The sequence below is a fragment of the Hyphomonas sp. genome, assembly GCF_046313735.1.
GTDB lineage: Bacteria > Pseudomonadota > Alphaproteobacteria > Caulobacterales > Hyphomonadaceae > Hyphomonas.
The window spans coordinates 1-57191 of record NZ_JBKBXW010000026.1 but is presented as its reverse complement, the minus strand read 5'-3'; the positions used below and the strand labels follow the sequence as shown (position 1 = coordinate 57191).

At 61.4% G+C, this 57191-nt stretch carries 52 protein-coding genes and 1 pseudogene (1 of these 53 running past the window's edge); 23 read left to right on the top strand and 30 right to left on the bottom strand.

Features of this window, described 5'->3' with window-relative positions:
• Positions 1-53 carry the final stretch of a tyrosine-type recombinase/integrase gene (locus ACK4SV_RS13170; protein ID WP_409918298.1) on the top strand. The gene continues 1234 nt to the left of window position 1, outside the view, so 53 of the gene's 1287 nt are visible here — the last part of the coding sequence; its start codon lies off the left edge, out of view; it ends in the stop codon at positions 51-53.
• Between the two features lie 310 nt (positions 54-363).
• On the opposite strand, the gene ACK4SV_RS13165 is transcribed toward ACK4SV_RS13170, so the two are convergent.
• Positions 364-1407: a Glu/Leu/Phe/Val dehydrogenase dimerization domain-containing protein gene (locus tag ACK4SV_RS13165; RefSeq protein WP_409918297.1), complete on the bottom strand. Its 1044-nt coding sequence runs from the start codon at positions 1405-1407 to the stop codon at positions 364-366.
• Between the two features lie 21 nt (positions 1408-1428).
• Positions 1429-1839 carry a hypothetical protein gene (locus ACK4SV_RS13160; protein WP_409918296.1) on the bottom strand — a complete coding sequence of 137 codons (411 nt, stop codon included), beginning with the start codon at positions 1837-1839 and terminating at the stop codon, positions 1429-1431.
• A 29-nt stretch (positions 1840-1868) separates the two neighbouring features.
• Between ACK4SV_RS13160 and ACK4SV_RS13155 the strand changes: the two genes are divergently transcribed.
• Positions 1869-2354 (top strand): Lrp/AsnC family transcriptional regulator, encoded by a 486-nt coding sequence (locus ACK4SV_RS13155; RefSeq protein WP_409918295.1) that lies wholly within the window; start codon positions 1869-1871, stop codon positions 2352-2354.
• Between the two features lie 437 nt (positions 2355-2791).
• On the opposite strand, the gene ACK4SV_RS13150 is transcribed toward ACK4SV_RS13155, so the two are convergent.
• Positions 2792-3706, bottom strand: coding sequence for a LysR family transcriptional regulator (locus tag ACK4SV_RS13150; protein ID WP_409918294.1), 915 nt, complete (start codon positions 3704-3706; stop codon positions 2792-2794).
• 94 nt (positions 3707-3800) lie between these two features.
• On the opposite strand from ACK4SV_RS13150, the gene ACK4SV_RS13145 reads away from it, so the two are divergent.
• From ACK4SV_RS13145 to ACK4SV_RS13085, 13 genes are all read left to right on the top strand, one after another.
• Entirely contained in the window at positions 3801-4994 is a 1194-nt protein-coding gene (locus ACK4SV_RS13145) for a lipid-transfer protein (protein ID WP_409918293.1), read from the top strand.
• Positions 4995-4997: 3 nt separating this feature from the next.
• A complete protein-coding gene (locus ACK4SV_RS13140; protein ID WP_409918292.1) occupies positions 4998-5447 on the top strand; it encodes a MaoC family dehydratase N-terminal domain-containing protein in 450 nt (149 codons plus the stop codon).
• Positions 5448-5454: 7 nt separating this feature from the next.
• Complete coding sequence (locus tag ACK4SV_RS13135) at positions 5455-5880, top strand: MaoC family dehydratase (RefSeq protein WP_409918291.1); 426 nt, start codon at positions 5455-5457, stop codon at positions 5878-5880.
• A gap of 153 nt (positions 5881-6033) precedes the next feature.
• Entirely contained in the window at positions 6034-6960 is a 927-nt protein-coding gene (locus tag ACK4SV_RS13130; RefSeq protein WP_409918290.1) for an SDR family oxidoreductase, read from the top strand.
• A 199-nt stretch (positions 6961-7159) separates the two neighbouring features.
• A complete protein-coding gene (locus tag ACK4SV_RS13125; RefSeq protein WP_409918289.1) occupies positions 7160-7744 on the top strand; it encodes a TetR/AcrR family transcriptional regulator in 585 nt (194 codons plus the stop codon).
• 379 nt (positions 7745-8123) lie between these two features.
• Entirely contained in the window at positions 8124-10355 is a 2232-nt protein-coding gene (locus tag ACK4SV_RS13120) for a TonB-dependent receptor (protein WP_409918288.1), read from the top strand.
• Between the two features lie 95 nt (positions 10356-10450).
• On the top strand, positions 10451-11842 hold the full coding sequence (locus tag ACK4SV_RS13115; RefSeq protein WP_409918287.1) for an MFS transporter: 1392 nt from the start codon (positions 10451-10453) through the stop codon (positions 11840-11842).
• A 103-nt stretch (positions 11843-11945) separates the two neighbouring features.
• Positions 11946-13940 carry a prolyl oligopeptidase family serine peptidase gene (locus ACK4SV_RS13110; RefSeq protein ID WP_409918286.1) on the top strand — a complete coding sequence of 665 codons (1995 nt, stop codon included), beginning with the start codon at positions 11946-11948 and terminating at the stop codon, positions 13938-13940.
• Positions 13937-14437, top strand: coding sequence for a MaoC family dehydratase (locus ACK4SV_RS13105; RefSeq protein ID WP_409918285.1), 501 nt, complete (start codon positions 13937-13939; stop codon positions 14435-14437). Before ACK4SV_RS13110 ends, ACK4SV_RS13105 begins: the two co-directional genes overlap by 4 nt.
• Positions 14434-16044, top strand: coding sequence for a class I adenylate-forming enzyme family protein (locus ACK4SV_RS13100; RefSeq protein ID WP_409918284.1), 1611 nt, complete (start codon positions 14434-14436; stop codon positions 16042-16044). Before ACK4SV_RS13105 ends, ACK4SV_RS13100 begins: the two co-directional genes overlap by 4 nt.
• Complete coding sequence (locus ACK4SV_RS13095) at positions 16037-17713, top strand: M14 family metallopeptidase (protein WP_409918283.1); 1677 nt, start codon at positions 16037-16039, stop codon at positions 17711-17713. The genes ACK4SV_RS13100 and ACK4SV_RS13095 overlap by 8 nt, the downstream gene beginning before the upstream one ends.
• A 257-nt stretch (positions 17714-17970) precedes the next feature.
• Complete coding sequence (locus ACK4SV_RS13090) at positions 17971-18756, top strand: enoyl-CoA hydratase/isomerase family protein (protein WP_409918282.1); 786 nt, start codon at positions 17971-17973, stop codon at positions 18754-18756.
• Between the two features lie 21 nt (positions 18757-18777).
• Positions 18778-20379: a class I adenylate-forming enzyme family protein gene (locus tag ACK4SV_RS13085; RefSeq protein ID WP_409918281.1), complete on the top strand. Its 1602-nt coding sequence runs from the start codon at positions 18778-18780 to the stop codon at positions 20377-20379.
• A gap of 194 nt (positions 20380-20573) precedes the next feature.
• Here the strand turns inward: ACK4SV_RS13085 and ACK4SV_RS13080 are convergent.
• A pseudogene (locus ACK4SV_RS13080) lies at positions 20574-20726 on the bottom strand (ATP-binding protein); the annotation flags it as partial.
• A 120-nt stretch (positions 20727-20846) separates the two neighbouring features.
• On the opposite strand from ACK4SV_RS13080, the gene ACK4SV_RS13075 reads away from it, so the two are divergent.
• On the top strand, positions 20847-21626 hold the full coding sequence (locus ACK4SV_RS13075) for a MarR family winged helix-turn-helix transcriptional regulator (protein WP_409918280.1): 780 nt from the start codon (positions 20847-20849) through the stop codon (positions 21624-21626).
• 58 nt (positions 21627-21684) lie between these two features.
• Here the strand turns inward: ACK4SV_RS13075 and ACK4SV_RS13070 are convergent, their stop codons facing one another.
• The 5 genes from ACK4SV_RS13070 to ACK4SV_RS13050 form a co-directional block, all read right to left on the bottom strand.
• Positions 21685-23706 carry an AIPR family protein gene (locus ACK4SV_RS13070; protein WP_409918279.1) on the bottom strand — a complete coding sequence of 674 codons (2022 nt, stop codon included), beginning with the start codon at positions 23704-23706 and terminating at the stop codon, positions 21685-21687.
• On the bottom strand, positions 23703-24656 hold the full coding sequence (locus ACK4SV_RS13065) for a PD-(D/E)XK motif protein (protein WP_409918278.1): 954 nt from the start codon (positions 24654-24656) through the stop codon (positions 23703-23705). Before ACK4SV_RS13065 ends, ACK4SV_RS13070 begins: the two co-directional genes overlap by 4 nt.
• Complete coding sequence (locus tag ACK4SV_RS13060; RefSeq protein WP_409918277.1) at positions 24653-27418, bottom strand: Z1 domain-containing protein; 2766 nt, start codon at positions 27416-27418, stop codon at positions 24653-24655. Before ACK4SV_RS13060 ends, ACK4SV_RS13065 begins: the two co-directional genes overlap by 4 nt.
• Positions 27415-28899: an ATP-binding protein gene (locus tag ACK4SV_RS13055; protein ID WP_409918276.1), complete on the bottom strand. Its 1485-nt coding sequence runs from the start codon at positions 28897-28899 to the stop codon at positions 27415-27417. Before ACK4SV_RS13055 ends, ACK4SV_RS13060 begins: the two co-directional genes overlap by 4 nt.
• A 91-nt stretch (positions 28900-28990) precedes the next feature.
• Positions 28991-30559, bottom strand: coding sequence for a DNA cytosine methyltransferase (locus ACK4SV_RS13050; protein ID WP_409918275.1), 1569 nt, complete (start codon positions 30557-30559; stop codon positions 28991-28993).
• 92 nt (positions 30560-30651) lie between these two features.
• Between ACK4SV_RS13050 and ACK4SV_RS13045 the strand changes: the two genes are divergently transcribed.
• Entirely contained in the window at positions 30652-31152 is a 501-nt protein-coding gene (locus ACK4SV_RS13045) for a very short patch repair endonuclease (RefSeq protein WP_409918274.1), read from the top strand.
• On the opposite strand, the gene ACK4SV_RS13040 is transcribed toward ACK4SV_RS13045, so the two are convergent.
• Positions 31129-31536 carry a hypothetical protein gene (locus tag ACK4SV_RS13040; RefSeq protein WP_409918273.1) on the bottom strand — a complete coding sequence of 136 codons (408 nt, stop codon included), beginning with the start codon at positions 31534-31536 and terminating at the stop codon, positions 31129-31131. The genes ACK4SV_RS13045 and ACK4SV_RS13040 overlap by 24 nt on opposite strands.
• Positions 31537-31712: 176 nt before the next feature.
• Here ACK4SV_RS13040 and ACK4SV_RS13035 point away from each other — a divergent pair, with 176 nt between their 5' ends.
• Positions 31713-31949 (top strand): multiprotein-bridging factor 1 family protein, encoded by a 237-nt coding sequence (locus ACK4SV_RS13035; RefSeq protein WP_409918272.1) that lies wholly within the window; start codon positions 31713-31715, stop codon positions 31947-31949.
• 192 nt (positions 31950-32141) lie between these two features.
• On the opposite strand, the gene ACK4SV_RS13030 is transcribed toward ACK4SV_RS13035, so the two are convergent.
• The 16 genes from ACK4SV_RS13030 to ACK4SV_RS12955 all read right to left on the bottom strand — a co-directional run bounded on the left by ACK4SV_RS13030 (position 32142) and on the right by ACK4SV_RS12955 (position 47203).
• Positions 32142-32792 (bottom strand): hypothetical protein, encoded by a 651-nt coding sequence (locus ACK4SV_RS13030; protein WP_409918271.1) that lies wholly within the window; start codon positions 32790-32792, stop codon positions 32142-32144.
• A 1-nt stretch (position 32793) separates the two neighbouring features.
• Positions 32794-33681 carry a DNA-processing protein DprA gene (locus ACK4SV_RS13025; RefSeq protein WP_409918270.1) on the bottom strand — a complete coding sequence of 296 codons (888 nt, stop codon included), beginning with the start codon at positions 33679-33681 and terminating at the stop codon, positions 32794-32796.
• A gap of 268 nt (positions 33682-33949) precedes the next feature.
• Complete coding sequence (locus ACK4SV_RS13020; RefSeq protein WP_409918269.1) at positions 33950-34330, bottom strand: helix-turn-helix transcriptional regulator; 381 nt, start codon at positions 34328-34330, stop codon at positions 33950-33952.
• A gap of 4 nt (positions 34331-34334) precedes the next feature.
• Positions 34335-35480, bottom strand: a complete 1146-nt coding sequence (locus ACK4SV_RS13015) for a TrbI/VirB10 family protein (protein ID WP_409918268.1) — start codon at positions 35478-35480, stop codon at positions 34335-34337.
• Positions 35477-36505, bottom strand: a complete 1029-nt coding sequence (locus ACK4SV_RS13010; RefSeq protein WP_409918267.1) for a TrbG/VirB9 family P-type conjugative transfer protein — start codon at positions 36503-36505, stop codon at positions 35477-35479. The genes ACK4SV_RS13015 and ACK4SV_RS13010 overlap by 4 nt, the downstream gene beginning before the upstream one ends.
• On the bottom strand, positions 36502-37182 hold the full coding sequence (trbF, locus tag ACK4SV_RS13005; protein WP_409918266.1) for a conjugal transfer protein TrbF: 681 nt from the start codon (positions 37180-37182) through the stop codon (positions 36502-36504). The genes ACK4SV_RS13010 and trbF overlap by 4 nt, the downstream gene beginning before the upstream one ends.
• Positions 37182-38171, bottom strand: coding sequence for a type IV secretion system protein (locus tag ACK4SV_RS13000; RefSeq protein WP_409918265.1), 990 nt, complete (start codon positions 38169-38171; stop codon positions 37182-37184). The genes trbF and ACK4SV_RS13000 overlap by 1 nt, the downstream gene beginning before the upstream one ends.
• A gap of 13 nt (positions 38172-38184) precedes the next feature.
• A complete protein-coding gene (locus ACK4SV_RS12995) occupies positions 38185-38907 on the bottom strand; it encodes a hypothetical protein (RefSeq protein WP_409918264.1) in 723 nt (240 codons plus the stop codon).
• Positions 38904-41432, bottom strand: a complete 2529-nt coding sequence (trbE, locus tag ACK4SV_RS12990; RefSeq protein ID WP_409918263.1) for a conjugal transfer protein TrbE — start codon at positions 41430-41432, stop codon at positions 38904-38906. The genes ACK4SV_RS12995 and trbE overlap by 4 nt, the downstream gene beginning before the upstream one ends.
• Positions 41433-41438: 6 nt before the next feature.
• Positions 41439-41705 carry a VirB3 family type IV secretion system protein gene (locus ACK4SV_RS12985; protein ID WP_409918262.1) on the bottom strand — a complete coding sequence of 89 codons (267 nt, stop codon included), beginning with the start codon at positions 41703-41705 and terminating at the stop codon, positions 41439-41441.
• Positions 41705-42037, bottom strand: coding sequence for a TrbC/VirB2 family protein (locus ACK4SV_RS12980; RefSeq protein WP_409918261.1), 333 nt, complete (start codon positions 42035-42037; stop codon positions 41705-41707). Before ACK4SV_RS12980 ends, ACK4SV_RS12985 begins: the two co-directional genes overlap by 1 nt.
• Positions 42034-42990: a P-type conjugative transfer ATPase TrbB gene (gene trbB / locus ACK4SV_RS12975; protein ID WP_409918260.1), complete on the bottom strand. Its 957-nt coding sequence runs from the start codon at positions 42988-42990 to the stop codon at positions 42034-42036. The genes ACK4SV_RS12980 and trbB overlap by 4 nt, the downstream gene beginning before the upstream one ends.
• The gene (locus ACK4SV_RS12970) at positions 42987-43445 is read right to left on the bottom strand and encodes a hypothetical protein (protein WP_409918259.1); all 459 of its coding nucleotides are present in this window, start codon (positions 43443-43445) and stop codon (positions 42987-42989) included. The genes trbB and ACK4SV_RS12970 overlap by 4 nt, the downstream gene beginning before the upstream one ends.
• 5 nt (positions 43446-43450) lie before the next feature.
• Positions 43451-45424 (bottom strand): type IV secretory system conjugative DNA transfer family protein, encoded by a 1974-nt coding sequence (locus ACK4SV_RS12965; protein ID WP_409918258.1) that lies wholly within the window; start codon positions 45422-45424, stop codon positions 43451-43453.
• A gap of 312 nt (positions 45425-45736) precedes the next feature.
• A complete protein-coding gene (locus ACK4SV_RS12960) occupies positions 45737-46279 on the bottom strand; it encodes an Lrp/AsnC family transcriptional regulator (RefSeq protein ID WP_409918257.1) in 543 nt (180 codons plus the stop codon).
• 750 nt (positions 46280-47029) lie between these two features.
• Positions 47030-47203, bottom strand: a complete 174-nt coding sequence (locus ACK4SV_RS12955; RefSeq protein WP_409918256.1) for an endonuclease/exonuclease/phosphatase family protein — start codon at positions 47201-47203, stop codon at positions 47030-47032.
• Between the two features lie 293 nt (positions 47204-47496).
• On the opposite strand from ACK4SV_RS12955, the gene ACK4SV_RS12950 reads away from it, so the two are divergent.
• The 3 genes from ACK4SV_RS12950 to ACK4SV_RS12940 are packed head-to-tail and all read left to right on the top strand — an operon-like array spanning position 47497 to position 48775.
• Positions 47497-48045: an antirestriction protein ArdA gene (locus ACK4SV_RS12950; RefSeq protein ID WP_409918255.1), complete on the top strand. Its 549-nt coding sequence runs from the start codon at positions 47497-47499 to the stop codon at positions 48043-48045.
• 14 nt (positions 48046-48059) lie between these two features.
• Positions 48060-48527: a hypothetical protein gene (locus ACK4SV_RS12945; RefSeq protein ID WP_409918254.1), complete on the top strand. Its 468-nt coding sequence runs from the start codon at positions 48060-48062 to the stop codon at positions 48525-48527.
• Positions 48527-48775 carry a hypothetical protein gene (locus tag ACK4SV_RS12940; protein WP_409918253.1) on the top strand — a complete coding sequence of 83 codons (249 nt, stop codon included), beginning with the start codon at positions 48527-48529 and terminating at the stop codon, positions 48773-48775. Before ACK4SV_RS12945 ends, ACK4SV_RS12940 begins: the two co-directional genes overlap by 1 nt.
• A gap of 388 nt (positions 48776-49163) precedes the next feature.
• On the opposite strand, the gene ACK4SV_RS12935 is transcribed toward ACK4SV_RS12940, so the two are convergent.
• The 4 genes from ACK4SV_RS12935 to ACK4SV_RS12920 all read right to left on the bottom strand — a co-directional run bounded on the left by ACK4SV_RS12935 (position 49164) and on the right by ACK4SV_RS12920 (position 56033).
• Positions 49164-50051, bottom strand: a complete 888-nt coding sequence (locus tag ACK4SV_RS12935; RefSeq protein ID WP_409918252.1) for a toll/interleukin-1 receptor domain-containing protein — start codon at positions 50049-50051, stop codon at positions 49164-49166.
• Positions 50052-50398: 347 nt separating this feature from the next.
• Entirely contained in the window at positions 50399-52519 is a 2121-nt protein-coding gene (locus ACK4SV_RS12930) for a hypothetical protein (RefSeq protein ID WP_409918251.1), read from the bottom strand.
• Positions 52516-54522 (bottom strand): hypothetical protein, encoded by a 2007-nt coding sequence (locus tag ACK4SV_RS12925; RefSeq protein WP_409918250.1) that lies wholly within the window; start codon positions 54520-54522, stop codon positions 52516-52518. The genes ACK4SV_RS12930 and ACK4SV_RS12925 overlap by 4 nt, the downstream gene beginning before the upstream one ends.
• 29 nt (positions 54523-54551) lie before the next feature.
• A complete protein-coding gene (locus ACK4SV_RS12920; protein WP_409918249.1) occupies positions 54552-56033 on the bottom strand; it encodes a hypothetical protein in 1482 nt (493 codons plus the stop codon).
• Positions 56034-56331: 298 nt separating this feature from the next.
• Between ACK4SV_RS12920 and ACK4SV_RS12915 the strand changes: the two genes are divergently transcribed.
• Both ACK4SV_RS12915 and ACK4SV_RS12910 read left to right on the top strand, forming a co-directional pair.
• On the top strand, positions 56332-56685 hold the full coding sequence (locus ACK4SV_RS12915; protein WP_409918248.1) for a RyR domain-containing protein: 354 nt from the start codon (positions 56332-56334) through the stop codon (positions 56683-56685).
• Between the two features lie 206 nt (positions 56686-56891).
• Entirely contained in the window at positions 56892-57101 is a 210-nt protein-coding gene (locus ACK4SV_RS12910) for a hypothetical protein (RefSeq protein ID WP_409918247.1), read from the top strand.
• Positions 57102-57191: the final 90 nt, after the last annotated feature.

The following is a 57191-nucleotide window of genomic DNA, read 5'->3' as shown; positions in this document are numbered from 1 at the left end:
AGCTGTGGGGAGAAACCTTACTGAAGATCACAAGACCAGAACAATTGAAGTAGCACGGGACCAACATCGCCATCAGTCTGGTGGCACCACACAGATCGCGTTAACAGCACCCCTCCGAAGGCAATGGCCAGAGGTTCAGATCTTCTTGGGGGTGCATTTATCATCAATGACTTACGAGTTGTGTTGCGTTTTCCTAAACGGCCTCAGTCGGCGCCGTTTTGCTGCAAACAAATAAAGCCGCGCACACGACCCACGGACTCTGGCGGAATATCCAGCTCGAACTCGCCTGTCCAATTTCATGAGACTTTTGCACTCTATGCAGTACACGGAGTTTCTTCTTTCATTGAAATCAGAGAGCTTGCACTACGTCCGCGCCCTCGCGATCGCATCAGCGGCCATTTGGTCGGCGACGACATCTGCTGGCAGACCGTACTGCCGGGATCGAGTGAGGACCTCTACCGTCCGATCAAATATCCGCTCGATATCAGCATGAACCCGTTCCTCAGAATTCGTGCCGAAGTATTCGGCAGCGACCATGATGATGCCGCCGGCATTTACCAGATAGTCGGGTGCGTAAGTGATCTGGCGGTCAAACAGCATACGGCCCGCTGCAGAGGAGAGGAGCTGATTGTTTGCGCCGCCTACGACTGCCCTCGCGCGCAGCTTTGGGACCACGTCCTCTGACAGAACGCCGCCCAGAGCGCACGGGGCAACAATATCTGCATCGGAAAGAAGGACCGTCTCCACATCGGTGCGCTCTGCGTGGTATTCGTCGCAGATACGTTCGACGCGCTCTGTGTCGACATCAGCAACAATCAGGCTGGCACCGCGTTCTGCGAGCTCTCGACAGAGATTCCCCCCAACCCCACCGAGACCCTGAACTGCGATACGCAGACCCTCAAGCGCAGGAGCGTCCAGTCTGTGCAGAGCCACAGCTTCCATCGCCATGCGAACACCCTTGGCCGTATAGGGTGAGGGATCACCACCGGCGCCGCCCTCTCCCGACAGTCCGGACACGTACTTTGTGCGAGACGCCACCACCTTCATGTCGCCGACTGTCACCCCGACATCCTCAGCCGTCACATATCGGCCGCCCAGTCTGTCTACTGCGTCGCCGAGGGCCTCGAAGACAGCCAGCCGCGCATCAGCAGGGACTGGCCCGAGGACAACCGCCTTTCCACCCCCCATCTTCAGACCAGCCAGGGCATTCTTGTAAGACATTCCACGAGACAGCCTCAGCGCATCGACAAGTGCCGCCCGCGGATCCTTGTAGCTCCATAACCGGCACCCTCCTCCGGCAGGCCCCAGCGAAGTAGAGTGAAGGGCTACGATTGCCCGCAAGCCGGAATGGGTGTCCTGCACATGCAGAACCTGCTCATGACCGTCATAGCTGACATTATCGAACATTGATCAACCTCAAGGTATTCATCAGAGCTGCCGCTCAGGCACCGGGAACAGTTCGGGCGGAGCGATCTCGCGAGCGCTCCGAAGTCCCGGCAGGACGAGGATCTTTGCGAGGACTCGCTCAACCCGAGGGCAAGGCTCCGCCGCCAGCAAAACCATGCAGCTGTCGTCAATCTCATTCCGGTACAACGAAAACTGCTCCGGAAGCTGATTAATCGCCGCGAACAGTTCAAGGACTTTTGCCGGCGCAAAGACATCGCGCTCAAAAAGATACTCAAACCACACCCGCCTTCGCTGGTCAGTTGGCTCCATGAGGCCCGAAATTTTCGCCATGACCGCAACCACAATGCCTGAACTCGGCGCAATGTGTACACAAAGAGGGGTGAATAATCCTTGCAAATAATGCGCATATTGCGGTATATTTGCAATTTGCATTCGAGCTTCCTTCAAAAGGCGCAATAATCTTGAGTACTACAATTGACCGGTTGGACCGCCGGATTCTCGAAGAGCTGCAGGAAGATGCGAGCATCTCTGCCACGGCCCTTGGCGAAAAGGTGGGGCTGTCGCAAACGGCCTGCTGGCGACGCGTCCAGCGCCTGGAGGAGGAGGGGGTGATCAGAAAACGGGTCGCACTTGTCGACGCCAAAGCTGTGGGGTGCGAAACGATCATCCTGGCCCATGTCAAACTGAACGCGCATGGGCGCTCCGATCTGGATGGATTTGCCGAACGCATCCGCAGGATTCCCAACGTTCTTGAATGCTTCGTAGTGCTCGGAGAGCATGATTTCTTCTTGAAGATCGCCGTCAAGGACATCTTCGCTTATGAAAAACTGTTCTTCGAAAAACTTTCGTCGCTGAGCGGGGTCGCTGAGGTCCGCAGTTCTGTTGCCCTCTCTCAGATCAAGAACGACACTGCTCTGCCAATCCTCGAGACCACCGCCCTGGCCTGACAGCTCAAAGGAAGATGCAGCAAGGGTGACCGCCTTGCACAATTGCGAAAGCTGAGCTCCCCAATCTGGTCAGGAAGGGGACTTGCTTCAGTCACCTACAAAGCTCACCGAGCGTGCCCCCCTCCCCGACGCCGGATCCGGGAAGTACTGACCTGCACTACGAGCACCACTTCCGGACGAAGCGCCCGGAGGGCGAGATGGGGATCGATGCAGCTCTCTCTTATGTTCCGATGCTTGAAGCCGTCTCGTCCGTGAAGCGTTGATGACAATGGGAACCTGCCGCGTAAACACACGGAAACCTTGCACCAGGCGCCCTTACGGTCGGCTCTGAACCCGCCTGCACAGTGACATGAGGGCGAGACCGTTTGAAACGTCAGTCTCCTCTGGAAGAAAGGCCTGCCGGGGCAGTCTGAACGACAACTCCGACTGCCCGGTTTTCAGACCGGGCTTGGTGAGATGCCGATCACCGGCGCACTTGCCAGGACACTCAGGAAGGCGCGAACCGCCGAAGTCGGATAAGAGCTCTTTCGAAGAGCGTACCCGAACTCTAGCGGATCAAAGATATCAACGCTGAGCGTCGCAAAGCTTTTGGTGAAGCTTCTGGTTTGGGCGTGCGCGTTGCTAACGATGCCAATGGCATCGGAGTTGCGCACGATGTCGGCGACAATGGGGAAGTAATCAATTACATGCAGGCTGCGGCTTCGGTCTCCGGACACATGAGGAAAGAAGTCCTGCAGTCTGTCTGCATGCAGACTTTTCCTGTCTGGCGAAATGAGGGCGTAGCTCAAAAGATCAGTTTCAGTAACTTCTGATCGTGCCAGAAGCGAATGGCCTTTTCGGACAAAGAGACTCGCAAAGAGGTGGCCGATAGACTCAAAATCCAGATCGTCCTGTGCGTCCAGGGAGCTTTTCGGACCGATCAGAACATCAAGATCGCCGCGCCTGAGATCAAGTAAGCCTCGGTCAACCGACAGGGCATCCAGATGGACCCGCAGAGATCTGTTTCTGTCAATGAGGTTTCGAACGGGACGATTGAAGAGTCCCTGAATCGATGCCGGCGACAGGCCTATCCGTATAAGTCGTTCATTTGTTTCCCTCGTGATGCGCGCATCGGTCACGAGCTGATCCAGATCAGACAGAATACGCGCCGCGCGGTCGAGGAATTCGCGGCCGGCTGCAGTTGCTACCGTTTCACGCGCTTTGCGAATAAACAGCGCGTATCCAAGGTCACGCTCTACGTCGGCCACATGTTTGGTCACTGCCGACTGAGAAATATTCAGTCGCCAGGCCGCCCGGCTGAACGACCCCTCTCGGTCCACAGCGACAATAAATCTGAGTTTGGAAGGATTCATCTGACATCTCAATTATGAATAATAAGAGAGTATTATTCATTTGAGTGATTTTCAATCAAGGCCCAGGGTCGCTGCGATTGCGGAGCGGCTGGACATGAAGAAATCTGGGCAGGACGTTGTCATGGCAGGCGTGGGGATGGTTCCTTTCACGAAACCAGGCACCTCAGGAACTTATGACCTGTTTGGCGCAATCGCAGCCTCGGCCGCACTCGCAGATGCCGGCCTGAGTTACGATGAAATCGAGATCGCCTATGCAGGCTATGTCTATGGAGACTCAACGTCCGGGCAAAAAGCTGTCTACCGTCTTGGCATGACGGGCATTCCGGTCATCAATGTCAATAACAACTGCTCGACCGGTTCAACTGCGCTCTTCCTTGCCCGACAGGCAGTTGCCAGTGGCGCCGCTGACTGCGTGCTCGCGGTCGGGTTTGAGCAAATGGCTGCAGGCGCAATAGGCGACATTTATTCGGACCGCCCCAGCCCCTTTGCGGAGTTCGAAATCAAAGCCAAAGATCTGGTCGGCGCAATAGAGATCCCGCCGGCACTGCGCTACTTCGGGGGCGCCGGAAAAAGCCATATGGAGAAGTATGGCTCTACGCTCAGAGACTTTGCCGAGGTGCGCGCGAAGGCAAGTCGCCATGGGGCGCGTAACCCGATGGCGCTGTTCCGGTCAGAAATCACAGCAGACGATGTTCTTGCCTCACCCACGCTCTGGCCCGGGGTGCTGACACGGCTGATGGCATGCCCCCCGACCTGTGGCGGCGCTGCCGCAGTGGTCTGCTCGGCTTCATTTGCAAGAAAACGCGGCCTCGACACTTCGATCCGGATCATTGCCCAGTCAATGCGGACTGACACACCCAGTACGTTCGACGCCTGCGATATGATGCAGCTGGTGGGTTATGAGATGACCTCAGCAGCCGGGCGGCAGGTTTACGAAGAGGCTGGCATCGGCCCGCAGGATGTCGATGTAATCGAGTTGCATGACTGTTTCGCCCAGAACGAACTCATTACCTATGAAGGCCTCGGCCTCTGCAGCGAAGGAGGCGCGCCGGAATTCATCGCCAATGCCGACAACACATATGGCGGAAAGTTTGTGACCAATCCATCCGGGGGGCTGCTGTCTAAAGGACACCCGCTTGGTGCGACCGGGCTGGCGCAGAGCTTTGAGCTTGTCCAACAGCTTCGGGGTACTGCCGGAGCAAGACAGGTTGAAGGTGCCCGAACAGCACTCCAGCACAATCTCGGACTAGGCGGCGCATGTGTCGTCACACTCTATCAGCGGAACTGACGAATGATTGATCGTGAAAAAATCGGACAGATCTCGGAGGCGATAAGAGTTGAAGTCGAAGCAGGTCAGCTTCGCTTCTTCGCCAAAGCAACGGGCGAGAGGAATCCGGTTTACACTGACGAAAACGCTGCACAGGCGGCCGGTTGTGAAAGCCTCCCTGCCCCGCCGACATTTGCGTTCACTCTCAGTATGGCGCGCCCGGATCCGCTCAGTCGCTTTACCGATCTGGGTATTCCGCTTGCCCGCCTGCTCCACGGAGAACAGAGCTTCGATTACTCCGGGCCGATCCTGGCAGGCGATGTCATTACACTGCAGGACCGCATCGTCGACGTCTATCAGAAACAGGGCGGCGCACTGGAGTTCATCATAACGGAAACAACCGGAACAAATCAGCGCGGCGAGACGGTCGTACGTATGACAGAGACAGCGGTTGTCCGTCATGGAAAGCAATGAGAAGGAAATGACCATGCGCCTGCGCAGTCTGAAAGTGGGAGATACACTGCCTCCGCTTGCGAAGCCCCCGATTGACAGAACAACACTCGCCTTGTTCGCAGGCGCATCCAACGATCACAATCCGGTTCATATCGATATCGATTTTGCCAGGAACGCTGGCATGGATGACGTGTTCGCGCATGGTATGCTTGTTATGGCGTATCTCGGTCAGCTGCTGACAAACTTCGCCCCGCAAGATGCTCTCAGGCGTTTTGCCGTACGCTTCGGCGCGATTACCCATCTGGGCGATGAAATCACCTGTGAGGGCGAGGTCGAAGAGTTGCTTGCATATCACGGTGAACCCTGTGTCCGACTAGGGATAAGGGCCCGGAATCAACTAGGTGAAATCAAGCTCTCCGGTGAGGCAGTCTTCGCCCTGCCGGCAGCGGCATGAGTTGCGGTCTGCTGGCTGGAGCCCGGCAGGATAGCCGAGGCATATGGCGCTGCGTGACCTCACTGAGGGCATTTTCGAACGGACACACGCGTTCCTGGCGAACAGAGCGCGCCAGACTCACTGCGCCGGACAGAAAGTCTGAAAGGGAACGGAATGTCAGATAACCAGATTGATTTTACTGACCGCGTTGTGGTGGTCACCGGGGGCGGCAACGGACTCGGAAAATGTTACGCGATGGAATTCGCGAAACGCGGCGCGAAAGTTGTCGTCAATGATCTTGGCGGCACAGGAACCGGGGCCGGTGCCGATCAGATCGTCGCACAGAAGGTGGTCTCTGAGATTCAGGCCATGGGGGGAACAGCTGTCGCAAACAGCGACTCGGTGCTGGAAGGCGACAAGGTCGTGCAAACAGCGCTTGACGCTTTCGGGAGGGTCGATGCTGTTGTGAACAATGCCGGTTTCCTGCGTGACGGAAGCTTCCACAAGATGACTGAGGCAGACTGGGATCTCGTTCTCAAGGTTCACCTCTACGGGTCTTTTGCGGTTACGCGGGCTGCATGGCCCTACATGCGCGATCAAGGCTTCGGCCGTGTCGTCATGACCGCCTCCGGCGCCGGCATATATGGCAATTTCGGACAAGCGAATTACGCCGCGGCCAAACTGGGATTGCATGGTCTGGCACAGACACTTGCCCATGAGGGACGTGCAAAGGGAATACTGGTCAACACGATTGCGCCCGTGGCGGCTTCGCGGCTGACCAGCACAGTTATGCCCCCGGAAGTACTTGAGGGCCTGAAACCGGAATATGTCAGTCCGCTTGTGCTTCTGCTGTGCAGCGAGAACCATACAGAGACAGGCCAGCTGTTTGAGGTTGGGGGCGGATGGATTGCCCGCATACGCTGGCAGCAGTCGAACGGCGCGCGGTTCGATTCTGACGAGGGATTCAGCGCCGAAGAACTTTCGGCCCGCTGGGACGAAGTTCAGAATTTCGATTCTGCGCAAACCCCCTCCGACATAAGCTCAACACTGCAAGCCGTCGGCGAAAACATCGGAGTCAAGATCGGCGTCGCTCCGCAATAAGTAGATGATAAGTCGCAAACGCATTCGGGTTGCTTGGGGCCGGCGTACCCCGCACCACACCTCGATAATGCGAGCCAGACGCTCCCCCGTATGAGCAATTCTGGATCAATGTCTGGGAACTCGGAATTTTTTGTGCGACGATCAACCTATGGCGCGCAAGAAAACAGATCCATCAGCCCCACCTGTCCAGAAGGCCATCATGGAATCCGCGATGTCCCTGTTTGGTGAGACAGGCTTCGAAACCACGAGTCTGAAGGCTATCGCCGAACGCGCCGGGCTGACCAGCGCTGCCATCTACTATCACTACGAAAACAAACAGGACATTCTGTTCAAGGGGCTGCTGGAAGCCATCACGGACCTGCTGACAGAGTGCACACCTGCTATGGACCTGATCCCTCAGGATCCTGCGCTGGCTTTGCAGGACTTTGTCCGTCGCCATCTGATGTTCCAGTTCTCGGAGCGCCACGGGATTCAGCGAACATATGCCGCGCTGGTTTATAACCTGCGGGAGCGTAAACGACTGCTGTCCTCCGAACGGCGCGCGCAGCTCGCAGATCTCGAAAACAGGCACCTCGACAATCTTCGCCGGATCATTCTGGCCGGTATTGAGAAAGGCTGCTTTGCGCCCGAGTCCGTTACCGTCTCAGCGTTCAGCATCATCGCGCAGTGCGAACATGCCATCTACTGGATGAGCCCGAAAGGCGAAGCTTCCATAGAGCAACTCGGTGATATGCTCGGGATCATCAGCCTCCGCATCGTAAATTATTCAGGTCAGCAGGACTGAGACGCCAAGGTCGCTGCGACGATATCCGTGACAGGACCAAAACCGACCTGGCTCCGCCTTCCCCCGATGCAGGCGCGCCGGGCATTGGGTGCCCCCCCTTGTGGCGACACAAGACCGGACACTCGCACGATACGGCACAGATATGTCCTCCAATCACCGGAGCACTTCATCTGCGTTCAGTATGGCAGGCCCTCCGGGCCCGGCTGGTTGGCTCGCCATGCCCTGTGACAGGAAAGCCATATCGACAACAGAAAGTTGGCAGAACGGCCAAACGGCTCCTTGTTTCGGCACATGAAGTAATTTATCGTTCAGTTAATTAAATTGGGACTCGGCGGGGTGCTGAGATCCTGACGCCTGAAATCGCTGCGGAGGAAACGCCATGTCAAACTTATCCCCATACGCTCGCGGCTTAGTACGAGCCGCGTCCATTCTTGCTCTTGCAACAGGGTTTGCGACGGCGCCCGCTGTCGCCCAGGACGCTGCCGAAACAGGCCGTCCCGCAACCGACGAAACTGAAGTGCGTCAGGACACGATTATCGTCACTGCGCGAAAGCGAGATGAAGATATCCTCGATGTTCCTGTTGCGATAACCGCATTGAGCGGCGCAGAACTCGAAGCTTTGGGGATCGTAGATGTTGAAGGGCTCTATGGGCGCGCTCCATCGATCTATTTCTCTCAGAACAACACGCGCTCGCCGCAGAAAAACCAGACATTCCTCGTCATGAGGGGGATCGGCGCCAATCCGACAACCGAGCCGTCCGTGGGCGTCTTTATCGATGGAGTCTATCAGCCCAGCGCAAGTTTTGATGCAGGATTTCTCGACGTCGAGCGGGTCGAGCTCCTGCGCGGCCCGCAGGGTTCCCTCTTTGGACGGAATACCCAGGGAGGCGCCCTGAATATTGTCACGCGGGCGCCATCGGACACATTTGAGGCCCGCGTTTCCGCTGAGGTCGACACACTGACATCTTTCAAAGGTATCGGATCGGTTTCCGGACCGCTGGGAGAAAGGGCCTCGGTGCGCGCCTCTGTGATGTCTTCCACAACCGAAGGATTTTATGAAGATCCGGCGACCGGAGACCCGTTTGACAAAATGGACGTGCTGGCGGGGCGCCTGGCGTTCAATGTGAGACTTTCAGATCGCATTGACGTCACCGTTACGGCTGACGCGACCTCAAAAGAGGGCATCGATGCGGGATCCGGCGTACGGGGGGACCAGCCTGCCAACAGCTTCAACGTCTTTGAAGGCGGCGGAGATTACAAGGAGGACGTGTCCGGACTCGCTCTGACAGTGAATGCGGACCTGACTGACAATGTTACGCTGACGTCCATCAGCGGCTATCGCGAGTCTCTTGTCGATACCGATTTCGACCTGGATGGCGGCTTGTTCGGCAACAACCGGCAGGGCCTCAGGCTGGACCAGAATGTCCTGTCGCAGGAGTTCCGGCTCGCCGGTGCTTCTGAGGGCGGTAAGTTCAACTGGCTGGTCGGGACCTACTTTTTCAGGGAAGAGGATGAAAGCCTGCTCGCATCTCAGCTGCTGGATCCTACCGTTCCGGCCCTCGGCGGATTTGACCTCATCATCGACCTTGCCTCCAGCCTGAAGAAAGAGGGATTTGCGCTGTTCGGGCAAGGAACATGGACAGGCTATGACGGTTTTCTTGAAGTAACGGGCGGACTTCGCTGGTCGGACGAGACGGTGGACGGATCACGCGCAGGCATCATCATCGTGCCCTCCTTCGGTGACTTCGTGCTTGCGGAGGCGCAGGATGAGAACTCGGTCAACTTCAGCACGTTTCTGCCCAGCCTGCAGGTCACGTCACACTGGACTGAAAACATCATGACCTATGTCAACGTGTCGAAGGGCTTCAAAACAGGCGGATTCGACCGATTTACCGGAACGGGCAGCCCCTACACGCCGCTCGAGCCGGAAACAACCTGGAATTATGAAGTCGGCTCAAAAGGCACGCTCGGCAATGGCGCGCTCACCTATGCTGCTGCGCTTTACCATATCAGAATACAGGATATGCAGTTGCCCACCCTGATTACGAGCCCGACGACGGGGCTTCCGGCTACTGTAATCGCGAATGCAGGAGACGGCATCTCTCAGGGTGCAGAGCTTGAGGTGAGCTGGCGTGTCAGCAATGCACTGAGTCTGTCGGGAAACATTGCATTTACGGACACCGAATTTGATGACTTCCAGGCCGCCGACCCCGTCTCCGGTGCAGCCGCCGGAACCATCGACCTGTCCGGCACTGGCTTCCCCAGCGTGCCGGAGGTGACGTATGGTTTCAGCGCCAACTATACGCGCCCCCTGACCGAGACGATCGATGGGTTCAGTTCCTTCAGCTACCGCTATGTGGGCGATTACTTTTCGGGTCTCGGGACGGGTGGTGATCCGCGTTTCGATTATGACGGATACGGCGTTGCGGACCTGGAGCTTGGCATAGAAACCGACCGATACAGGCTCAGCATGTTCGCGCGCAACCTCACTGATAAGTATGCGGTGATCAACACCTACGATGCGGGACTCGGGCTCAGCGGACCTATTGAGGAGTTCTCGCGGGTGATTCAGCCACGCACCTACGGCATACGCCTGAGCGCTTCCTACTGAGCGGCATCAGACCGACAGCAGGCCGGAGCATACATCTCTCCCTCTCCGGCCTGCTGATCGGTCACTTGGACTGGGACTAATGGGACAGGGATTCGATGGCCGTATCCGACAGCAGTTCACGCGTGAGTCTGAAGGTCGGCGCGGCATTCGCCCTGCCTAGCTTTACATTCTACATCATGAACGGTCCGATCGTTGGAATCCTGCCTGTGCTCTACGCCAAGGAGCGCGGGCTTGACCTTGCGGCCATCGGAACGGCGATGCTGATCGCGCGGATGCTGGATGCGATCACCGATCCTGCAATCGGGCTGGCATCGGACCGCACCCGCACGCGCTGGGGCAGCCGCAAGCCATACATGATGGTCGGTGCGCTCCTCACGGCGATTGGGATCCGTTTCCTCTTCGCCCCCCCGGAAGGGGTCGATATCGTCTACTTTTTCATTGTCTACACACTCATGTTCCTGACATGGACAATGATCGAAATTCCTCATTCCGCGTGGATTTCGGAGCTTACACGCAATTACGACGAGCGCTCAAAGATCGTAACCTATCGAACTATAGCGGCCTACTGCGGGGCTCTGCTCGTTGTTCTTGTGCCGCTCCTTCCGATCTTCGAATCGACTGCCATGAGCCTTCAGGTCATGGACTTCATCGGCTGGTTCCTTCTGGTGATGGTTCCGCTGACAATGGTCATTACGCTCTGGATCGTCCCGCGCGGCGATGATCGGCCACAGACCCGGCCAGAGCCGGTCGGCAACATCCTGAGCGCGTTGCGCTTGAACAAGCCCTTCTGGTTCTTTCTGGCCGCGTTTACCCTGTGTCACTTCGCGGTGGGCGTCGCCCAAGGGCTCTTCTTCCTTTATCTGGACAGTTATCTTGGCATCGGGGAAATGATCTCTGCCGTTTATGTGCCATCGCTGATTGTCTCGATCCTGACGATGCCGCTCTGGCTGAAAGTGATGGTACGAGTTGGCAAGCGGACGGCCTGGGTTATCGGCATGCTTGGCCTCATCGCATTGAGTCCCCTCTTTCTCCTGCTCCCGTCCGGTGAGCAATCCTTCTGGCCCTACCTGTTCCTGGATATCGCCTACACTCTGTTTTACAGCATTTGCCTCATCGCCCCGATCGCAATGCTTGCCGATATCGTAGACTACGATATTTTCCGATCAGGCGGTAACCGGGCTGGTCAGTACAATGCCTTCCAGACACTGGTACTGAAGGCCATTCGCGCGATTGGCTCGTCGCTCGCCCTCATCGTCATCGGACTTGCCGGGTTCAATGTTGCTGCTTCCCAGCAAACGGCTGACGCACTTCTCGGACTTAAGGTTACCATCGCAATCGTGCCCGCCATTCTTCTGACAGGCGCCGTCCTGATTATGCTCAGATATCCGCTGACGGCGCGAAAGCATCAGATCTTGCGGCGCTGGCTGGAACGCAGGGATGTTCGCCTGTCGAACGATGAAGGCAAGGGCGCGCGGATCAATGGTTAGGAAGAGCAGCGCAACTCAGAACGCCGAGAGCGCAGCGCGTCGCCTGCTGGACGCCATCTCGAAGCTTCCCGGACCAGGGGGGGAGTGTTCGATCAGCCCGGAGATGGATGACCGTTTCGCGTGGCTCGAAGAAAACACCGCAGAGACTTCCTCATGGGAGGACGCCCAGTCACAGGCCGCAAGACTGCGCCTCGACACGCCTTTCAGGCAGCAACTCCGGGAACTGATTGGCCCCTATGTTGCCGAAGCCGCAAAATTTGCTCCGCAGCCTCTCGGAAAGGGCTGGCTCATTTATTCGATGGCCTGCGGCGGCACCCTGGAGATCAGTGATACGCCGCGGTCCGGTTGCGGGCGGACGGTCTTGCGAGCCACTGATTTCGCGCAGGAAAGCGAAACAGCATCTCTCGACTGTTTTTTCCCGTCACCGGACGGCAGCAAACTGGTGTTTGGAGTCTCCACAGGCGGCGACGAACAGACCGTATTGCGGATCATGGACCTCAAAAGCGGGGCGATATTGCCCCACCACATTCGCAATGCCTCCAATACCACCGTCGCCTGGAGTCCGGATTCCGCCTGCTTCTTTTTCTCCGCTGGTGAAGGCTCTGATTTTGAGAACATACGAAAGCATATCTTCCGATTTGACCTGGTGCAGGATGCGCAGCCACTGAAAGAACAGGTCCAGACCCGCGAGCAGTATTCGCTGAAGCCGCAGGTGTCAGCCGACGGGCGCTGGCTGGCGGCGATGACCAGCGAGATTTTCCCCCGCCCCGACTTTATACGACGCCTGCCCGACGGGAACTGGGAGCCATTCCTTGTCGATGTGCCCGGGCAGTGTTTCGGTCACTTTGTGGGCGATCGATATATCGCGATTTCCACGGCAGGGGGCCATCGCGGGCGCCTGGTCTCTATCCCTGTCGATAGCGCTTCTGATATGGCTACATGGAGTGAACTGCGCGGGGAAAGCGATCTCGTATTGCGCTCAATCGAGCTGTGCGGTGACTATCTGGTTGTAACCGCATTCAAGGATGCGGCGGCCCGTCTGCTGATTTTCGGCCTCGATGGCAGTTTTGATCATGAGGTGGACTTGCCGGGGGACGGCGTTGTCAAGCAACTCGGCCTTCTCAGCCACTACCAGCTGATCGGGTATGGCGGAGAGAACATAGCGCCCGGGAACGGCTGCTTTGCGTTCGTATTCTCAACCCTGGTTCAGTCGCCGGCAATTTACACCTATGACATCGCGGGCCGGCGTCTGGAGTGTATTGAACCGGCGCGCTTTGATCACCGGGAATATAAGATTCAATTGCGCCATGCGCCCGGTAAAGATGGCTGGCAGATTCCCTACCGATTCATCCGGAAGGCAGATGCCGTGCCGGGGAGCGTCGCGCCGACCATCATGTATGGATATGGCGGCTTCAACGTGTCGTTCATCCCCGGCTACCTTGGCGCCTTGAGCGCATTCATCGAAGCCGGAGGCGCGGTCGCTTTTTGCCACCTGCGCGGCGGCGCTGAATACGGGCTCGACCAGTGGCATGGGGGCCGGATGTCGACGAAGTCCAATACAATTGATGACTTCATCTGCGTCGCAGAGGACCTTGTTGAGCGCGGCGACACGAAGTCGGACATTCTGGCCGCGATCGGAGCCTCAGGGGGCGGCTTGCTGACCGGAGCGGCAGTTGCCCGCAGGCCAGATCTCTGGGCCGCCGTCTGCTCCATGGTCCCGCTGTACGACATGCTGAACTATACGCGCGATCCGTATACGGCTGTCTGCGCGCTGGATCTTGGTGACCCTGGTAATCCTGAAGCTGAGATATGGCTGCGGGGATACTCCCCATACCACCAGCTGGCGCCCGCAGCCTATCCGGCCATGCTGGTCACGGCAGCTGAAAACGACATGCGATGCCTGCCCTGGCATGCGCGAAAGTTCGTTGCGCGCATACAGCATCAGAATACCGGACCGAATGACCAGTACTTTCTGCTGCTCAGAAGTGGGGGGCATATGGGCACAATGCAGGATCCTGAGCGGGTGACCGACTGGCTTGGCTTCGTCATGACGCAATTGGGCATGGATAACAGTCCGACATCGGAGGACATTGAATGAGTGCGCCCGTTCAAGCTTCTATGGAAGCAGTTCGCAAAGACCTGATCGGCACTGTCCATCTCTCGGCCTGGCGAACCGTTGGGCAGCGCGCCATAAATGAGTTTGCCAGCTCTACGGAAGACCCCGATCCGATGCATGTCGATCCGGACTGGACACGGTCCCATACACCCTATCCGAACACGGTGGCACAGGGGTTCTGGGCTGCCTCGATGCTCGTAAAGGCCGCTCATGAAACCGGACTGGCGAGAACTGCCACATCCTTGTTTCCGGCCGCCTACGGCCTGAATTACGGCTTTGACAGATTAAGGTTTGTCCGGCCGCTTCTGGTTGGTGCGTCCTATCGCTGCCGGTTGGTACCTACGTCGTACGAGATGCGAAGCGACACGTCCGCAATGCTGGAGGTGGACGCGCGTGTCGAAGTGCGGGATCAGCGCGTGCCTGCTTTGACCGGCAATTGGCTTCTTCTTTTTGTCCTGGACGAGGAGGCCGGCAATTGAGCAGCGCAAAAGATAACACCCAGGGCGGTGCCGACGCAGCCTTGCCTGTTCGCTTTACGGATTTCGTTGAGCGTCATGCCGCTGCGACGCCGGATAAACCCGCCCTCGTGAGTGAGCGTGAGACAGTCACATACCGTGAGTTTGCATTGCGGGTCCGCGCCTGCGAGGCAGCGCTCCTGGCATCAGGTGTCCAGCGAGGGGACCGGGTTGCTCTCATGGCAGGGCCGTCGCCGGATTTCTGGATCTGGTTTCTTGCAAGCTGCGGCATCGGAGCGATCTGGGTCGGGTTGAATCCACGCTACACCCGCGCTGAACTCAGCTATGTCATCGGCAACGCTGAGCCATCTCACATCCTCTCGATTTCACGGTTCGAAGGCAGGGACTATGCAGATGACTTAGGGTATCTCCGTCGTGAGCATGAATGCCTACGTGAAATCGTCGCACTCGACGGAGACATGGTCGGGGCACTACCGGTCGACGTATTTCTGAAACGGGGCCAGGAGTTATCCGACGCCAGTAGAGAAAGCGCCCACGCTGAGGTCAGGGCGATGGACCCGGCCCTGATCGTCTACACTTCAGGCTCAACTGGCAAGCCGAAGGGGGCCATGCTGAGCCATTTCGGACTTTGCTATACCTGCATGGCTCAGGTCCGGCGTTTCGATGTCAGCGATCTGAAACTCATCTGTTTCTTTCCGATCAATCATGTTGGCGGTACTGCCGACACGTGCGGAAACGTTCTGGTGGCTGGCGGAACTGCGCGTTTCCAGTCCCGTTTCGACTCTGCTGCGGCGCTGAGTCTCATCCGAAAGGGTGAAGCAAACATGCTCATGGGCGTGCCGACCATGATCCAGATGATTATGGGCGAGCCCGACTTCACACCTGAGGATTTCCGCAATCTGGAATTCATCCTGTGGGGCGGGGCGGCCCTGCCCGCTGATTATGTGAAGACTCTCTCAGGCCTCGGGGTGCGGATGGCGACTCTCTGGGGACTGACAGAGGCCACGACAAACGTCACGTTCACTGAAGAAGGGGCATCAGAGGAGATCCTTTGCAGTACCGTCGGAAAACCGCTTCCCGAGTTCGAGTTGCGACTCCTGCATGCAACTGGCCGGCCTTGCACGGCCGGAGAGGAGGGTGAATTCCAGGTCCGCGGCGATTACTGCATGCTTGGCTACTGGCAGAATGAGCAAGCCAGTAAAGAGGCATTCACTGAAGACGGCTGGATGAAGACAGGCGACCTCGGGCGGCTCCGCGAAGACGGCAATATCGTCTTTGTCTCACGCATCAAGGAGATGTTCAAATCCGGCGGGTACAATGTGTATCCGCGAGAAATCGAAGCCACCATTGAGGAGCACCCGGTTGTTCAGATGGCGGTTGTGGTGTCCGCACCACATCCGCTGTTTCAGGAAGTCGGCGTCGCTTTTGTCCAGCCTGCTCCGGGAACGGAGCTCACCCCCGAAGAACTCAAGGATTTCTGCCGGGAGCGGCTGGCCAACTACAAAGTGCCAAAACGGTTTGTCATCTGCTCACAGTTTCCGATGTTGCCGATCGGAAAGGTAGACCGTTCCGGATTGGCAAAGCGCGCCGGGGAACTCGACCTTGCCTGAAAAAGAGCACTTCCTCTCACCGCTCGAATATGAACGGTTCTGGACGCATGATGAGCTCATCGCTCACCTTGTGGCAATCGCTGACGCGGCTCCCGACTTCGTCGAGCTTGTCCACATTGGAGCGAGCCGGGAACATCGCAGTATTCCGGTTTGCATTGTAACTGACAGGGCAACAGGTGGGCACGGTGTGAAGCCGGGCCTGTGGCTTGATGGTGGCATACATGCCCCGGAACTGTTCTCGACCATAGCCTGCGTGCGAACTCTGACTTTATTGCTTGAGCGCCGGTCCGAGAAAAGAATCGCAGAGCTTCTTCGCCAGCGCAGCCTGTATTTCTGTCCGCGCCTTAATCCCGATGGCGCGGAAGCATCGGTCCTTGCTGGCGTCATGGACCGGATGCCAGAGACGCGCGGGCCAGGCCTGCGCCCGCAGGATCTGACGAACGATGGCAGAGTTCTGCTTATGCGCGTCAAGGATCCTGCAGGGGCCTGGACGACGGACGCAAGCGATGCGCGCCTGATGAGACGGCGAGGACCTGCAGAAGCAAACGGGGTTTTCTATCATCTGTATGAAGAGGGCCTGGTTGAGGAATACGATGGCTTTACGGTCCACCCGGAAGTGACCGGGACTGCCGACCTGAACCGCAACTTTCCCGGCAACTGGCTGCCGGAGAGCGCGCAGCGGGGCGCGGGGGCCGCGCCCGCGAGTGAGCCGGAGGTACGGGCCATGTGTGATTTTCTGATAAAGCAGAACAATATATGCTGTGTACTGTCAGGCCATACGTTCAGCGGAGTGCTGCTTGGGCCGCCAACCGCCAAACCGTTGGATTCAATTCCGGCTTCGGACGAGCAGCTTTTCAGACTTATCGGTGAGACGGGCGAGGCGCTGACGGGGTATCCGTGGATGCCGGTTTTCGGACACTTTCAGTATGAGCGCGACCGCGGAGTTCATGGCGCGTCCGACTGGGCCTATGAGGCACGTGGTATGCTCTGGCAGACCATTGAGTACTGGGCGCCTCACCGCTCAGCCGGCATCAGTCATATCCAGGATTATCTTGGCTGGATTTTTGACCATGGGATTGAGGACGAAAAGACCCTGCTCGCCTGGAATGACCGTGTTCTGAATGGTCAGGGCTTTGCCGAATGGCAGGTTTTTGAGCATCCGCAATTGGGCAAAGTCGAGATCGGGGGCTGGGACCGGCTGAATGTTCTGTACAATCCGCCGGTAGGGCACCGGCTGAAAGAGGCAGAGACTTGCTTTGAATGGATAGTCTGGCTTGCCCAGATAATGCCCAATCTGGAGATTATCCGTGTAGAGACGACAAGGCTGGGCGCGGACCTCTGGCGAGTGCGGGCAACGATCCAGAATGCGGGGTTCCTGCCAACCAATGTCAGCGAACGCGCACTGGAAAACAATGTCGTCAGTGACGTGACTGCGATAATTTCGCCCGTGAGCGGGGCTGCCAGCATTGTCAATGAAGCTCGCGTCAGTCTCGGGCAACTTTCGGGTCGTCTGGGCAACCCCATGACCCCGACCTACGGGAGTGACAGCGACACTCACAAAACAGCAGCGCAATGGCACGTGACAGGCCCGCCAGGCACCCGGCTTCGACTGACCGTATCCGGCGACCGCGCCGGGCATGCCGAAACGGTTTTCCAGCTTAGTGAATGAAGCTTTGCCCAGGTAATTAATTAATGGTAGAATTAATACATGTCAATTTTTCATCCGTGCTCTGAGCAGATCGCGCGCGGTTCGCGCGGGAATCAGAAAGTAGAATGCAGAACCGGCATGCCGGGCCGGTTGTTTGAGAGATCTGAGGCAATCGCCTCGCTGCAAATGCGCAGCGTCACTTCACGCCAGACTTTGAGTTTTTTGGTAGTCCCTCGCACCCCGCTCGATCCGCTAAGCCACTTTGTTAGGAGCTAATGATGTCGAAGACCGCACTTCTGGAGAAAACCGGGCGTACCGCTATTGTTACGATAAATCGGCCGGAGGTCCGCAACTGCGTCGATGCTGAGACGGCAGGGGCAATCAGGGATATCTTTGACAGTCTCGAGACAGATTCGCTGATAAATGCAGTCATTCTGACCGGAGCGGGCGACATAGCTTTCAGCAGCGGCCTCGATTTGCGCCAGCTCGCAAGCGAAGGACCAGATCTCATCCCGAAGGTGATCTTCAAAGATACGGGCTGGGCCGGGATCGGACGGCGGCACTTCAGCAAACCACTGATCGCCGCCGTAAACGGTGTCGCAATCGCCGGAGGCCTCGAACTCATGCTTTCATGTGATTTTGCGTACGCATCAGAACACGCGCAATTTGGCTGCAACGAGGTTACGCTCGGACCTATCGCGGACGCGGGCGGGTGTTTTCGTCTTCCCCGATGGGTTCCTCTGCCGCTCGCTCGCGAAATGCTGATGACAGGCATGATGATTTCTGCAGACGAAGCACATCGTGTTGGCCTGGTGAACCGTGTCCTGCCTAAAGGTAAGTTGATGGAGATGTGTCTGAAAACTGCGGAAACCATCGCAGGTAACTCGGCGTCATCCATGTCCATTACCAAATCGCTGATTGCTGAAACACTCGGGCGTCACGAAGACGACGCATGGGTCATCAATGATCGCTATATGGTTGCATCATTCGATACACCGGACTTCATGGAGGGCCCGCGCGCATTCACGGAAAAGCGGAAAAAGAGATTTCGGCAGGCCCGTTAGAGATTCAGTCGAGAAGACATCATGTCGGTCAGCATTTGTGACAGTGTACACACCCTGCTCGGACGTTCCGACGGAACACTGAGAGAGATGCTGGACGCCCGGGCCCGGCGCGATCCTGACAAGACGTTCATTATTTTTGACGGCCGCTCCTGGTCGTATGCTGACGCGCTTATCGAGGTCAGGGCCAGCGCCGGCCGCCTGACAAGGCTGGCCAGAATGCACGATGACAGTCCGCCGGCGGACCGGCCCGTAATAGCGAGCTACCTGCCCAACCGCATCGAGACCATGTGGGTCTTTCTTGGAGCGCTTTATGCGGGCCTCCCCTATTGTCCCCTCAACCGGGGGCACAAAGGCGACCTTCTCAGGAACTGGCTCGGCATGTGCGGCGCCCGCATCCTGATCACTGATCAGGGGGCTCTTGACGATGGCGTGAGCGCCTCCGCAACCTCCGACATGGTCGTTGTGACGATTGACCATAAGGTCGATCAGAATCGCCTGGCTGATTCGTTCTTCGATATCGAGCCGGACAATGAACTCGGTCCTGCACCCTCTCCGCTTTCACCAGCCACATTCATGTTCACCTCCGGCACGACCGGGCGGTCAAAGATTATTGTCGTCGCGCAAAACCAGTACTGCCGGGGTGCCGGCAGGATTGTTGATGGCTACGGCCTGACAGAAGCCGACGTGTTTCATAACTGGCTGCCGCTCTTCCATCTCGCCGGCCAGCTCCACATGACAGCTACAGCGATCCTTTGCGGCGGGACAGTAGCGCTCCAGCCAACTTTCTCCAGGTCCGCATTCTGGAATGAAGTTGAATCGACGGGAGCAAGCGTCCTTTGCGGTTTTGCAGCCATTTTGCACTTCATCTGGTCCCTGCCGGAGCGTCCCGGCGATTCTCGCTCAACGCTTCGCGTGGGTATTTTTGCGGGCATTCCGAAAGATCTGCATGCCCCGTTCGAGGCCCGCTTTGGAATGCTCCTTGGAGAAAACTACGGAATGACCGAAGCTGACCCGATCACGCTACCCGGGCCCACGCCCTGGCGGCACGGTACGAGTGGCTTGCCGGCGCCGGATTTCGAAGTTGAAACGAGGGATGAGGCCGGAAGAAAACCGCCGCCAGGCGTGCACGGAGAAATATACTACCGGGCACGCGTTCCCGGTGTCCGACTGCTTGGACGGCTGACGGAAAAGGGCCTTGAAAGTATTGCGTACACTGACTGGCTAGGGACCGGTGATCTGGGGGTCCTCGATGCAGAAGGATATCTTCATTTCCGCGGACGAAAAAGCGCATACATCCGGAGACGTGGTGAAAACGTTTCCGTTGCTGAGCTTGAGGCTCTTCTGATTGAGGCCGAGGGTGTTGCAGAATGCGTTGTCGTCGGTGTGCCTTCAAACCTCGGAGAAGATGACATCAAGGCAGTATTGGTTGCTCACTCTGGCTGTGTTCCGGACGCAGCTGCATTGCATCGTTGGGCGAGAGCCAGAATGGCTGGGTTCATGGTGCCACGCTACTATGAATATGTCAGCGAGCTTCCAAGGACGGATCTTGGCAAAGTGGCTCTGGCCGATCTCAAGACCTTGAGTGACAGTGTCTGGGATGCGGAAAGTCAACCGCTCTCGTAACTACTACCTGCCCCAAGTTTATGCACCCCTTTCTGGATGAGGGACCAAAAAGACGATTACCATCGCTACACGATCTCTCCCGAGCCTGACGGTTCAGATCAGTGAGAGCGTGTTGATTTCTGTTGTGAGCTGACCCGGGGTTTCTATCGAGAAGTGACCCGCCTTTTGACTATCTTTTGGGGTTGATTCTCGGGTCAAGGTGATGCCTTCGCCGTTTTCGATTTGGGCTTCTGCGCCGAGCTATTCTTGAACCGGAAACTGTCATTGCCGGTCTCGAGGATGTGGCAGTGATGAATGAGGCGATCAAGCAGCGCAGTCGCCATTTTCGCATCACCGAACACGCTGGCCACTTTTCACGAGATAGGGAACTTCCCAATCTGCAAGATTGGAGCTCGAAATTTACGCAATGTCCAGATTGATGGCGCAAACCGGAGTAATCTGCACCTTGCAAACCGGGATGTGTCACCTTGATTGACTCACGAAAACAAAATGGTCTGACCGGATCCGTTGCTGCGCCGATCGATCAGACAGGCCCCAAGCTTGGCGATGACGAACTCAAAGACATACTCGAGGACATCGCGATGATGAACTCCGTTGACCAAAAACAGGGTGATCCTGTCCGCGACCCAGCATCGACAACGGCGCTCATCGACGCTCTTGCCGGTTTTTCGCATCGCCTGTTCCAGGCGCATTCCGCATTCGTGGAGGCCAGAATCGGCGGAACTGACATCACGCTTCGCCAGTTCGTCCTCCTCAGCGCGCTTTCGAAGCTGAAGTCAGCGACCCAGCGAGAACTTACGGACACCATCGGGATGGACCGCTCGACATTGTCGGATGTCATCAGGCGCCTTTCGTCAAACGGACTTATCCTGCAGAAACAGTCAAAAGACGATGCGCGAGCCAAGGTTGTCTCCCTGACCGATCGGGGACGCGAGACGCTTGCGCGCATGTCCCCCATCATATCGCAGGCAAACCGGGAATTCTTTGGTCTCCTCAGCGAGGTCGAGATGAAATCGCTCGCAGGAATACAGGCCAGGCTGCTCCGGCGAGATGATCCGTACACAGTTGTAACAGAAACCGCTCCTTCGGCCTCTGCTCGGAATGGCAACGCGGAGAGGCAGTCGGCGGACAACACCACTTCCTTGAACCGGCTGCAGCGGGCACGGATCGCATTTGAGGCAGATCTGATCACCAAAGCCGAGTTCGAGACCGAAAAGCGCCGATATCTCGAAGGCGATCCAGACTGAGCAGGAAGGATTTCGTCTCTTGGATTCTCCCGATCCTGCAGGATCCCCTTCCTTCAGTTCATTGCGGAATTGCAGACCGCTCGGCCTCTCCAAGGCGTTGCATGAGATAGGACAGCGCATTCGATTCGGACGCGGTAAGCTTTCCGGTTCCACCAATCAGCTTTGCCAGAGCAGCGTCCGACTTCGGCGAGAGCAGACCGAGTTCATCAGCGCAAGCCTTGATTTCGCGCCAATTCGCGGCCTCATCCTCAAGCTCGCCCGCACCATCGGATTTCCCTTTCGGCACTCCTGCGAGTTGCGTGTCCTGAAAGAGTAGATCCACATCGCGGTCCCGTCGCTTCATGTGTTCCCAGCACTCCTCCTTCTTGGCCCATTCCGTGACATTCGACACGCCCCTGCCTGAACCGCCGAGTTCCTCATTGGCGATGGAAGCGATCCCGGCAAGGAGCTTCTCCAGTGGTGAATCCAGCGCCTGCTGCTTCCAGATCGCCTCGTGATCGAGTGACTGACCATTGCGAGCGAGTGCACGCGAGAGCATGGCAATGGTGTAGGCGACAATGTTTGCCCGGTAACCGCCATTGTACCAGGACTGCGCCGAAACGATCTTCTCGAGACGGCGGAACAGGATCGTGCGGACCACCATACGCCGATACCAGGCCTCGTCGAAACGATCCGGGTCATCCTTCCATTCGCCCCCGATCCTGCGGGCAAACTGCGCGAAGTTCTTCTCCGCACCGAGGTTCACGTACCGGGGATGCTCGCCCCAGCAGTTCTCGTACTTGGCAAGATCGGTTTTCCGGATGAGCTGATCCCGGGGGAACTGCCTCAGGAACTGACGCTTCTCGGCCGCCGATTTCTGCGCCTGCTGCTCGCGGTACTGCCCCCTTGTCCGCTCGTAGAACCAGTGCGTCTCCAGCTGCTCACCTCCGTGGGCCGGCGCCCAGATACGCCGGGAAAACGCCTCCACCCGGACATGAAAGGGATGGTTCGAGAAGAAATCGGCGGCATTGATCCGGCTCTGAGTGTTGGCATACTGCGATATCCTAGGAACGGTCTCCTCTACACGCGACGGTTCGATGATGGACAGCTTCATCTGTACGAAGATCCTGCTCAGGTCCGCCTTGTCCTTGCGCCTGGAATGAAAAAGTGACGCGGTCGTCTGCCCGCCATTCACGATCTGAAGATCGCTGATCCTGCGGATGTGCGGTATGCCGTCAAGTTGCTCGATCTCGATGCTGGCGGCCGTTGCCGTGACCCCGTTGTTGTACGCAAAGAACATCTCCGGTTCCTTCAGGATCGTGTCCCGGATACCGCGGTTGGACGCATTTGTTGCCTGCAGGAATGCGCGCACGTTCTGCTCCATCAGACGCGCACCGAAACGCTTGTAGAGATCGGCGAGAACGTTGCCGGGCATCGCCAGAAGGTAGGCACTGTAGGCGTCCCCTCCGACATGCGCCGGCAGACACGGCACGGTGCGGTCGGAGATCTCGAGGAAGTCGATCTCGATCGGCTCCTTGTTGCTCCTCGACGATCGCAGGCGGTGCAGACGCGAGATGTCCCAGATGTGAAGGGTGATCGGCCGGCCGCCGCTCTCTGCCGCGATGTCGAAATTCCTGAACTGGTCGCTCAGCTTTCGTTCCGAGAGCAGATAGAATCTCACCCTGCCGAGTTCGCCCGACCGCTCTGCCAGTGTCCTCGCGAGGGAATAAAGATCGGATGCCTCTTCCATACCCCGATAGAGATCTTCCTGGACTGCCTTCTTGTAGAAGGATGTCAGGCGGCTGATCACGGTCATGACCTCGGTACGCGTAATCGTTTCCAGTTCGGTGCGATCCGAGAAGTCCGCCACGAAAAGGTCTATCCCCTCGTCTCCGTTCTGGGCGAAGGCATCAATCCGCACACCCCGTGCCTCGTGGTAGGCGGGGGTGAGCGAATCTATCTCTCCTGCTTCCTCGAGCTCCCGGCCAAAGGCATGGAGAAATTCGTTGAGCATGAAATCGCGATTGTCGGCGGCCGCTCCGAGAATCTCCTGCCTCAGTTCACGGAAGGTTTCCTCAAGGTCTGTCTCGGGACTGCTCATGCTGGCTCCGGCAGGATATCGATCCTGAAGGGTTCGAGAACGCGCATGTCCAGCTCGTATCTCAGTGAGGAAACGCCATGAGGGACATTGCCCACATGGAGACCGGGAAACCCTTCGGAAACCAGGAAGAATTCCGGAGGATTCAGGCTGAATCTCGGCTGGCCGTAGAGATCGAGATCGAGATAGCCTGCAGCGGCAAGCTTCTGCTCGAAAACGGCGAGATATCGCGCTTCAAGCCCGGCGGCAGTCACCGACACCATCTCGTTAAGCGAGAGGGCAGCGTCCCCCTCCCCCCCCTCACTCATCCGCACCACGCCGAGGCAGACATCCCGAGACAGGTCCTGGAGCTGATATTCCGACGAGATGCGTACCGTTCCGCCGCTGCCGCCGGAGACCGACTTCACCTCGAGACACAGTTTCTCGAAACGGAAATCCTGCGGTGCACCGGATGGCCCGTCCCAGCTGGCGAGCAGCGCGCCTTGCGCCCAGCCGAGGTCGGCAAGGTGGCGCAGGACCGCCAGCTCTGCCATCAGGCCCCTCATCTCCTCTGGCGACAGGATGCCTGCCCTGCCGCTGGAGAGGAACTTTTGCCAGCGGACAAGACGGCTGATGACAGACCGGAAAGCCTGTCGTTCGCTGTCGCAGGTCTGGGCGACGCCGGCCAGGTCCTCGCAGAGGACACCAAAAAGCGCACGGTCGCGCTCTTGACGCAGCCAGACGACGAGGCCCATGACCCCGGTCTCCGGAAAGGACAAGAAATCGATATCGAGACTTGCGAGTTCAGGCGCAGCTCTCAGCAGATCGGAACAGTCTTCGCTGGCCTGTACCAGGAAACCCGCGGCGCCTTCGTGCGAAAGTCCGAAGTGACAGGGTGTCCTGTCGGTTGCAGACCGCAGTACCCAGGATTGCCCCGAGTCAGGCCGGCGGATCCCGTCCCAGCGATCCATCATGACGGCATGTCCTCCCGATCAAAGTCATCGCCTTCATCCGGACCATCTTCAAGATCGGCCCTCATCTGATCCAGCATGACCTTGTTCACCACATACTCGACGGTCCTGTAATGGCCGGTATGAGGAAAGCTGATGCCAATGGCGGGAGCTCCCTGCAGCAACACCTGCCGCTCGTCTCGAGGATCGGTAATCTCAAGCAGGTGCAGCATGAGCAGAGGCCTCCCGCGGACGTCGACATGCCGGTAATGGCGGTCGGAAACCGGTTTAGCGTCCTCGGCTGCAACCCTGTGCGCCCGTTCGACCTGTTCGGGCGTGAGGCCCACGCTTTCGTCGCCCCTTCCAGCCACGCGATGCTTGCTCGTCACGAAGTAGCCACCAGCCGCAACCGGCTTCCGGATCTGGTTGCCGTCCTTGTCGAAGCCTGCCTGACGCCGCTGTACCTCCATGCGGAAATCACCAAGCAAAAGTGGCGAGGCTGTCTGGCCCTTGAGAGACATGAAGGCGATGTCGCCTGTCGGAAAATCTGCAGCCGTCTTGCGAAGATAACCGATCGCACTGGCGATAGCAGGCCTTCGATCCGGATGGGAGGCAAAGGATGCGAGAAAGTTCGAGAGGATCTCGAGGGGCACACCCCGCCACACCCGGCAATACGGTTTCGACGCATCAGCGGAACCTATCCTCCTTGAGGCATGCTCGGAATTCAGGCTATCCCAGAGCGCCTTGTAGAGTTCGATGTTCTGCTCGGTCGTGGCAACGGCATCGGGGACGATGTACGTCTCCATCAGCTTACCGTCATAGCTGATGGAAAGCGGAAGCTCCTGAGCGTCGCGCATCTTGTTGGCCGCAGTCACCAGCAACGCATCGGGGTGCGACTGGACCATGAGGCCGAACTTTTCCGGAGACGCACCCACCCTGTTCATTTCCTTAATCGTGTCGCGAAGTTCGTCAGTGGATTCGGCAATGTGTGAATACCAGCCGATCGACTCGTCACTGAGCCAGACGCGGCAGAGGTCCTCGTATCCGGGACGATACCCGAACCAGCGCCCCATCTGAAGCAGCGTGTCGTACATGCGCGTGTTGCGATACATGTAGCTGACTGCAAGTCCTTCGAGCGTGAGCCCGCGAGACAGGCTCAGACCGCCGATGGCGATCACGTTCAGGGCTTCTCCGCGTTCGGCGTACTCGCCATAGTTCAGGCCTTCGTCCGACTTGCTGTTCACAACAACCGCTCGAATGGAGCTCGCTGCGTCATGCAACTGCGACTGCACCTCCGGCCAACGTTCATCACTTTCGGAGAACTCTTCCTGCCAGGTCGCATGCAGGTCACGCAAATGAGCGTTGCGCAGCGCGTCGGTCTCCGAAAGAGCCCCGTTCGCCTCGATCGCTTCGGCGAGGGTCGTGCGATAGGTCTCGACCAGCCGGCGTACATCTTTCTGGACGTCGGTGAATCTGGAAACATTTATCAGCATCGAAGCATGCTTGCCGGTCTGTCCCCTGAGATTCCTGATCGCCCGGACAAGGAAGAAGACGCGGATGGCCTTGCGCAACGAGGCGGGTAGCTCGTCGATGCCGTGGTCCTTCGAATGTTTGAGCGGGATCACATCCTCGCAGTCGCGGATGTGCCGCAGATGGCGCCTGCCGCGGTCCTCGTCGAGAAATAGCCGGTCGGCTCCGAAATAGTTCGTGGGCGCATCGAGACAGTGGATGAAATGCCTCGGAAAAAGGTCCTTAAGCGTGTCCTGGTCGTAAGCGTCGGGGTTGATGAATATGTTGGCAAAGGGAGTAGCCGTGTAACCGACGTAGGAGCTCTTGTGAAACAGCGAGAGAGTTTCGCGAATCAGCTTGTTGGTGCTTGTCGGGGACAGTTCGGGCTTGTTGGTGTTGACCGATGCATTGTCGGCCTCGTCGTCGATGAAGAGCATGGGAACATCCGCGATCTGCGTCTGCCCCACTTCCCGGTTGAAATCCTTGAGCCAACCATTGAGCGCCTTGAGCGTCGACACGTTCTTCTTGATCACGATGACGACGGGTTTGCTCCAGTCCTTGAGCGCCGAGCCGGTCGTGTTCGCGATTGCCTTCCTGAAATCGCTGTCCGTCGTCGTGAGCGTCACAGGGTAGGGATGGCCGGAATATGTCCCGACGCCGATGTTCGAGGTTCGCCCGAGCTGCGTCAGGCGTTCGCGGACGATCGCCGAACTGACCCGTCCGACAAACCCGGCGTCCACACGCTCCTGTGTCTGCATGCGAAGGTTGTTATGAATGCCGGCCACGATCACGATGAACCGGTAGCCTGCATCCGCAGCCCGAGCAACGAGCCCGAGATAATTGGCCGTCTTTCCCGACTGGACATGCCCGATCACGAGACCTCTCCGATCCCACCGCCCTTCCTTGAGCGGGTCCTGAAGATGGCTGGCGACCTTGAGAGACACCTGCATGAGGGTCTCTACTACCCTGCCGGGCAGCCCGTCCTCCATCAGGTACTTCTCGTAATTGTCCGAGTAGACCCAATTTATGTCCCGCTTTCGAACCCAGTCGGAATCATGGCCTGCTTCCTTCAGCACGAGAGAGACGCCTACGCCCAAACGGTGTGAAATGTTCTCGCGTGCTTCGGTTACCAGCGGTTCTATGGGTCCTCCGTATTTGAGAAGAGGCGCCAGCTGCAGAGCGAGGCCCCTGATCTCGTCGATCGAGGGCGACTGCTCGCTGGACGCAAACTGACGAACAAGGGTGGAAAGCAGGAGCTTGTAAGCAGGATCATTCATGAGCAGATTTCCGTAATGATGCTTTCCGCAAGGCTCTCGCAGTTCGAGAAAAGGCCGGTAGAGAGCGCCACTTTCCGGAAAATCGCCGCCCCCATCTTGCCACCCGGATCAACGAGGTGCCTGAGCTCGAGAAGGCGAGCGCGGCATTCGTCTTCCGTCATGGTCTCGGCAGCCGCGACATGACCTCCCGGGGCAGTTGCAAGGTCGACATAGATGGCGTCGACCGGCAACGCCGAGCTCATGCCTTCAAGCAGGCATTCCAGATGCCTCTGACCGTCGGCATCGAGGCGCTTGTGCAGGCTCTCCACGAGGGGGTGTTTTCGGTCAGGAACATATGCCATGCCACCATGTGTCGGGATACGCCTCCAGAGGGGAAGCTTGTCATCAGCCAGGGCGCGCGTTGCACGTCCTGTGTAGACCTTGACGCTCCGGTCCGTGATCCTGTCGATGATCTGGCGGAATCGCCTGCGAACTTCCGGGGGCGGGTGAGCGCGCGACTTCTTGATGTCGATCGTCCACTGATCATCCAGCTCCGAGGTGAAGTCTATGCGAACACGCGCCAGCTTGGTTGCCTCGCCCTTGGCTTTCATGCCGAACCAGTTGCCCCAGGCCATGAGCCTGTCGTTCCGGTAGACATACGCGCCCTGGTTCGACAGGAAATCACCTCGGCTCTGGTAGAAGTCCCGCGTTTCCGGAGAAAGCTTCGAATGGTGGGGCAGGATGTGCGCCTGGATCTCTATGTCGGATTTCCCGATCCTCACTCTTTCCATCGGTGTTGTCTGTGTCGCCGGGTGGTCGAGGAAGAAGGGGTCGAAGGCCGTAATGGGGCGGTTGTTGATCCTCATGGCCAATTTGCGCTTGCGGCGGCCACCGCCTGACAGGAACCGGTGGAACACCAGCGAGAGATGTCTCGAGAGCGCCGCCAGCTTTGCATTGACGAGATCTGCCCGTCCCTCCCCGTCCAGAGACTCGGCGAACCGGTCGAGCTTTTCCCAGAGCACCAGCGTGCCCGTTCCGGGCAAACGGTCTAGCCAGGGAGTCCGGGCAAGGCCTTCTCCCTCGGGGAGTTCGAGGACCCATTCGTTTTCTTCCGAGACCCTGTCGAGATCCCAGCAGGCCGCCGAAATCTCTCCGTCCCGCTGCCTCGACGCCACCGTCAGTCGTCTGGCCTGCGAGAACGAGGCGGTCTTCATTCCGAGACCGAAACGGCCAAGGTCGGATTCAGATCGTTGATCCCTCGGATCTGCCGAGCCCGGCCGCATGGCATCGATCAGCCGCGTCTCGCCCATGCCCGTCCCGTTGTCGATGATGGCAAGCTGCAGGGGGTCGCCGTCCCCGAGGCACCAGATGTCGATCGCGGTGGCATCGGCTGCGATGCTGTTGTCAATGATATCGGACACGGCAGTCTCGAAGGAATAGCCGATATCCCTCAGCGACTCCGCGAGGGCCGAGGCTCTTGGCCTGACGATGGCAGTCTTCACTCTGGTATTCCTCGCGGGCAGCGAATCGACTGTTTCAACCTCTGATGAGCAGAGCAGTTTCAGGGCACCACGCCAAGACCCGAAGAGGATTTCACGCCGCCGCTGACCTTCGGTCACCCGCCGTCTGTTCGCACGCCTCCAGCAGGGCGCACACCCGCTTGCCGATGAGGTTGGCCAGCAGCGGCGGAACTGCATTTCCGACCTGGACATACTGTTCCGTCCGGTTTCCGAGGAAGTGATAGTTGTCGGGAAAGGTCTGCAGGCGCGCCGCCTCGCGAACCGTGAGACTGCGGCATTGTTCGGGATCGGGATGGATGTAGTAGTGGCCGTCCTTGCTGATGTGGCTCGTGATGGTCGAACTCGCACTGTCCCGGCACTGGACGGAGAAACGGTCAGCAAAGTTGCCGCTCTGCCAGTTCCTGTGGTCGGGCGCGAGTTCGGGCGGATACTCGGACGCCCGCGGCGAGCGGCTCTCATGCTCGGCGAACAAGGACGCAAAGAGATAGCGCGCCAGATCGGACCGCATGTGCCCCCGCGTCTCGTGGTTGGAAAGCGCGCGCAGCCGGGGATCCGAGAGCCAGGCCGCCAGACGGGTGTTGCTGCGGGCCATCGACTTCGGAAGGCGTGCACTTGTCCGGGATTTCGGGAAATCGCCCGCCTCGAGCTTCCCGCCGATCTCGCGGAAGCGCGACCTCAGCGCTGCCGCAAGGTTGCGGGGCTCGATGGTCGCGCCGCTGCAGGCTTGCACGGCCTCGGTCATCGCGGCCGCCCAGGCCGCCGCATCATCCGGGCCCCTGGAGAGCCCGCTGCGCAGTTTCGGCATGCCGTCCAGGACCATGCGCGCGGTCGCCTCAGGCAGGCGCTGATCCTCCATGCCGAGCCCGGCCAGATCCCGGCAACGATCGCCGGCATCCTTTCTCAGACCCATGACGATGACCCGGTGGCGGCGCTGCGGGATGCCGAATTCCTCGGCGCGGATAAGGAAGTCGGATGGCGCCGGATCGAGGGACAGGAAGCCCGACTGGCAGAACGCCACGAGCCGGTATCCGCAATCCTGCAGATCACGCATCACGCTCTCGAATATCCGGCCGCCGCCGACCTTCGAGGACAGCATCCCCTTGACGTTCTCCATCACGAACGCGGCCGGCTTCAGCTCCGTCAGCACCTTGATGTAGGACCGGTAGAGAAAATGCCGGTGGTCTTCCTCGGGAACATAGTCGGCCTTGCCCATGTTGCGCGACCGGCCGGCCAGCGAGTAGGCCTGACAGGGCGGTCCGCCGATCAGAAGCGTTCGGCCCCGGAATTCCCTCCTGATCGCCGAGATCCGCCTCGACACTTCCCTGTCGCCTTCTGCGGAGCCGAGTTCCAGCATCCGGGCTTCCTCGCAGGCGGCGCGGAACTGCGCGGGATAGAGCCGCTCCCAGTCCGGCTCGGCCCCGGGTGATGCGAGGAAGTCGTAGTATTCCCGAGGGTAGTCGTCGCCGAACTGGCGGAGGAATGCGCGCAGCCGCAGCGTCCTGTGGGCCGCGGCGTCCTTCTCGACGGACAGGCGAATGTCGAATGCCGCCTCACCGCGGGCATTCCTGACCCGGGAAAACCCTTCCGCGAGGCCTCCCGGGCCTGCGAAGAGATCGACGACTGCGTACGGGCGTCCCTGCATTCGGTCTTTGCCTTGTGTGGACTGGTGGTGAATCTACCTGATAACGTGAACTGCGCGTTTTGCCAGGTCCCCTGGCACGAGGAAGACCGATCTTGGCCGACATCGTCGACAGGCAGACCCGGTCGCGCATGATGGCGGGCATCCGGGGCAAGGACACGCGGCCCGAACTGAGGCTGCGCAAGGCGCTGTTCGCCAGAGGCTTCCGCTACCGCTTGAACGACCGGAGGCTGCCGGGACGGCCGGACATCGTGTTCCCGCGCTACCGCGCCGCTGTGCTGGTCCATGGCTGCTTCTGGCACCATCACGAGACCTGCCGGTTCGCGACCATCCCCGCCACACGCACGGAGTTCTGGCTGGCGAAGTTCGAGGCGAACCGCAAGCGAGACCGCCGCGTGCTGGACGAACTCGCCTGCGCCGGATGGCGCTGTGCGATCGTCTGGGAATGCGGCCTGAAGGGGGCGCAGGCCGAGGCAACGATCGAAACCGTAATTCGCTGGCTCGAAGGCGGCGAAGCTGTCCAGGTGCCCGAGACCTCGCCTGCCCCTGTCGAGACATACGGACCGTTGCCCTCACGGCTCGCCGTGAAGCGCTAGATAGTCGCGCAGGATGCTGCCGACGAGGAGATGAGCTTCCTCGTTCTCGTCGGGGCAGACACGGATCAAGGCCACGGTGAGCTTGCGGCAGATGCCGCGCGATGACGTGGCGGCCATCGCCGGCAGAGACGCTAGCAGGACTGCGTTCTCCTCGCTGAGCGTGATGATCCGGGTGTTGAGGCGGTCCATCTCCCGGTTGTCCGGATGCCGGCTCTGCTCGGCAGGTGACAGACGCGCCCAGTTCTGGGTCCTGAAGAGATGGTTTTCGAGCTTCTGCCAGCGGCGTATCAGCTGTTCCTGCTCCGACTCGTTGGCCAGCCATGTCTCGCACGCAGCAGCCGCCTGATCGGTCCGTGCCGGATCTGCCTCGGCGTTGACGAGCAACGGCAGAGCCCCGGCTCCGAGGACAAGCCTGCGCGTGGGACCTCCCGGGCGAACAGATTCGTTCGCCTCGTTATCAGGGCGTCGAGACATTGTTCAGACCTTCGCGTATTCTGTGAGCGCAAATGTATCACAAGCGCCAGATGCGTGCAACATAATAACTCATATGAGATAAATTAATGCTTACATCAGGTCAGATCCGGGCGGCCCGGGCGCTTCTCGACTGGAACCAGCAGAAACTGGCGGAGGAAAGCGGCGTGTCGCTGGCCACGATCCGGCGGATCGAGAGTGACCGCGAGCCGGACCGCACGACGAGCCCGAACCGGGAGGCTATCCAGAGAGCGCTCGAGAATGGCGGCGTGAGCTTCATCCCCAAGGACACGAGGAGCGGCGAAGGCGTGAGGATGAATCGCTAGCCGAGAGCGGCGATTTCGCACGCAACCGCTCCGGCGCGGGGGAATCCCCCGGACCTGCCGCCATGATCCCGGGCAGGTCGCTGCCGAAACCGACACCGCCCGGAAATCCCGGACCGGGAGACAGGGCCCCGGCAGAGGCCCCTCGAGGGCAGGGATCACGCGTAAATCTGCAGATCCGGCTCATTCCCGAAATCAGGGTCGAATGGGAACGATGCCGGATTGCCCTGTATCCGGACCGGCAAAGACCCTGCGCGCGATGAAGAGGCCGATGACCTGAATACCCGGAAAACGCGCGCAGAGCACCGAATGCATCGCCCGGAAATGGGTTCCGGCAGTGAGCATATCGTCGACGACCGCGATCGAGGCAGGTAGAGGGTCCGCAAGTTGCTCGTCCAGAACGTAGACGTCGAGCAATTCTCTGACCGTCACCCTGTTGCTGCCGCTGACATGAGACGCACGGGTACTGCCTGCCTGGCAGACCAGTTCCCGGACATCCAGAGCCTCGCCCATGCCGCGGCATATCCGGGCGATGCGATCATCATGTCCCGGATCTGTTCTGACCTTGGACGGCGGGACCGGAACAAGCGTCGCACACTCAAGCCACTTCGGATTGAGCGCAGCCTTCAATTCGTCTGAGCACTGACGTATTGCCTTCGACTTGTAGTGATAACCGGGATTCGCGCTGCCCAGCGGGCTCTTCTTGAGGTTTGACAGAAGCTGGTTCGTGTCACTGAAACCGAACCCCTGGCCGCTTGTATACTCCCGGAGAAAGAAACAGACATCTGTCGGCGCCAGATGTACGTGGTCAGCCCAATGCGATTCGTCGATCCGCGTCAGACGCACCCTAGCCAAGCGCGCTCCAGATATCCTCGGGCTCCCGAACCCGGATCGCCCCCCTCGCCTCGAACCGGGCCGGCCAGGCGAGACCGGACTCGAAGCAGGAGTTCAGTATAAAGAGCTTCCGGCCCTGATGGATTGCCGCGCGGGCCTGGGTCAGCGTTCCGGACGTCTCCCCGGCTTCGACAATGATGGTCGCCTCCGTCAGGGCGCTCATGGTAGCATTGCGCTCGGGAAAGAAGAGCCTGTTGCGTCGATAGTCCTGCTGATCGTAGCGCAGCGCCGGAACCTGGCTTATCAGCAGGAATTCCTGCGCGATCCGCTCCTGCAGATCACGGTTCGGTCTGGGATAGACATGATGAAGCGGGGTGCCGATGACGGCGATTGTCCTGCCGCCCGCATCCAGCGCAGCCGTATGCGCCGCCGTATCCATGCCTTCGGCGAGACCCGAGACGACCGTGAAACCCCTTTCGACGAGAAGCCGCGCAATCCTTGCCGCGCGCTTCAGGCCCTCCTCCGAAGCGTTGCGGCTTCCCACGACGGCGACCGAACGCGTCTCGGCAAACTCCCACGCGCCGCGATAGTAGAGCAGTTCGACCGGATGCATCGCTTCTCTCAGCCGGGCGGGATAATCGTGCGCCTTGTTCACGCGGATGCCGAACCGGCCGATGCCGGCCTCCCCGAACAGGCGGGTGACGCTTGCTGCGCACTCCCTGGCTCTCTCGACCGGCACGAAGTCGGACGGTAGCGCATCCGGATCATCGCGAAACCGGTCGGCGATCGTCCTGAAGCTGGCGCCCTTCTCGAGCCACATGGCTTCATACGCCCCCATCTCGAGATAGGGCGAAATCGGTTCGATGGTGGGCTCGAAGGAGATGGAGGGCTGTGTCAGCATCACGATTTATGTCCGGGGATTTTCTTGCATGCCACCCGCTCCGCAAACCCGGAACAGGCTTCATCGGTTTGCAGAACAATTCAAGTCTTGATCTGCGGACGACCGGGCGGCGCGAGCCTGTAACAAAACTGCAGATCTGTCAGTATCTCTAGATGTTCTTATTCTGTTCCTCTTCGGGTGTCAACGAGACTGTCGGGATTTCCACATGCCGGATACCTGTGCCCCTGCTGTTCCCGCACCGCTCTGCGCGTCAGAGGGCGACCTCGCATCACGATCCGGTTTCGCGGGCGGCCATGCCTTCGGCCCACCCCCTGACCGCCCGGGCCCGGTAGAGGTTGCGCGTCCCGCCGAGCTGGACCGGCTGCGGGAAGTCCAGCGAAGGATCGCGGCGCCGTTCCCAGAGCGTCTTCCGGCTGATCTTCAGGAAGGCGCAGGTCATGCGGGTCGTCCACCATTCGTCCGGGCCCGCCGGCGAGACGACGGGGCCCGCCGGAGGCGTGCGCATGACCGGGCCACTGCGTTCAGAGGAAGGTGCGGCCTGCACCGGCTTCGCGACGAGACGGGCGGACGGCGGGGCGGGAACGGCGCGAGCCGGGACGGCGGCGAACAGATCGAACTGCGAGGCAGGCGGGGATTTGTGCACAGTCATGACTTTACTCCGTATACGGCTTCAGAAGGATATCATCGGTGACGAGGACGCGGACCGGCGCGCCGGCCGGGACACGCAGGGTGGGCCGGAGATTGAGCTCGCGGCCAACGATCCGGCTGCCGGTGCGCGCGGCTTCCTGGGCGGCCGCGTCACCAAGGCTGCGTGTGAACCGGCCGTCAGACGTCGCCTCTGCCTCGTTCGCCAGGATGCTGAGCACTGCCGAGATCGCGATGGCCCCGCCCACACGGCCAAGCCGGTTGTCGACCCCTGCGTCCAGCCCGGCTGCGCCCGCCCCGTCGGTCGCCGCCATCTGCGGCAGGTCAAGCGAGCCCCCGTCCGGCATCAAGAGCCGGTCCCAGTTCAGGAACACCCGTTTGTCGCCGTAGCTGTTCTGGCTGGAATAGGTCCCAATGAGGCGTGCGCCCTGCGGGATCAGGACATGATCGCCGGTAATGCTGTCATGGACCGGGCCCGAGACCTGCGCGATGACGCGGCCCGGCAGGTCGGAATTCACCGCCGTCAGGAGCGCCGCCGGAATGACGCTGCCGGCCTGCAGGAGATATGGCGGCCCCGGCGGCGGCGCGGGCGTTGCAAGAAGGTAGGGCTGGCTGGCCGCCTGAAACGGAGCGGCCCCGGCTGCCGCCCCGTCTGTTGCTGCAGACGCGCGTACAGCCGGAACGTCGCGGCGGGTAAAGAAGAGATCTGCAGGTGCGGGCGGCGCGGGCGCCGGTCTGGGGGTGCTGTAATCGCCTTGCGGGTGGGACGTCTCCCAGGCGCTGCCGGCGGGAAGGGCGAGGTCTTCCTTATGATCCGTATAAAGATGCTCGGGCGGTCCGCCGGGTCCCCACAGCCAGTCATGAAGCTCCTCCGCGTCCTCGTGCGGCGGGGTGAGCGCGCCGGTCTCGTAGCGCGCCGGCAGGCGGCTGAGGCCCTCGGGAAGCGCGGCTGCCGCCGCCGGGGCAGTCTGAGCGCGGCTCGGGGCGGCCATGGAGCGCGGGGAAAGTCCGGTGACGAGCGCTGCGGCGACTAACGCGCCGATTGTTCCGGCGCCCGCCAGGAGGACCTTGCGAGAAAGCCTTTTCGGAGAGGGCGGACGGGCGCGCAGGCGCACCGCGGCTTCGGCCGGAGAAGGCTGGGGGTCTTGTGTCACCGGGCGCCCTCCCCCGCCGGTTTCGGCGCGCGCCGCTCGATGGTCACGACGACCGGGCGCCTGTAGCCGAGCCGCAGTTCGGCGACCGCGAAGATCCGGTCGATCTCGTAGCGCCGGCCATCGATGCGGTAATTGACAAGCTCGAGCCCCTCGCCCGTCCGCATGAAGATGGGCGGCATGTCCGAAGCCGCGATACCTTCAGGAAACTGCACCCAGGTCCTGCGCCCGTCATCCCAGACCTTTTCCGGCATCCAGGCCGGCAGTCCCCTGCGCGGCGCCTTCAGGACGTAGTCCTCATGGAGGGGGCGCGGCGGAGGTTCGGGTTCAGGCGCGGGTTCCGGTTCCGGCGGCGGCGCAGGCGCGGCCGGATAGGTCCAGGCGGCCTGGGCGGTATAGATCTCGCCGGCCGCCGAGACCGCCTCGATGAGATAGGCCCGCCGGTCGGTGACCAGCACGATGTTGGTCTTCAGCCTTGCGGCCGAGGGTTTGACGATCAGGATTGCGCGGTCGCCTGAGAGCGTGTTCGACACGCTCCAGCGGGCCGTATCGGCCGCCGCAATGTCGATCAGGACCTCGCCGGGCTCCAGCAGCAGGGTCGAGACAAAGTCGGGCGATGTCTGCAGCTCATAGATCGCCCCGGGCTCCCAGGCATAGAGCAGCGTCGCCTGCTCGAAGATGCCCGGGGCGGCGCGCTGGCGCGCACCGCTATTGGCCTCGGCGAGGATTCTCGCCGCCTCGCGCGGGGTGACGGGGGCGGCCGGCGGGTCCGGCTTGAGGCTGGCGGGCTCCGGCAGCAGAGACTCTGGTTCTGCCCGTGCCTCCTCCGGAGTGTCGGCGATGATCTCCTCTGCAGGGATCGTTCCTGCGGCGAGCGGCGGCTCAGGCAACTCTGTCATGACCTCGGGCGCCGCAATGAGAGCCGGCTCCATCGGGGCAGCCGGAGGCGGCAGCGGGGTGGCGCAGGCGGCCAGCAGGCCCGCGGTGAAGGCGAGCGGGACAGACGCCGGGATGAGAGAACGTATCATTGGTCGCGGCTCCAGCTGAAGTCGGTGATGTAGAGACCGAGCGGATTGACAGCGACGTCACCCGCCCGCTTCGGCGGCACATGGGAGACCGTGAACAGGCCCGTGAACGATCCCCTCGCCGGCGACGCAGGACCGGCTTCCTCCTCGGTCCAGCTGACCTGCCAGCTCCGGTCGCTGCGCTGCACGATCGAGCGGATATGGACCGTGCGGGCCGCGCTGCCGACGGTCCGGAACGGGTCTTCCTCCCGGGCGATGGCGCTGAGTTTCGTGGCCGCTTCGGGGGTCACGAACTTGTAGGCGGTGAGCCAGTTCTCCCGCAGCACCACCGCATCCGTCGGGCGACTGCGCACCTGGCGGACAAAGGCGCCGATGAAATACGCTGTCTGTGCCGCGTCCGGTGTCCAGCTGCCGGCATTGGTACGTACCGAGAGCACCTGGCCTTCCGGCGCCACCTCCACGACATGCACGAAGGTGCGCTGCTGCAGCGCGACAAGTGTGAGAGCTGCGCCCAGGCCTGCGGCCAGGACAAGCGCGGCAAAGGCAATGCGCCGCCAGCTTGCCGCCGAGAGGACCGCCGATCCCATCCGCGCGTCCCATTCGGCCTGCGCGCGGCGGTAGGGCGTGTCGGGCGGCGGCGGCGCATAGGAGGTTGCAGGGGCCCTGAACGGAAAACGCATCATCTTCTCCCGGTGCCTGGTCGAGGCCTTGGCTGAAACTTAGAATGATCGATCCGAACACCGGCAGCGCCGGCCCGCGGGGCAGCCGCCGGGCGGACACCGGCGCGCCGGCCGGCGCCGGAGCCGGAAATCATGCTGCGGACAGTCATGGCCCCTCCGGCGACCGCCCCGGCCGCGCCCTGCGCGCCCCGGTAGCTGTCGGCGCCGGAGAGATGGGGCTGGCCCGCCACGACTTCGGCCGCAAGCTGGGGCCCGAACCAGGCAAGCGACATCACGGTCAGCCCGAAAAGGAGGATATTGAGCGCCCCGCCGGCATCCAGCGTCAGCGCGGGCGGCAGGCGTTCGACGAATGCCATCGACACTGAAGCAATGAGCGCCAGCACGAACAGGCGCACCGCGCTGCCGACCACCCAGCCGAGCGGGCGCTCCGCGATCCAGGCCGTGCCGGAGAAGACGCCCCACGGCAGCGCCACAAAGGCGGCGAGCGTGCCGAGCTTGAACGCAATCAGCGCGGTGAAGACCTGCAGCGCCAGGACGAAGAAGCCCAGCATCACGGTGATCGCCGCGATCAGGATGACCGACAGGGTCACGAAGTCGGTGATGATGTTCATGCCCTGCCCGAGCGCCGCCGTACGGCCGAAGAGTTCGGCGCCAATGCCCGCAATGCGTCCGGGATCATGCAGATTCTCGAGGCTGAGCGTACTGCCACCGGCGCGCAGGCCGAGGAGCGCGCCCGAGGCGTGGACGGCGCCCGCGAGCGTGTTCCAGTTGTTGATCAGGAAGGCGAAGAAGCCGACGAAGAGGACCTTGCGGAAGAAGGGCGCGAGCGCGGGCTCCTGGGCGAGCGCCCATTGCGCCCCGGCCAGCGTCACCGAAATCACGATCAGCGCGTTCAGCACATACGCGATGTCCCCCGCGATGAACCCGAACCCGGCATCGAGCACGCCGAGGAAGGCGTCGAGAAATCCGTTGATGACATTGCTCTCCATCGCGCGCGCCCCCTCAGAACGCCCGGCGCGCGGGCGGACCGCCGTCCGGCCGTGTCGGCGGAAATGCCCGTATACGGATTTCTTCGGCGCGCGCCTCCCTTGCGAGCCGCTCCATCCGCTCGGCCTGCAGTGCCCGGCCCTCGGCGATCATCAGCGCCTCGATCCCGGCAAGCTGGGCCGCGCCGAGGCCGAGGATCTGGTTGCCCGCCTGGGCCGCCGAGGTCTGGCCTTCTGCGCCCTCGGAGGCTGCAAGGGCTGCCACAAGCTGGCCCTGTGTCTGCCCGAGCCGTGTCGCGGACCGGGCCTGCATCGCCATGGCGCGCGACAGGCTCCGCCGGCTTTCCTCGCGCCAGCGGACGGACTGGCCAAGCAGCCCTTCGAGGTCATGGGCCTCCCAGGTCTCCGGATATAGCGCCTCGATCTCGGCGCCGATGCGCGCGATGTCATGGCTGAGCCCCTCCCCGCGGCGCAACAGGGTCTCAGCCTCCGCGATCGCCTGCCCAAGCTCAGGCGACAGCTGGAAACCACTGCGCGACACCATCCGCGCCTGCTGCTCCAGCGCGGCGATCTGGTGACGGATCTGCTCCAGCATCCGGGCCGCGGCCATCAGGTTTTCGGCATGGTTGGCCGGATCATGAACAACGATCTGCGCGGCTGCAGGCGGCGCCGGCCAGAGGCCAGCCGGCAGGGCGAGACCGAGCATGAGGGCGGCAAGGCGTGAGGTCCTGCAGGTCATGCGGCGGCTTCCTTCAGCGAGGTTGGAGACATCGCGCTCTGGTCTTCCGTCTCCGGAGCAGCTTGGCCGGGCGGGGCCTGCGATCCCTGCCTCGTATCGGCCGCCTCGAACCGGCCAATCGCGGCGGCCGCTTCGGGAAGCCCTCTGGCACTCAGCCAGTGACGGGCAAAGCCTTCTGCCCCGTGCGCCGCCAGCACCCGGTCGATGAGCGCCTGGTCTTCGGGCCGGCCGGCGGCTGCGAAGGCGAGCGTCGCGGGGCCGAGTTCGAGCTCGATCCGGCGGCACCCGGCCCGTCCGGCAATGTAATAGTCCCGCTTCGGCAAAGCCTCGGCGACGAGATCGATCTGCCGGTCATTGAGGCCGGCCGCCTCGTAGAAGCTTCGGGTTGCGGGCTCGCGCGCCCGGTCATTCGGCAGGAAGATCCGGGTCGGGCAGTTCTCGAGTACGGCAGCCGAGATCGGCGAACGGGTCACATCCGCGAGGGCCTGGCTTGCAAAGATCACGGCGACATTCTGCTTGCGCAGGGTCTTGAGCCAGGTCTCGATCTCGGCGGCAAAGGCCGTGTCCTTGAGGTAGAGCCAGGCTTCGTCCAGCACCAGGAGGCTCGGGCGGCCGTCGAACCGGGCCTCGAGGTGGCGGAAGATCACCGGCAGGACACTTCGCGCCGCGCGGGGCCGGCGCAGCAGCGCGCCCACCTCGAAGGCCATGACGCTCGCCTCGGCGCGCAGCCTGCAGTCCTGATCAAGGAGCCCGCCGAGCGGCCCGGCATGGGTAAACGGCGCGAGCGCCCCGCGAAGGCCTGCATCCTGGACAAAGGCGGCCAGCAGCGACAGGGTGCGCTCGCGGGCGGGCCGCCCGGCGAGGAGCGACAGCGCCCGGCCGAGTTCGAGGCGCAGTTCGGGCGTCAGCGCGGCGCCCTCGGCAAGGATGACGTCGCAGAGCCAGCCTTCCGCCCAGGCCCGCGCGGCAGGCTCATGGATATCGGCAAGCGGCTGGAACCCGGGGGCAAGCGAAGGATCATCCGCCTCCGGATCGAAGAACACTCCGCCGAGCCCCAGCACAATCGCGCGGCAGGACCGGCCGGTATCGAACAGGAAGACCTGGGCGCCCTCATAGCGCAGCCATTGCGCGGCAAGGGCGGCGATCAGGACCGACTTGCCCGCACCTGTCGGGCCGATAACGAGCGTATGGCCGGTGTCGCCGGCATGCAGGTTCAGGCGGAACGGCGTTGCCCCGTCGGTGGCCGCCAGCATCAGGGGCGGACCGCCCAGATGCGTGTTCCAGGCCTCCCCCGGCCAGACCGCACTGGTCGGCAGGAGATGGGCAAGGTTCGGTGCCAGCAGGAGCGGCCGGCGGATATCGGCATAGGCCTGGCCGGGCAGGCTGCCGAGCCAGGCCTCGACGGCGTTGACGGATTCAAGTTCGGTCACAAAGCCGAGCCCGTCCGTTATCTGACGGATCTGGCGGACCGCCTCGTCCGCCGCTTCGGCGCTCGCCTCCGCGACCGTGATGGTCAGCGTTGCATAGCCGGCCCCGCACCCCTCCCCGAGCAGTGTCTGCAGGGCCGTATCTGCCCCTGCCGCCTGGCTTGCCGCATCATTGTCCTGGAGCGCCGATTCCTCGCGGAACATCGCCTCCCGGAGCAGGGTCGCAAGCCCCTTGCGCTTCGAGAACCAGCGCTTGCGGGCGCGTTCGATCTCCCGGCAGGCCTCTTCCCGGGACAGAGGCAGGATGCGCGTCACCCAGCGATAGGGCAGCGCGAGACGGTTCAGGGCGTCCAGCAGGCCGGGCTCGCTGGCGCTGACAAAGCTGCGCACCGAGAGCACGCGCAGGTGATGGGCGCCGAGCCGAGGCGCGAGGCCGCCGACGAATGGCGTATCGGTCAGGAGCGCGTCGAGATGGAAGGGCGTCTCCGGGACAGCGATCCGGCCCATCCGGCGATCAGAGACGGCGTCATGCAGGAAGCCGAGCGTTGCTGCGTCATCCAGCCAGCACACGTCCGGCATCAGCGCCGCGAGCGCCGCATGGAACTGGTCTGTCTCCTGGACGAACCGCTCCAGCAAGGCGCGGTAGCCTGCTGCCGGGGCCGCTGCCTCCCCGCCCTCGAAGAGGAGCGATTCAAGGCGGGCCTCCTTCTCGGGGGGCGGGAGGAAGCACAATGTCAGGAAATACTCCGTCTCGAACCGCGCCCCGGCGGTCTCGAAGAGGGCGCGGCGCTCCTCGTCGATCAGCCAGGCTAGACCATTGCCGAAGTCAGACACCGGATAGCCGGGCGCCGGGCGGCGGCGCGCTTCGGCATGCAGGCACCAGCCTGAGCCGAACTGGCGCAGGGCGCCGGCGATCCGGGCGGATGTACCCATCAGTTCGGCGAGCGAGGCAGAATCGAGGTCCGCCCCCCGGAAGGCGAGCGTGCGCTGGAAGGCGCCGTCCTTGTTGAGGATGATCCCCGGCGCGACCAGCGCACCCCAGGGGAGGTAGTCGCTGAGCCGGGAAGCCGGGCGGCGGTAAGGGCTGAGATCCATCATCGTCTGTCAGCTTTCGAGGAAAGAGGGTTTGGAGAGGTGGCGCGGCCAGGTCTCGAGGAACCAGGGATCGCGCGCCGCGGCCCAGGCGGCTGCGCCCTGCGCGGCCGCCCAGAGCGGCAGGCCGATCAGCGGCTGCTGCAGCCCGAGGGCGATCGCCGCGCCGAGCGTCGCATTGAGGATGGCAAACTCCCGCGGGACCCCGCCCAGGAGGATCGGCCGGGTCAGCGAGGTGTGGAGCTCGGTCACATATCCCTCGGGCAGCGGTTCGGTCATCAGAGCACCGCCCCGCCGGCAAAGCCGAAGAAATCGAGGAAGAAGGAGACGGCCGCGAACATGATGGCAATGCCGAGCCCGACAAAAGCGAGCTTCCTGACCCCGCCCCCCCCTTCGGAAAACATGATGGTAATCCCGGCCAGCACGATGGCGATCACGGCCGCGGCGCGCGCGACCGGACCCGTGATCGAATCGACGACCTGCTGGAGGGGGCCCTCCCAGGGCATGCCGGACCCGGCGGCAAAGGCCGGCGCGGCCGCCGCGGCTCCGAGCGAGATCAGCAAAGCGGCCTTTGCTGTAATGCGTATGGCTGTATACGGATGAAATTTCATTCTGGGTCTCCTTCGGCTGGGGTGGGGCAAGTCGTTAGATCCAGTATCTCGGTGATGCGGCGCCCATGGGCTGTGCGCGCGATGAACACGATAAGGTCCACGGCCGAGGTAATGAGGCGCTCCGGGCTCGCGGCCTGAGCCTCCAGGCAAAGGTCCTCGAGCCGGCGGCACGCATCGCGCGCCGAGTTTGCATGCAGGGTCAGGAGCCCGCCGGGATGGCCGGTGTTCCAGGCCTTGAGGACGTCGAGCGCCGCGCCGCCGCGCACTTCGCCGACAATGATCCGGTCGGGCCTCAGCCGCAGGGCGGCCTGCACCAGGTCGCGCAGGGTGACTTCCGGCGCGGCGCGCCGGGTCAGCAGCTTGACGGTATTGGGAGACGAGACCTGGAGCTCGGGCGTATCCTCGAGGACAATGAGGCGCTGCTTCGCAAGGGAGCGCTCGGCGAGCAGCGCATTGAGGAGCGTTGTCTTGCCCGAACCCGCGCCCCCGGCCACGATGATGTTGCGGCGCGCGGCGACCGCCTTGCGCAGCACGGCGACCTGGCGGGGCGTGGCAATGCCGGCAGAAAGGTATTCGCGCAGCGTATGGATGCGGTCCGGCCGGAGGCGGATCGCCAGCACCGGCGCTTCGGCGAGCGGCGGCAGGACTGCCTGGACCCGTGCCCGGCCGCCCGGAAGGCTTGCCGACAGCAGCGGACGGTCAGGGCCGACCGTCTCGCCCGCCGCATGGGCCAGCAGCCGGATCGCTGTCTCCCGGTCACTGGCCGGCATATATTTGCCGGTCGCTTCAAGCCCCCTCCCCGCGCGGTCGATCCAGATCGCGCCGTCCGCATTGACGAGGATCTCGGCCACGGACGGATCGGCGAGCGCGGCCGCCAGGACCGGGCCGAGGGCGGCTTCCAGCACGCCGCGCTGCCGGATCGAAGGAAGGGTCCTGTCAGGCGCCGCGCTCATGACGCCCCCTCCTCTGCGTCCGCGTCCACAAGGTCCTGACCGGGCTCCTCTGCCGCGAGGCCGTGCAGATGGGCCGCCCCGCCTCTCGAATAATTTAGCGCCGCAAGGTCCATGAACCGGTCGAGCCGCGCGTCGGCGCTGGCCGTGAGGCTTGCGGCAATCGCCTCGTCGAGCGGCGGGTTATGTTCCAGCCAGACCTGGACAAAGGTCAGGAAGAGCTCGCGCTGCAGCGCCTGCTCGCCGGAGATGCGCAGAAGCTCGCTCTCCATACGGCCGATCTGGCGCCGGACGCTGTCGCTCGCCGCGCGGGCCGGCCCCTCTTCGCCTGCCGCCAGCATCGCGCGGACGGCCGAGGCAATGAAGGCCGATTCCGAGCGGCCCTGCCTTGCGGCGAGCCTCGAGACTTTCCGGGCAAGGTCCGGTTCGAGATAGGTGCGCAGGCAGGTCGATCCCATGAGCGTCAGATCCCCGTTCTTCGGCGCGGCCGTTTGCCCGGAGGCTCCGGCGGCGCCGGCTGGCGCGGGCCGGGCCAGCCCGGGGGCGCTTTCAGGCCGGCGAGCGCCTGCTGCGACAGGCTGAGGGGCCCCGGCGAAAACAGGTCCCCCTGCGATGAAGCGGCGGGCGCGGAGGTCCGCGCGCGCGCAGGCGCCGCGGGACGCCGTGTGTCAGCCTGCGGCTCAAGTCGGCCGAGGGGCAGGACATGTTCCCAGTCATGGCCTGTCGTCAGACGGACGGGCCTCTTCGAGGCAGGCCGCAGCCGCCCGGCGAAGACAGGCTCCTCGTCATACCGCAGCTTCCTTGTACGGAGGGGTTTTGTGCCCGTCACAAAGGTCAGCTGCTCGCCGGGGGGAAGCTGGCGCACATCGGCGGCGAGCAGCAGAGGGCGGCTTTCTTCGCGCCAGGTGATGCTGCCCTTTCGGGCGCCAAGGATCCGCCGGGGGCGCTGCTCGGAATGCTGCGGGCGAAGCTCACGCGCCTCGCCGGCCATCTCGGCAATCTTTTTCGCCGTATCCATGTCGGCCGCGGCAAACGCCGTCACGATCTGGCAATTGTCGAGGATGACATTGTCCCGGCCATAGGCGCGCAGGATGTGGTTCAGCGACTGGCAGACGAGATAAGCCTTGAGGCCGTAACCCGCGAACGCGCCCATCGCCGTCTCGAAGAAGGGCATCTTTCCAAGCTGGGGGAATTCGTCGAGGCAGAGGAGCAGGGTGTGGCGCTTCGCCCGTCCGTCGCTGCCATGGGCAAGATCCTCCATCTGGCTGCGGGCAAGCTGGTTGAGGAAAAGGCGCATAAGCGGCATCAGGCGCGCCGCGTCCGAAGGCGGGGGCTGCAGGTAGAGCGTCACCGGCGCGTCCCCGCACATCAGGTCTGCCAGCCGGAAATCCGAGACGCTGGTCTTCTCGGCCACCAGCGGATCGGCAAAGAGGCCGAAGAAACTCTCGGCGGTTGCCTTGAGGCCCGCCTGGAGGCGCTCCTCCCCGGCGAGGAAACTCGTCGCCCCGTGCAGGACTTCCGGATGGACCTCCGGCTGGCCGGTGAGCGGGCTCAGCCGGTGGAGCGTCAAGCGCATCTCCTCGCAGGTGGCCCTCAGGTCGCGCAGCTTCTCGCGCACGACGGCGAGAGATTTGCGGGGGAGCGGCTCGGCATAGAGCACATGCAGGATCACGCCCGTCATGACCTGCCGGGCCGACTTGTCCCAGAAATCGGAATGGCGCGCATCGCCGGCCGGATCGGTGATGATCTCGACGATGTTCTGGACGTCGCGGACCTCATTGGCGCCGCGGCGCACTTCAAGGAGCGGGTTGAAGGACGCTGATGTCGGCCTTGTCGGCGCAAAGCAGAGGACGGGGCCGAGCGTCTCGCGAAACCCCCCGGTACCCGGAAAATGATGGCGTGGGTCGCCGCCGGCAAGCTCGCCCTTCACATCGAGGACGAGGGCCGATCCGCCCCAGGCGAGCAGCGTCGGGACGATATGGCCCCTGCCCTTGCCGGCGCGCGAGGCGCCGATCAGGAGCTGGTGGCCCGGCCCGTTATGGCAGAGGATCTCGCCGCCGAGCCTGCCGAGGACCGTGCCGCTGGACGCAAAAAGCCCGGCCGCCCGGGCGTCCTCGAAACTGCCCCAGGCCGCTGCGCCGAAAGGTTTCTGGGTCCTGCCGGACTTTGCTGTCAGTGCGATCGGCGCAAGGGCAGCGAGGCTTCCTGTGAAGAGGATCGCTTGGGCAAGTCTGAACGGACGCGGGAACTCTGCAGCATGGGCAGACGACCAGCGAAGTACCGTCCACGGAGGATAGAGAGCGAATGTCCCGGAAAGGGCAAGCCGGGGTCCGAGCGCGGGATGATGGCCGAAGACATGGCCGATGAACTGCGTCGCCGCGCTGAAGGCGAGCACCAGGATCAGGAGGGAGGCGGCCGCAGCAACTCCGAAGCGCATGGTCAGACCTGGTCCGAAACGCCCGGGAACAGCCCCGGGCTTCGGGGCCATCACCGCCGGAGACAGGGCGAATCGCCAGCGCTGACACCCTCCGGGCGAAATGGGTCCGGGCGGGCCGCAGGCCAGATTCTGGCGAAACTCACCAGACAGGAACCCTTTGCTCGCGATTGTCTTCATCCGGCAGCGGATGGGCGGCGGGTTTCGTGGTTTTTGCGGCGTCGCGCCTCAGGGCGGGAAGCGGCGGTAGTGACAAGGGGGAATTCGCGCGAGCGTGGAATCATCCGGGCAGAGAGGGTCTGACAAGCGCGTGGATCAGCGCGGATCTCCGACCAGAAGCGGATGCGGGACAGCGCGCTTGACGATACGCGCGACGGGGCGGATCCGGGCGCGGTCGATGAACTCTGCCTGCGGATCGAGCGCGGCTCTCAGGACCGGCCAGTCGGCCGCCTGGCGGAGGGCAGCCCTCAGGGAGAGATCAAACTCGCCGATGATCTCGATCGCTTCCATCACTTCCGGCGCCTCCGCAATTGCCTGCTCGAACCGTTCGCGCCTGGCGGCGGGGCTTCGCGTCAGGGCAAGGTCGATCCACGTGACCGGCCAGGCCTCGAAGATCGACGCATCGAGCTCTGCCATGTAGCGCAGCACGGCGCCGGACTCTTCCAGCCGCCGCAGACGGTGAAGCGTCCCGCTATGGGACAGCTCGATACGCCGCGCGATATCCTGGATCGACGCGCGCGCCCCGGTCTGCAGCAGGCGGAGGATCTTCAAGTCGGTTGCATCAAGCCTCACGCCGGAAGGCGCAAACAAGGGCGGCAGGGGCTGCGTTGACGTCGGGGTGCGGTCATTCCGGGTCATGGAGGCGTCGGTCGGCAGCTACATCCGTTCAACACGCAATATCCGGAGCAGCTTAAGTAAACCCTAAGATGTTTTGACAAACAACTCCGTGTTGATTTGACATGTCGCTACAGACTCCGCTCAACCTGCCTCCGGGGTTCCATGCACGGTTCCCGGAAACTGACGTCCGGAGAATGCGAGGCAGCTTCTGCGCAGAGTGTCAGGCCTCACCTCCGGACGTCGCCGCGCAATCAACCACAACGCCAAAATGATCGGATCGCTTCCGCCCGTCCTCTGACGCTGCGGGCCGGCCGAACACTCTGGTTGCTTCAAGATTACCGGCAAAGGCAACATGGTCGATCGCTCTGGCGTCGACCCCTTCGATCTCGCCGTGCGTTACAAACCTGAATCCAGCGAAAGCTGTCTCCATCAGCGCATGGGAACGCTTTGGTCCCCAGACGTGCGGCATGAACTGATTGAAGTCCCCAAGTATAATCACGGGCCCCTCGTCCTGCCATTGGCGGATCCAGGGGGAAAGATCTTCAAGAAATCGCTCATGCTGGCGCCAGGGCCTGGCCCGAGGCTCCTGGCCGATCGGACTTGCGAAGTGATAGGGGATGCAAAGTCCGGTCACACGGAGCCGCGTCTCACCAAGAGACGTCAGGCCCGTGATCGCGCTTCCCGTCACCTCAAGCGCATCGATCGTCTCGACATCCTGCCAGGAATGCTTTGACCAGAGCAGGACTTTGCGCTCGCTTTTGTCCTCGTTGCTCAGAGGGCGCCTGGCGCTGAAATCGCGTGGCCGCCCAGAGCCGCTGCGGACTCTTCCCATGCTTCGGTCAGGCACAGAACATCCGGATCAAGCTCTGCGATCTCGGCCAGCAGGGACTTCGCCCGCCATTTCGATGGAGCGTGCCGCTCGATATTCCAGTTGACGATTCTCACCTGAGAACTCCCCGCCTGCTCCCGTCACCCGAGTGACAACAGGACCGCGGGGGTCACGTCAAGGCAGCAATCGTGTCTCCCCCGGCGCCGGAGATCCGGTAGCGGGCGGACGGCGCGTCTGCCGGAGCGCGGCCGCCGCGCAAGGGGGCGGGACCTGATCGTCCGTGAACGTCCGCAGGCATTCTACCTACAGCTTCCCCTTGCGCGGCGCCCTCATGCGCTCCGGCCATGCGCCTTCCTGCCGCCCGCCACCGCCTCCTGCGGACAGAAGTGAGACGGCGAAGGAGACTGACATGACCGAGCCAACCAATACCCATTTCCCAGCCTCACCGAATGAGCGGCCACGCATCTATGTGGCGTGCCTTGCGGCCTATAACAGCGGCGTCCTGCACGGGCGCTGGATCGATGCGACCACCCCGGACGAGATCATGGGCGAGGTGCGCGCCATGCTGGCGGCCAGCCCGGTGCCCGGCGCGGAGGAATGGGCCCTGCATGACCATGACGGCTTTGAAGGCATCAGCCTTTCAGAATACGCCTCCTTCGAGACGGTCTGCGACCTTGCCGATTTTCTCGGCGAGCATGGCAGTTTGGGCGCAAAGCTCTTCGATCATTTTGGCGGGTCTGTCGACGAGGCGCGCGCCGCCTTCGAGGAATATGCCGGCCAGTACCATACGGCCGCCGAGTTTGCCGAGGAGATGGTCCGGGAGACCGGCACAGAAATCCCTGCCTCGCTCGAATACTATATCGACTGGCAGGCGCTTGCCCGCGACATGGCCCTCAATGGCGAAATCCTCCTCTTCCAGACGGGCTTCGACGAAGTCCATGTCTTCTGGTCCCGGTAAGGGAGGGCGCAGCGATGTTCAGCGAACGCTTTGCCTCTTTTGTCTGTCCCGGCGATGTCATCTCCTGCGAGCATGCCGGCTTCAACGTCTCCGCCCGGATTATGGCCGATGACTGCCCCGACCGGCCCGACCAGCGCCAGGACGGCTTCTGGCCCTCTCTCGAGAAGAATGCCCCGGGATTTATCGGGCCGGGGCCAGACCCTCGCAAGCGGGTTGCCGAGGCGCAGGGGCGCGCCGAAGCCATGATGGACGGCTGGCGCCGGGGCGAGTGGTTCTATTGCGGCGTCGTCCTGTCGGTCTCGCTCGCAGGCGTGGAACTCGCGCCCCATTCGGCGAGCCTGTGGGGCATCGAGGCCCATGATCCGTATACCGACAATACCCATCCGACCGAGACAGCACAGGCCCTCCTGCCCGAAGCCCTGGAAGAAGCCCGCGCGGTATTGTCCCGTCTTGCCTCACTCGCCCGCAGGGAGACGCCCTGATGGACGACTTCGAACGCCTGCTCGGGCCTCGCCCGCAGCTCACGCTCGATATCGAGCAAGGGTTCCTCACCGCGATCTGGGTCGCCGGGCGCAGGCCCGACATCGCTATCCGGGACTATGACCTCGGCGCCTGCGATCCGGATCCGGCCCTCGATGCGTTCGGCGCGCGGTACGTGCCAATCAACTGGTACCTGCCGCCATGGCGGCTGGGCCTTGCCCTCGCCCCGGGGGAGCTGTTTCCTTTCTGAAGCGTGCCGGTGCCGCGGCCTGGAAGGACGCCCATTAAGCTGGGCCGGCGTTGCATTTCACGCGAGGACCCAGGTCGTTAGAGAAGATCCAACTGGGTTCAATACGACGCAGCGCCCAGGTTCTGTTCCGGGCTCGGTTTGGGTCAGGCCGCAGGAACGATGAGCAGTAGAACGTGACCAAGATGCGTTTAGTAACTCGCTGGCTCGAAGAGTCCCCGGAGTGTGCATTGGCGGCATCCCATCCTGAGGTCATGAAATCGCAGGCAGCGCTCGCGCCGCATGCAGGGTTATCCACCTGCCATCAATAACTGGGGCACACCCTCGGCAAGGGCTTGGGATCACGACGAATGTAGCGATGCGCGAAGGTATCCACCACGCATTTGTCCAGCTAAGCGTCACGTTGCCGTTGTCGCTCCAGCCACGCCACTATTCGAGTAGTTACCTCTTCGTCCTCTAACTGGGCGGCAAGAATGTGTTGCAACCGATAGAACTTGCGCTTCGCTGCGCCTCTAGGCTTCGCGCAGTCGAGAGCCACCGGCAATACTGGGCGCTTCAGTCCGCTGAATACTTTCAGCTCACGGCTACGCGGAAACGATGCATAATAGTCAGCAGAGCAAAAAGCGACGAGTCGTTCACTGTGCGAAAGCCCTCGCTTAATGCCGTCTATCCAGTCTTCGCCATCTGCAAGGCTTTTTCGGTCGAACCAGAGCTGGGGACCAACCGAAGCAACAGCATGCGCCAAACCGGAAACGCGCTGTAGATCGTGTGACGAGTAAGAAAGGAATGTGCACGGAGGCTCGTGCCCCAGCATCGTAGGGGTTTGACCTTCAGCGTGCGCGCCGACGTCGGTTCGGAACAAAGTGAAACGCTCGGCCCAACGCTCCAGCGTCCAGTGGGCCTCCGCGACTGTCTCTTCCACGATCCGACAAAGGCGTTTTGGCTTCCATGGACTGCCGTTGGCAGGCGGCTGGAAGAAGGCCTTGCCGAAGAGTTCGCGCTTCCATTTTGCTGAGCGCTCTCCTGCGGCCCGACCACAGCGTTCACCAACGTGAACGTCGAACGCCTTGACCCTCCCGGTGATAATCAGGTGTCCGATGCGCTCAAGGACTCCCGATCCCCTGAAACTATTCCATGACATGCCCACTGGCATTGGAAGGAGCACGTACGGCGTCACCCGCCCATATACTTCTTCGTATTGTTGGGCCAACGGGCTCGACGCCATCGTCCTTTCCGCCCTCTCAACATGTGATTGCAATACGTCAGTGAAGCCAGCCATGAATCCGGCTGACCCCGCCGTCTCGATTAACGAAACGTCCGCTGCGATCCACTTTCCAGGCAGAAAGAAAAAGAAAAAAAAGAAGACGCTCCCCCCCAAATAGACCTAAACAAGTAAAGGATCTTACAGACCGCACCGATGCTTGCAACCAATACAGAGGTTGCCTGGCACCCCCGCACGGAGCAAGAGACAGGTTAGCAATCGTGAGATAGGCTTCGCCAGGCTTGGGTCTCAGAGCAAGAGAGCCATCGCGCTGGTCAGTGCCCGCCTTTGCACTTTGCGATCAACACAGCAATTCGCCGATCCAACTCCGGCTTTCGCTGATTTCCGACTTCTGCCGGGCTTTGTTATTCCGCGCGAGACAAGGAATGAAGCAGGTTCGCCATCCTTGTAAGTGTTTCGGATTCGCCTACCCGTTTAGCGCGCTTCACCATCAAACCGATTTCTGAAAGTAGCGGGGAAACAGATCTGTTCTCTGACCTGTCTCCCGACAGGGTCGTATGGATCAAGGCGCCGTAGGTTTCCAGAAGTGAAGCGTCGCGCGTTGCTCCGGCAAATATTGCGTTTCCTGTCTCATTCCGTGAACAGAATAAGGGGGCGTATTCCCGGGCGACTGGCGTATCGCCCGGTAGCACAACCACGGACTCGAGGCGCAGTGCAGCCGCCTCCAGCTCCATTTTCTGTAAAGCGCTTTCAGCCAGGAGCAGAGAGGCGAGAATGCGGGCCCTGACGGCCGGGGAAGCAGCATGTTCAAGCGCATTTCTGAGTGGCTGGCCGGTCGTCAGTTCGTCCAACAGCCAGAAATTCCCGTCCGTATATCCCCAGGCGGAAATGCGGGGGAAACCCTGACGGCGTCTGGACAGGCTCGCAAGGTCCGGAACCCGGTCGATTGTACGCCCATTGTTCGCACCGCCGCGATGAACGAGGAGCCTTCCCGAGGTGACGGAATCTTTGGCGATCACGCGGTAGATCACCCGTTCGGTGTCCTGACGAAGTATCTGAGCAACACGAACACCGGCGGCATCGGCTGCGCTTCGATCTGCCTTTGGAATCTCGCCGGGTATCTCCGGCAGATATGACCGGAATACCGCTGAGCCCAGCTGTTCGGCGCGTCTCAGCGCCTCGAAACGCAGCCGTGCCGGCACCGACGGAGATGTGGACGCCTGGTCAGCAGCAGCCAGCCATGCTTCGATCTCGAATGACGGCGTACCGCGCATGCGCCACGCCGCGGCAATCTGGGCCAGTCCGGGAGTTTCATCATCATTGCGCGGGCCGATGAGATATTCATCGATTTCGGCAAGGCGCACAGCTGTAAAAGAGCCCGCCTTTTGCGCCAGAGCGTGCATCCGGTCACCATCGGGTTCAGTTGCCGCATCGAAGGACGGCATTACGAACCGGCCTTTCAGCGTCTCTCCATTTTCAGGCGACAGCCCGCTTTCGGTCATCGCCCTGTTTCGCCAGGCCTGAGCCTTCTGCACCTCGCCTGTCAGAAGGCTGAGTTCTGAAAGGTCCCTTGCTGCCATCGCTGCCCTGAAACCGTCACGCCGCGTCTGCTCCGCGGTCACCGAGACTGCTACCGTTTCCGGCCAGGGCTGGTCCGGATAACATGTGGAGCGGACAAATGCCGTGGCAGCATACCGGAATGCTTCGTCGACCAGGCTCCCGCGCCTATCGCCGTACCGGATTTGAGCGATAAGGCATAAGGCAAGCCCCTGCTCTGCCCTCGCAAGTGTGTCCGGGCGGCCTGTCTGCGCAAAGATCCCGATCGCCGCGCCCAGCATTTCAGCTGCCTCTTCGAAGCGATGAAGCTCACGGAGCGCCACCCCCAGCTCATAGGAAGAATCGGCAATGCCGAAACGGTTCCCCAGTGCCGCGAAGCGAACAAAAGCAGCTGAAAGGGCGTGCTGTGCCTCGACGAGGCGGCCCCGCCAGGACAAAGCGCGTGCCTCCAGGACGCGCGCGCGCGCAATCCCATAGCTGTCTCCCGCCGCCGCGAATGATGCGCTCGCCCGTGTCAGAAAGGACTGACTTTCGGAAAACGGCCTGTCATCTCTGTTCATCGCTTCCGCGAGCATCAGCTGCCGCCGCCCCTCCGCCATACTGATGATCCAGCCAGCTCCGGACCCGCCATCAGCGCTGCCAGGTTTTTTGTTGCCCACCTGCTCAAGCTGATCAGTCCGCAGGGCCCATTTGCCCGGCCCCGGCTGTCCGGCGCCGTCCGCCAGTCCTGCAAGTTCGACGGCTTTCCAGTACGCAAGCCCCGGATCGTCTGATTTCTCGGCCTGCAGCCGTTCCCGCGCGGCAGGTTCTCCGCGCAGCTCGAGCACCATAAGGGCAGCAATGAGCGGGTGGATATCGCCGGCAACTGGCGCATGGGCGTCCGCTTGCGTATCTGCGGGGAAATGGGCTCCGCAGGCATAGCTGTTCCAGTCCGCCTTGAGTTTTTCCGTATCCGGATCTGTTTTCATGGTCTGATCCCGCACTCTGCTGTTTCAGGAAAGCATCCGATGGCAAGGGTGAAACTGAGTTCCGCCGGGGCTGTCAGCTCATACCATATTATGCCGCCTCTATCGCTTCCGGGCTTTACAACCTGGACCAGGGAAGCATTTGAGTCGGTCATGTATTTCCGGTCTACGTCGAACAGGAAGCTTCCGTCACACGTACCGCCCGGGTCTACTCTCTCTGAAACGACCCAGGTGTCGAGCGTCAAAGGTTCGTAGCGGCGCTGCCCGTCAGACAGCGCAACAACACTTACGACTTGTCCCGGCCCATAGCGGGTGCATCCGCGCATCGCCGCATGAAGAGGCGCCGGACCCGCCATGCCTGCCGGCACCGCGCCCGCGACCTCAGACGCTGTTGCAGAACTGAAATTTCGCCCCAGCGCAGCACAAAAGCCTTCCTTTTCCAGCGAAGGGTGAGACTGAACAGCCGCCGCAAAAAATGCGTCGCAGGCTGCAGAGATGTTTCGCCGCGGGTTGCCCAGCAGGCGCCAGCTGTTCTCGGCGGCCTCTTCAAAGCCGGCAGGCACGAGCGCCAGGTGCTGCCGGATGGCGAGCGCGCCGGATGCAAATACGATATCGCTTGCGGCAACCCGGGGCGATGAAGCATCCGTGCGCGGATCGCTCTGCAGGAAGCTTGCGCTGAATACCATTCCCACGACTTCAAACTTTCTCGCCGTCCTGTTGAACTGAATCAGAGGCGAACCCGACAGTCCGCCCGCACTTTCTGCCCTGACCGCATACAGCTCCGGCACGAGCGCTTCCTGACCGGCTGAAGGTGACAGAAACGGATCGGTGCGCCGGGCGACATTTTCAATATAGGTCCTTGCAACCGGGTCGAGGGGGTTCAGGGCTCTTGGCAGATTCTCCACCGGATACCCGATGATGCCAACCTGTCTGTCGGCAGATGAAAGTCCCGCGCCGATTTCAAATCTTGCATGGTGCCTGAGCCTGTCACGTGTTTCCTCATCAGCTATCTCGATATGGGCGACATCGTAGACGTTGGAATAGGGTCGCGACGAGGACTGAAACTGCTGCTGAAACCGTGCATAGAGCCTGTGTTCCGCAAAAAGTCTGTCCTGCCTGATCGCCCGCGTCAGGTCGACAATAACCGGTTCAGTTTCAGATCCGCCGTTTTGCACACGAGGGAAAACGGCAAGGATCCGCTGGTCCGTTTCCCCGGCCCGGGCCATGCTGTCGACCTGGCTGACGACGTGCGCATTTGTGACGATTTTCAGGACATCACCGGAGCGGTCTGTATCCGGCCCGCAGCAGAGCCAGCCGGTGCCGACCGGTACAAACGTGTCCGCAATATCGTCCTGGCTGAGCGCTACTGGCCCGCCCAGTGCCGTCCCGATAACTGCTACGCTGGCCTCAAGTTCACGCAACCTGTCGCCCGGAAAACGTTCAAGGCGTTCAAAAAACTTAAGGCCCGCTAAAGCGAAGGCGCACATCAGGAGGACCATGACTGAGACAAAGGCCCCCTGGCGGGTCTGTCTCCGGCGCGTCTGCCTGACAACCGCGACGATGTCATTGCTGGGTCTGCCTGTTCTCGCGCCTCGCTTCCCGGGCGGCACAGCAGAGGCCTTCCCGAGGCGCTCGATGATGATCTCGGGGTTGACGCTTTCCGGTGTCGCTTTTGGCGTTCCGAGACGCAGGGAAACTTTCGATCCACTGGAGAGCTCGAACGGATTTGTCAGGGTAATGATGGATTGCGCCTCACCTGCAACGAAAACTTCTGCGCCGCCTTCAAAGTCGATACGGAAATTGCTGCCGGTATAGATCAGCGTACAATGAAACTGCCGCACGCCCTCGTTGAAGTCGCCGGCCAGGGCTTGCGGGAGAACAATATCATTAGACAGATCAATTCCGATCCGAACGACCTGGGGCCGGTCCGCAAAATAGCTTTCCGTGTAAGGTCTGGCACTCCGAGGCAAAAGGAGCGAAACACGGAATCCGGACGTTACAGACATTTCGGCGTTTTCCGCTCCATGCCCGCGCTTCAGAGAAACTGAAGATCGCCGAAAACTTCGGCGTGATGCGGACAGAGGATGCCGTCTGGCGCAAGCCCTTCAAAGCTGAGCGAGGACTGCTGCTCAATCAGTCGCAGCATATCTGAAGCTGTCATCAATGGCGCCCCCTGATCGCCGCCAATCCGCCGCTTAAGCTGTCTGACGATATGGCGCTCGCTGGCATCAGGGGGAGAACTCGAACCCAGGCGCACGCGGCGGAGTGCATCGAAGTCAGCCCCCTGAGCGTGCAACCTTGCTTCAGCGCCTGTCAGAAGCATGAATGGGTAGGATCGTCCGTCCTTCTCACTCTGGTAAACCGGGGCGGATGAGCCATCACTTCGGGTAACCGCACCTTCAGTCACCGGTCCGAACCCCATCGCCTGATGGAACAGCGCGTAGTGCCCGTCGGCTTTTCCGTTCCGGAAGTTTCCCTGTATTGTCTGGCAGCCCTGCGAGGAGAACTGAAGTTCTGTTCCACCATACGCCGCCGCATGGATATGTGCGCCGACCGAAGCTATTCTCTCAGATGCACGGCTGGGATCCCACTGGCTGGCGGACTGTCTGACACGTCCGTCTTCATCGGCAATCTGGCCCCGTCTCCAGGTGAATGCATCTCCTTCAGGCGATCTGAGCACAGGAACCGGACTGGGATCCTGGCGGAGTGTCAGCGGCCACTGCCCGCTAAGTGCCCGATCTGCAAACATCAGGCCGACTGTACGTCGGTGCAGCCCCTGGGGGACCATGCAGGCACGCCAGGACCCTCTTACAGACATTCCGCCCCGGACCCATTGCTGATAGATTGCCTTGTGCAGTTCCAGCGGGACAGTGGAACTTTCGAAGACTGCGACCTGGTCCGTAGCAGGGTCCCAGACACCAATCACGCACCGGCGGCGGCGATGATCGGGTCTCACATCCCTCAGACGCGCGCCGGTCGAGAAGCTCTGGCTCCCGGATACAATCTCGCAGCCCCTCAGCCCGAAGATAATCCGGCGGTCGCTGTCTGCAGGTTCCTGATCATGATCGAACCTGAAGTAATTTGCCTCAGCCATTCTCCGCAACACGGATGCGGTCAGGTCAAACTCTGCCCCATCCGCGGACGTCGGAACGGGCCCCCGCCCGCTCTCCAGAGCGGGACCCACTGAAACGAGATGGAAGTAGTCAAACGAATCCTCATCCCGGGCCCAGCCGAAGTATTTGTTCGGATTGCCTGAAATTTCGCCCCAGACTTCATTAACTGCCCGTCTCAGGTCATTCCTGACGAGAGCGACACTGACTGGGGCAACGGTTCCCTCATCCCTGTTCCAGTCCGGGTCCGCCTCGAAAGCCGAAGCAAGAATGTCAAGCTCTTCTTCTGAAAGCCCCGACACGGTCGGAGGCGCTTCGGGGGCCGCAGCCGGTTCAGCTTCGGAAAGCTCTGACGGTTCCGCCGCGCCGCATGCCACCGCAAGGATCGATGTACTCATCGCCAGCATAGTGCGCCTGCTGAATCGCATCGCCCCCTCCACTTATTCACTTCCCGACAAGGGTCGACAGTTGCAATCTGCAGCCTCCCCCGGGTCTCGATGGAAGGCTGGCGTCTCGCTTGTGAAGTTAACCAAACATTGATTATCCGGCAATCCCACGAATCCGGCGTTTCCGGCGGCCACGGCGGCAGGTAGATTGCGCGTCTGGTCCGAGGCCGGCTCACATCATCTGCCCCTTGGCAGACAAGGTGGCAGGTGCGACGCTCGGCTGAAGATGCCGCAACATTGTTCTGCGAGACCTGACCCGATGACGCAAATTGTTTCCCGGGATGACAGAATTGCCCGTGTGGTTCACGAGGCGCTGCGCGCCTGGTCGGCGGCCAATGGCCAGCATGACATCCCTGCATGGGAAGAGGCGCCGGACTGGATGCAAGCCTCGACCTGTGAGAGCGTGCACCATGCCCTGACCCATCCTGAAGAAAGCGGCGAAGCCCAGCACGCACAATGGCTGCGCCAGAAGGAGGCCGGTGGCTGGCGTTACGGGCCGGTCAAGGATGCTGCGGCGAAGACCCATCCTCTGATGGTTCCCTGGAACGCCCTTCCCGATGTCGAACGCCGCAAGGATGTGCTCCTGCAGGCAGTCGTCCGGGCACTGGCCTGAGGGGCGGAACGGCAGCTGCCTGCGCCAAGATAACGTCGGCCTGCGCGTATTGACCGCGGCGCCAGCCGCGCAGCTTGGCAGAAAGGCAACGCGATCGGCACCCCGGAGCCTGCAAATTGAGGTAGCGACCTGCGGCCCGCACGTGACGCCCCCCTCATCTTCTGATTACCTTCGGTCCATTTGGAACGAAGGAGACCCGCCCGGCCATGGCGATGATAATCTTGTCCCATTTTAGCCTGGATGACGCTCTCGTTAGCGAGCTCGAAACCTGGCTCAAGGCCAATGGGTTCACCGACCAGTTCATCGACGATGCCCACATTGCCGGGGGGCAGGCTGGGAGGAAGCGCGTGCGCCAATGCCGGCTCGTGCCGGGATGTGTATTGCCCCTGACCCAGCCCCCGGAATTCCGGCCATGAATTTGCAGACTCTCTCGATCAGAGAGGATGACACATGCGCAAGAGCAGATTTTCAGACGAGCAGATCATTGCGATGATCCGGGAGCACGA

Coding starts and splice junctions, on each gene's coding strand:
- ACK4SV_RS13060 (WP_409918277.1), bottom strand. CDS start 27,418: ATGAATGATCCTGCTTACAAGCTCCTGCTTTCCACCCTTGTTCGTCAG.
- ACK4SV_RS12950 (WP_409918255.1), top strand. CDS start 47,497: ATGACCGAGCCAACCAATACCCATTTCCCAGCCTCACCGAATGAGCGG.
- ACK4SV_RS12940 (WP_409918253.1), top strand. CDS start 48,527: ATGGACGACTTCGAACGCCTGCTCGGGCCTCGCCCGCAGCTCACGCTC.
- ACK4SV_RS12920 (WP_409918249.1), bottom strand. CDS start 56,033: ATGCTGGCGATGAGTACATCGATCCTTGCGGTGGCATGCGGCGCGGCG.
- ACK4SV_RS13065 (WP_409918278.1), bottom strand. CDS start 24,656: ATGATGGATCGCTGGGACGGGATCCGCCGGCCTGACTCGGGGCAATCC.
- ACK4SV_RS12925 (WP_409918250.1), bottom strand. CDS start 54,522: ATGTCTGTAACGTCCGGATTCCGTGTTTCGCTCCTTTTGCCTCGGAGT.
- ACK4SV_RS13115 (WP_409918287.1), top strand. CDS start 10,451: ATGGCCGTATCCGACAGCAGTTCACGCGTGAGTCTGAAGGTCGGCGCG.
- ACK4SV_RS13000 (WP_409918265.1), bottom strand. CDS start 38,171: ATGGAGAGCAATGTCATCAACGGATTTCTCGACGCCTTCCTCGGCGTG.
- ACK4SV_RS12995 (WP_409918264.1), bottom strand. CDS start 38,907: ATGACCTGCAGGACCTCACGCCTTGCCGCCCTCATGCTCGGTCTCGCC.
- ACK4SV_RS12930 (WP_409918251.1), bottom strand. CDS start 52,519: ATGAAAACAGATCCGGATACGGAAAAACTCAAGGCGGACTGGAACAGC.
- ACK4SV_RS13020 (WP_409918269.1), bottom strand. CDS start 34,330: ATGACTGTGCACAAATCCCCGCCTGCCTCGCAGTTCGATCTGTTCGCC.
- trbF (WP_409918266.1), bottom strand. CDS start 37,182: ATGCGTTTTCCGTTCAGGGCCCCTGCAACCTCCTATGCGCCGCCGCCG.
- ACK4SV_RS13135 (WP_409918291.1), top strand. CDS start 5,455: ATGACCATGCGCCTGCGCAGTCTGAAAGTGGGAGATACACTGCCTCCG.
- ACK4SV_RS13110 (WP_409918286.1), top strand. CDS start 11,946: ATGGATGACCGTTTCGCGTGGCTCGAAGAAAACACCGCAGAGACTTCC.
- ACK4SV_RS13105 (WP_409918285.1), top strand. CDS start 13,937: ATGAGTGCGCCCGTTCAAGCTTCTATGGAAGCAGTTCGCAAAGACCTG.
- ACK4SV_RS13070 (WP_409918279.1), bottom strand. CDS start 23,706: ATGAGCAGTCCCGAGACAGACCTTGAGGAAACCTTCCGTGAACTGAGG.
- ACK4SV_RS12985 (WP_409918262.1), bottom strand. CDS start 41,705: ATGACCGAACCGCTGCCCGAGGGATATGTGACCGAGCTCCACACCTCG.
- ACK4SV_RS13050 (WP_409918275.1), bottom strand. CDS start 30,559: ATGCAGGGACGCCCGTACGCAGTCGTCGATCTCTTCGCAGGCCCGGGA.
- ACK4SV_RS12970 (WP_409918259.1), bottom strand. CDS start 43,445: ATGGGATCGACCTGCCTGCGCACCTATCTCGAACCGGACCTTGCCCGG.
- ACK4SV_RS12960 (WP_409918257.1), bottom strand. CDS start 46,279: ATGACCCGGAATGACCGCACCCCGACGTCAACGCAGCCCCTGCCGCCC.
- ACK4SV_RS13010 (WP_409918267.1), bottom strand. CDS start 36,505: ATGATACGTTCTCTCATCCCGGCGTCTGTCCCGCTCGCCTTCACCGCG.
- ACK4SV_RS13140 (WP_409918292.1), top strand. CDS start 4,998: ATGATTGATCGTGAAAAAATCGGACAGATCTCGGAGGCGATAAGAGTT.
- ACK4SV_RS13145 (WP_409918293.1), top strand. CDS start 3,801: ATGAAGAAATCTGGGCAGGACGTTGTCATGGCAGGCGTGGGGATGGTT.
- ACK4SV_RS13120 (WP_409918288.1), top strand. CDS start 8,124: ATGTCAAACTTATCCCCATACGCTCGCGGCTTAGTACGAGCCGCGTCC.
- trbB (WP_409918260.1), bottom strand. CDS start 42,990: ATGAGCGCGGCGCCTGACAGGACCCTTCCTTCGATCCGGCAGCGCGGC.
- ACK4SV_RS13085 (WP_409918281.1), top strand. CDS start 18,778: ATGTCGGTCAGCATTTGTGACAGTGTACACACCCTGCTCGGACGTTCC.
- ACK4SV_RS12945 (WP_409918254.1), top strand. CDS start 48,060: ATGTTCAGCGAACGCTTTGCCTCTTTTGTCTGTCCCGGCGATGTCATC.
- ACK4SV_RS13035 (WP_409918272.1), top strand. CDS start 31,713: ATGCTTACATCAGGTCAGATCCGGGCGGCCCGGGCGCTTCTCGACTGG.
- ACK4SV_RS13150 (WP_409918294.1), bottom strand. CDS start 3,706: ATGAATCCTTCCAAACTCAGATTTATTGTCGCTGTGGACCGAGAGGGG.
- ACK4SV_RS12915 (WP_409918248.1), top strand. CDS start 56,332: ATGACGCAAATTGTTTCCCGGGATGACAGAATTGCCCGTGTGGTTCAC.
- ACK4SV_RS13130 (WP_409918290.1), top strand. CDS start 6,034: ATGTCAGATAACCAGATTGATTTTACTGACCGCGTTGTGGTGGTCACC.
- ACK4SV_RS13090 (WP_409918282.1), top strand. CDS start 17,971: ATGTCGAAGACCGCACTTCTGGAGAAAACCGGGCGTACCGCTATTGTT.
- ACK4SV_RS13160 (WP_409918296.1), bottom strand. CDS start 1,839: ATGCAAATTGCAAATATACCGCAATATGCGCATTATTTGCAAGGATTA.
- ACK4SV_RS13125 (WP_409918289.1), top strand. CDS start 7,160: ATGGAATCCGCGATGTCCCTGTTTGGTGAGACAGGCTTCGAAACCACG.
- ACK4SV_RS12980 (WP_409918261.1), bottom strand. CDS start 42,037: ATGAAATTTCATCCGTATACAGCCATACGCATTACAGCAAAGGCCGCT.
- ACK4SV_RS12935 (WP_409918252.1), bottom strand. CDS start 50,051: ATGGCTGGCTTCACTGACGTATTGCAATCACATGTTGAGAGGGCGGAA.
- ACK4SV_RS13025 (WP_409918270.1), bottom strand. CDS start 33,681: ATGCTGACACAGCCCTCCATCTCCTTCGAGCCCACCATCGAACCGATT.
- ACK4SV_RS13165 (WP_409918297.1), bottom strand. CDS start 1,407: ATGTTCGATAATGTCAGCTATGACGGTCATGAGCAGGTTCTGCATGTG.
- ACK4SV_RS12910 (WP_409918247.1), top strand. CDS start 56,892: ATGGCGATGATAATCTTGTCCCATTTTAGCCTGGATGACGCTCTCGTT.
- trbE (WP_409918263.1), bottom strand. CDS start 41,432: ATGATGGATCTCAGCCCTTACCGCCGCCCGGCTTCCCGGCTCAGCGAC.
- ACK4SV_RS12965 (WP_409918258.1), bottom strand. CDS start 45,424: ATGCGCTTCGGAGTTGCTGCGGCCGCCTCCCTCCTGATCCTGGTGCTC.